Origin of the sequence: Pseudomonas sp. PH1b (genome assembly GCF_000633395.1) — a bacterium.
Lineage (GTDB): Bacteria > Pseudomonadota > Gammaproteobacteria > Pseudomonadales > Pseudomonadaceae > Aquipseudomonas.
This window is the reverse complement of the sequence record NZ_AYMU01000011.1, coordinates 288,068-340,476: the sequence shown is the minus strand read 5'-3', so window position 1 is coordinate 340,476 and position 52,409 is coordinate 288,068. Positions and strand designations below refer to the sequence as shown.

Genomic DNA, 52,409 nt, shown 5'->3' with positions numbered 1-52,409 from the left:
GCGCTGAGGGAGGCCTTGGCGCCCTCGCCCACTGCGATTACGATCTGCTTGTACGGCACTGTGGTGACATCGCCAGCGGCAAACACGCCAGGCAGCGAGGTCTCGCCACGGGCATCGACAATGATCTCGCCACGAGGCGAAAGCTCGATGGTGCCCTTGAGCCAGTCGGTGTTGGGCAGCAAGCCGATCTGCACGAAGATGCCTTCCAGCTCGACGGTGTGGAACTCGCCCGAATCGCGGTCCTTGTAGACCAGGCCAGTGACCTTCTGCCCATCACCCTTCACTTCACTGGTCAACGCACTGGTGATGACCTTGACGTTGGGCAGGCTGTGCAATTTGCGTTGCAGCACCGCATCGGCCCGCAGCTTGCCATCGAACTCCAGCAAGGTCACATGGCTGACGATACCTGCCAGGTCGATGGCCGCTTCAACGCCGGAGTTACCGCCGCCAATCACCGCAACGCGCTTGCCCTTGAACAGCGGACCATCGCAGTGCGGGCAGAAGCACACGCCCTTGGCCTTGTACTCCTGCTCGCCGGGCACACCCATTTCACGCCAGCGAGCACCGGTTGCCAGAATCACCGACTTGGCCTTGAGGCTGGCACCGCTGTCGAACTGGATCTCGTGCAGCCCGCCGACTTCCTTCGCCGGCACCAGCGCACTGGCACGCTGCAGGTTCATGATGTCGACGTCGTACTGCTTGACGTGCTCTTCCAGTGCCGCCGCCAGTTTCGGCCCTTCAGTGGCCTGCACCGAGATAAAGTTCTCGATGGCCATGGTGTCCAATACCTGGCCGCCAAAGCGCTCGGCAGCGACACCGGTACGGATGCCTTTACGGGCCGCGTAGATGGCCGCCGAAGCACCGGCTGGGCCTCCACCCACCACCAGGACGTCAAACGCCTCTTTGGCATTGAGCTTCTGCGCCTGCTTCTCCACCGCACCGGTATCGAGCTTGGCCAGGATTTCTTCCAGGCCCATGCGCCCCTGACCGAAGTTCACCCCGTTGAGGTAGACGCTGGGCACGGCCATGACCTTGCGCTCATCGACCTCGGCCTGGAACAGCGCGCCGTCGATGGCCACATGACGGATGTTCGGATTGAGCACCGCCATCAGGTTCAGCGCCTGGACCACGTCCGGGCAGTTCTGGCAGGACAGCGAGAAGTAGGTTTCAAAATTGAACTCGCCCTTGAGCGAGCGAATCTGCTCGATCACTTCGGCACTGGCTTTGGAGGGGTGACCACCCACTTGCAGCAGGGCCAGCACCAGGGAAGTGAACTCGTGCCCCATGGGGATACCAGCGAAACGCAGGCTGATATCGCTTCCCGGGCGGTTCAACGAGAACGAAGGCTTGCGCGCATCGGTGCCGTTGTCGAGCAAAGTAATCTGATTGGAAAGACTGACAATGTCTTTGAGTAACGCGAGCATTTCCTGGGATTTCGCGCCGTCGTCGAGGGAAGCGACGATCTCGATCGGCTGGGTGACCCGTTCCAGGTATGACTTCAACTGAGCTTTAAGATTGGCATCCAACATACGGGCGATCTCCTGTTTTGATTCGGTAGAAAAAACAACGCCCGAGCGAATCTCGCCCGGGCGTTGTTTGAGGGCGGTGCAGCTGACTTAAGTGCGGATTACCGCCCTTGGGTATTGCATGGACTTAGATCTTGCCGACCAGGTCCAGGGACGGAGCCAGGGTGGCCTCGCCTTCTTTCCACTTGGCTGGGCAGACTTCGCCTGGGTGGGCAGCAACGTATTGAGCGGCCTTGATCTTGCGCAGCAGCTCGGAAGCGTCACGGCCTACGCCGCCATCGTTGATTTCAACGATCTTGATCTGGCCTTCCGGGTTGATCACGAAGGTGCCGCGGTCAGCCAGACCGGCTTCTTCGATCAGCACGTCGAAGTTGCGGGAGATAGCCAGGGTCGGGTCGCCGATCATGGTGTACTGGATCTTGCCAATGGCTGGCGAAGTGTTGTGCCAGGCAGCGTGGGCGAAGTGGGTGTCGGTGGAAACGCTGTAGATCTCAACGCCCAGCTTCTGGAACTCGGCGTAGTTGTCGGCCAGGTCTTCCAGTTCGGTTGGGCAAACGAAGGTGAAGTCAGCCGGGTAGAAGAACACGACAGACCATTTGCCTTTCAAGTCAGCGTCCGACACTTCGACGAATGCGCCGTTTTTGAATGCGGTAGCTTTGAACGGTTTAACTTGGCTGTTGATGATAGGCATCGTTGACTCTCCATCAGTGGTTGAAAACGTTGGGTGAAAACTTGATGGGGAGAATCCTAGCCAATCAATCGCCGTTTGGCTCATTGGCAAACCTGATGCTGCCGATTAGTTTTGGCTATCAACCAACAGTATTAATAGAAGAAATTCTATTCACTGCGGGATCGGCTTCTCGTCGATACGCGCCATGCCCATGAACGGACTAGCCTCGACGTAGCGCATGGCCGACTTCAGATCCTTCCAGCCGACATAGCTCATCAACGACTTCAAGTCCCAGCCACTGCGGTGGGCCCAGGTAGCAAAACCACGGCGCAGGGAATGGCTGGTGTAGTGTTCGGCAGTGATGCCCGCGCGCTCCAGGGCCTGGCGCAACAGCGGGATGACACTGTTGGCGTGCATCCCCTGCTCGCTCAGGTTCCCCCAGCGATCGATCTTGCGAAACACCGGCCCCCGCACCAGGGCCGCGCCGTTGATCCATTCGATATAGGCCTGTACCGGGCACAACCGCTGCAAGGCCGGGGTACGGAAGGTCCGGCCAAGGTTGTTGCGATCTGCCTTGCTGCGCGGCAGATAGAGGCTGATGCCGGACCCTGCGACCGCCTGCACATGCTCGATCTGCAGCCGGCACAACTCGTCACTGCGAAAGCCTCGCCAGAACCCCAGCAAGATCAGCGCCCGATCACGCCTAGCGCGTAACAGGTCAGCCGGACGCGCCTCGGCCGCCGCCGCGAGAGCTTCGTTGTCGAGCCAGCTCGCCACCTGCTCCAGGTGCTGTAGCTGCAAGGGCTCGGCCTGCTTCTCCTGGGTCGGATGCACGGCACGAATGCCCTTGAAGACCTGGCGCACCACCGGAGCCTTGGTCGGATCGGCAAAACCCTGGCTGGCGTGCCACTGCGCCAGGGCCGACAGGCGCAACCTCAAGGTGTTGATCGACAGTTGCCCGGCATACGCCGCGAGATAGCGGGCGATGCTGTCCGCCGTCGCCGGCAGGAATCCGCCCCACTGCACCTCGAAGTGCTCGATGGCCGCCCGATAACTGCGGCGGGTGTTGTCGCGGGTGGCGGCTTGCAGGTAACGATCCAGCTCACTCATGGCGGCTCAGCTCAGGCAGATGTACGGCGATAGCAGGCAAAAGGTCGCTAACGGGCCCATAACAAGGGGTAATACCATAATATCCCATGTCAGATAATAGCTACCGAAACCGCTTTCACATCTGTACAATAATCGCTAATTACATACCACGTAACACAGTATTAAATCGTTGGAGGATGCATGGCTCGTGGAGGCATAAACAAGGCGGTAGTGAAAAAGGCGCGCCAGGCGATTCTCGCCCGTGGCGAACACCCCAGCATCGATGCAGTACGCATAGAAATGGGCAATACCGGCTCGAAAACCACCATCCATCGCTACCTGAAGGAACTGGACGATGGCACCAGCCGCCGTGACGCAGGCCCAGTGCCGCTGAATGAAGAACTGGCTGAACTGGTGGGACGCCTGGCACAACGTCTTCAGGAGCAGGCCCAGGAACCCCTTGATGAAGCCCTCGCCCGCTTCGAGGAACAGCAGCAGGCACTGCAACAGCAGTTGGACGCAGCCCGAGGCAATCAGGAGCAGTTGCAACAGCAGTTGCAGATCCAGGCCAGCGCCCTGGCCAGTGAAACCACCGCCCTGCTGGAAACCCGCTCCATGCTGCAGAGCGAACAGACCCGCAACGCCGAGCTCAACCAGGCATTGAAGGATTGCGACTTGCGCCTGGAGGACAAGGAGCAGCAGATCCGCTCCCTGGAAGACAAGCACCTGCATGCACGGGACGCCCTGGAACACTACCGCGCCGCCAGCAAGGAGCAGCGTGAGCAGGAATTGCGTCGTCACGAAGGGCAGATGCAGCAGGTGCAGATGGAGTTGCGCCAGGCCCAGCAGAGCGCCCTGGTGCGCCAGGATGAAATCACCCAGCTGCACCGCGACAACGAACGCTTGCTCGCCGAACAGCGGGCCCTGCACAAGGAGCTGAAGCAAACCCAGGACGCCGCCGCCAAGAGCACGACACGGCAGGCACAGCTCAGCGAACAGCTGGCACGCCAGGAAAGCGCCAGCACCCTGCTCCAGGAACGCTTGCGCGTGGCAACAGAAGAGATTCAGACACTCAAGCAAGACGCCGACAAGGGCGCCCAGTCGAGCAAGGACCTGGAGCTGCGTGCCACCAAGGCCGAGGCCGGCCTTGAGGCACTGCGCCTGGCCACCGCCACCCAGGCGCAACCAGGCACAGCTGCGGACTGATCAGTCCGCGACGGGAGTACGCATGGTGACAAACTCTTCGGCGGCCGTCGGATGCACACCGATGGTTTCGTCGAAGTCACGCTTGGTCGCTCCAGCCTTCAAGGCGATCGCCAGGCCCTGAACGATTTCGCCGGCATCAGGGCCGACCATGTGGCAACCCAGCACCTTGTCACTGTCGGCATCCACCACCAGCTTCATCAGCGTGCGCTCCTGGCAGTCGGTCAGGGTCAGCTTCATCGGCCGGAAACGACTTTCGAATACCTGCACCTGGTGCCCGGCCTCCCGCGCCTGCTCCTCGGTGAGGCCGACGGTGCCAATGTTGGGCAAGCTGAACACGGCGGTGGGGATCATCTGGTAATCCACCGGGCGATACTGCTCGGGCCTGAACAGGCGCCGGGCGACCGCCATGCCTTCGGCCAGGGCCACAGGCGTCAATTGCACACGGCCGATCACATCACCAATGGCCAGGATCGACGGCTCGCTACTCTGGTATTGGTCATCGACCTCGATGAAACCACGCTTGTCGAGCTTGACCCCGGTGTTCTCCAGCCCCAGGTTATCCAGCATCGGCCGGCGCCCGGTGGCGTAGAACACGCAATCGGCCTGTAACTTGCGACCGTCCTTGAGGGTGACCTCAAGGCTGCCATCGGCCTGTTTGTCGATGCGCTCGATGTCGGCGTTGAATTGCAGCCCCAGACCACGCTTGGTCAACTCTTCCTGCAAGTGCTTGCGCACCGCGCCATCGAAGCCACGCAGGAACAGCTCACCGCGGTACAGCAACTGGGTGTCGGCGCCCAGGCCGTGGAAGATCCCGGCAAACTCCACCGCGATGTAACCGCCGCCCACCACCAGGACCCGCTTGGGCAGTTCCTTGAGGAAAAAGGCTTCGTTGGAACTGATGGCGTGTTCGCGCCCCGGAATGTCCGGGATCTGCGGCCAGCCACCCGTGGCAATCAGGATGTGCTTGGCACTGTAACGCTGGCCATTGACCTCAACCTGGTGAGGGTCGACCACCTTGGCATGCCCCTCATGCAGGGTGACGCCGCTGTTGACCAGCAGGTTGCGGTAGATGCCATTGAGGCGATTGATTTCACGGTCCTTGTTGGCGATCAGGGTCGCCCAGTCAAAGTTCGCCTCGCCCAGGGACCAGCCAAAACCCGAGGCTTGCTCGAAGTCCTCGGCGAAGTGGGCGCCATACACCAGCAGTTTTTTCGGCACACAGCCGACGTTGACGCAGGTACCGCCCAGATAACGACTCTCGGCAACCGCGACTTTCGCCCCGAAACCTGCGGCGAATCGCGCGCAACGCACACCGCCGGAACCGGCACCAATTACATAAAGATCAAAATCGTAGGCCATTTCACTCTCCCAGGCAGGCTGACAAGCATAACCGCTGATGGCGATCGGGTCAGCGCAGAGGTTTGACATAAGGGCGCCAAATGAAAAAGCCACCCGAAGGTGGCTTTTCCCGACAAACCCGTACAGCGACTATCAGTAAGCCTTGCCGGTCTTGTAGAAGTGTTCGAAGCAGAAGTTGGTTGCCTCGATGTAGCCTTCGGCGCCACCGCAGTCAAAACGCTTGCCCTTGAACTTGTAGGCAATCACGCAACCGTCCTGCGCCTGCTTCATCAGGGCGTCGGTGATCTGGATTTCACCGCCCTTGCCTGGCTCGGTCTGCTCGATCAGCCCGAAGATGTCCGGCGTCAGGATGTAGCGACCGATGATCGCCAGGTTCGACGGGGCATCTTCCGGCTTTGGCTTCTCGACCATGTTGCGCACACGGTAGAGGTCGTCGCCAATCAGATCGCCAGCGATCACGCCGTACTTGTTGGTTTCCTGTGGATCGACTTCCTGGATCGCGACGATGGTGCAGCGGTACTGCTTGTACAGCTTGACCATCTGGGTCAGGACGCCGTCGCCTTCCAGGTTCACGCACAGGTCGTCCGCCAGGACCACGGCGAAGGGTTCATCACCGATCAGCGGGCGGCCGGTCAGAATCGCGTGGCCCAGGCCTTTCATCTCGGTTTGGCGAGTGTAAGAGAAGGAACACTCGTCCAGCAGCTTGCGGATACCAACCAGGTATTTTTCCTTGTCGGTGCCCTTGATCTGGTTTTCCAGCTCGTAACTGATGTCGAAGTGGTCTTCGAGGGCGCGCTTGCCGCGACCGGTCACGATGGAGATTTCATTCAATCCGGCATCCAGCGCTTCTTCAACGCCGTACTGGATCAGTGGCTTGTTCACCACCGGCAGCATTTCTTTGGGCATGGCTTTAGTCGCTGGCAGGAAGCGAGTACCGTAACCGGCTGCGGGGAACAAGCATTTCTTGATCATGTGAGTCCTTAAAAAGGCTGTGCGTACGAGTTTCGGCGCAGTCTAATCAGGCGGCGTGCACCTTACAATGCCCCGCGCTGGCTAACCGCTGCCATCATAGAGAAATAAAGCGCCAGATAGTTCCGCAGCATCCTCCAGATCGCTTGCGGCGTAAACCTCGATGACCGTGCACCTCTTGCAAACCGGCGCCTGCGCGCATCTCCCGGCCTTTCTCCTGCCTCCCCTGCCAAGGCGCTTGAACCCGCAGAACAGAGCGCACACTCGCGCACCATGATGGCACCGCCGAGGCAGCCTGGAACGCCTTGCCAGAGTCGCCGCCCAGAGCGACTACGGCACTTTCCCGCGACGACCGCGGACTAAAGGGTTGTCCTGTACCGAAATGGCCATTAGCTATAGCATCGCCACTGTGGCGCATGGCTCCCAACGCCCCCTCTTAAAGATGACGACCTCCCCCATGAACAGACTTCTCTTCATCACTGCAGTACTGGCCCTGAGCGGATGCGCCTCGGTGTCCGATACCTACCTCACCGATGGCGAACAGGGCCTGAGCATCGACTGCTCCGGAGAGGCCAGTTCCTGGGCCAGTTGCTATGAGAAAGCCGAGGCATCGTGCGCCGGTACGGGCTACCGGATCGTCAGTAGCGAAGGCACGCCCGCCCCCAAGGAAAGCGACAAGACCCTGGGAGTCGATGTCGGCAACTATAAAAGCCGCAGCGTGGTGGTGGTCTGCAAGTAACGGGCGCAGCAGCCCTGCTACATATGAATCTCGGCGAACTTGATGCCCAGGTTGCGGATGGTCTCGATCAGGTCATCGAGGCGGGAGAAGGATTCCACCTCGTCGCTTTCGTCCACCAGAAAGTAGCTGCGCCCGGCACTCTTCTTGAAAAACACGATCCACTCCCCGGAATTGGCCGGGTTCTGAATCACATGGGTGGCAGAGATCAAGCCCTCTGCATGCTTTTCCCTGACGTGTTCCCGCTTCATGCTTTCTCCCGAAAAAACGATGCCGCCAAAGCGTGAGCCCGGGCGGCATCAGTGACAATGGGCGACAGTTTATCGGATGCCCTGGCCTATCAGCACGCCTTCGACGGTCTGGCCGTACAAATTCACCCCATCATTGGCGTGAAACTTGACCCGGGTCTTCTCGATCGAGCCGTCCACCAGGCGTGGATCCTGAGGCCGCTCATGGCTGTTGAGGAACGCCGCCACGTCCCAGGCCTGCTGATCGCTCAGACTGCCGCCCTTGCCCAGAGGCATGTTGTGCTTGATGAAGGAGGCAGCGGTATTGATCCGGTGCATCCCTGCTCCCCAGTTGTAGGAGTCCTTGCCCCACAACGGTGGCATCACGTAATCGTCGCCGACTTTCTGCCCCTGGCCTTGCGGACCATGACAGACCGCACACTGCGCCTGATACACCGCAGCGCCCTGCTTCAGGTCGTAGCCCTTGGCCGGCTGGGCGACGTCGGGATAACCGCGCCCAGGCAACTCGACCCCCAGCGGCGCCTTGCTCGCCAGCCAGTAGGCATACACCGACAGCGCAGTGATCTCGGGACTGTCGGCGGCCGGCGGCTTGCCTCCGTTCATGCTGAACTGGAAGCAGCCCTGCAAGCGCTCGGCAAAGGTGTTCACCTTGTCGTTCTTCTTGCGATAGGCCGGGTACATGGGGTACGCACCCCAAAGCGGCGCGGAGTTGGCCAGGCGTCCCTGATCAAGGTGGCAGTTGCTGCAACTGAGGCCGTTGCCCACGTACTTCGGCGCCAGGCGCTTGGTGTCGACAAACAGCGCATAGCCCTCACGCACCAGTTTGCCGTAGGCATTGTCCGGCAGCTCACTCTCGGCCGGCGGCTTGAAGTACTCGGCATGGGCTGCAGCGCTCGGTGCCGGTATCTGCGACTGGTCTTCCATGGCAATCGTGGCCGCCTGCACCTGCCCCGCGAGCAAGGCCATCAACGATCCTGCAATCAATGGTTTCATGGCCGCTTCTCCTGCTGGTTCAAGGTCGCGAAGTAATCCGCCACTGCCGCGACCTCTTCGTTGCTCAAGGATTTGGCGACATGCCCCATCAGGTCATTGGGGTCATTGTGGCGAGTGCCTTCACGCCAGGCGTTCAACTGCGCCACCAGGTAACTCGCGGGCTGCCCGGCCAGGGGTGGGAAGGCGTCGCCGACACCGACGCCGCCAGGGCCGTGGCAACTCACGCACTCGGGAATCTGGCGCTCCCAGGCCCCGCGCAACGCCAGGCGCTCACCGACACCGGTTGCGGCCTGGCTCCGACTGACAGCCGGGGTCTTGGGCCCCGGCATGGCAGCCAGGGTGCTGGTCACTGCAGTGATTTCATCTTCGCTCAAGGCCTTGGCCAGCGGTTGCATGACCGGGCTGGTGCGAGCACCGCTGCGAAAGTCATGCAGTTGCTTGCTCAGATAAGCCGCCGGCAACCCGGCAAGGCGCGGAAAGCCGGCAGGGGCCAGGCCCATTCCATCTGCACCATGACACGCCAGGCAAGCGGTCGCTCCCGGCTGCGCGCCGCCCTGGGTGAAGACTTTTTGCCCATCCACGGCGTGGGCAGTTTGCACAAGCAGCAGCATCAGGCCACTCAATAGCATTCGATCCAGTGGGATCATATGGACTCCATTATTTTAGTTATATGCTTAGACTCAACCGGCATAAGCACACAAATAGTAGGTCAATTGATCCGCAGCGACAATACGAAACGGGCGGTTTTATCCTGGATTGGCGGGGGCACGGGCCCGGCTTTTCAGCCAGGAACGCTCAACAGAGGGAGGTGCGGCTCGCTATGAAACTGCTCGCCCGCACGGGCGTTATTGAATAACCACTGGCGCCACCTTGCAGGACCCGGTCGCTGCCTGGGGCGGCAGCGCGGTGCGCGGTGGCAGGCGAAAATCGACGCCATCGCTGCCGCAACGGAGCAAGGACAGCGCTTGAGCCATCAGCCGGAGATGCAGCTCTCACCGGCTTTGCGCACATCCTGTGGGCGCAGAGGGTTGTTGGACATCTGCTCATGCAGCTTGATGCTGCTGCCACCAGATCGAGTATCGATGTAGAACACTGCAGCCGGCGCCGGCGACAGGCTCTGGGGCACGATCACCCGGTAGCCATCCTTATGGGGCTCGACTTGCAGCGCGCCTCGGCTATCGGAGAGCTTATCGGTCAGGCACTTGGCGTATTCCTGAGGTTTCTTTCCCGAAATGACGTTCAAAGTCGGCGGCGTCTGGTTAATGTCCGAGACGGTCGCACAACCGCTGATGACCAAAGCCAGAACCCACACCCAACGCATCATATGAAACCTCCAGTAAAATCCCTCCGACAGCAAGAACGCTGTTTTTCTCCAGAGGCCCGGCTTTTATCGCCGATAAAAATCCAAATAACTGTTTTAAATTGTCAAAGCCCGACACCGGGGCCGAATAATAACCCTTGGGGCCTGATAAACTGCGCCATCGCCCACGCAAACGTTTTGCTTTTGTAGCTATAGCCCTTCTGGAGACCCCCATGAAATTCATTCACCAGCGCGAGCACCTGAACGAAGACGATATCGTCGTCATCGAATGCTCCCAGGTCTGCAACATTCGCCTGATGAGCGACGCCAACTTCCGCAGCTTCAAGAACGGTGGCCGCCACACCTACCACGGTGGGGCTTTCGACAAGTTTCCAGCCAAGATCACCGCGCCGAGCACCGGCTTCTGGAACATCACCATCGACACCGTCAACCGCCGCCCCATCAGTGTGACCCGCAAGCCGAACCTGACGCACTCGATCCGCATCATCCGACGCTCCAGTTCGAAACTGCGCTAAGCCCCCGCCTCCCGCGACCACAGGTATTCCCGTGCCCCAGACCACCAAGTACGTCATCAAATACAAACTCAACGGCGAGCGGCGCTTCGAGTTCGCCCAGTTGGAAACCGGCACCCAGGAAGAAGCCCGGGCCGCCCTGGCAGCTCTGCATGGCCAATCCGACGCCGTGATCAGCGACATCAGCGTCAGCAAGGCCCTGTAGATCGTCCCGATTCAAGCGCAAGCAGCGGAGTGTAGACGTCGCTCCAGGCAGCCAGACTGGCCGGAACCACCTTCTGTCCAGGACACCCGCGCCATGTTCGTTCCCCCGCTGCAAGACCGCCTGCAACAACTGGATTGGGCCTGCATCGAGCAGGCCCTCGATCAGGACGGCTGGGCCCGCCTCGAAGGCCTGCTGAGCCACGAAGAATGCCGCGCCCTGAGCCGTCTGTACCAGCAGCCCGAACTGTTCCGCTCAAAAGTGCACATGGCTCGCCATGGCTTCGGCCTCGGTGAGTATCAGTACTTTGGCTACCCGCTGCCGGACCCGGTGGCGCAATTGCGCAGCGACTTCTACCCCCACCTGGTCGGCCAGGCCAATCGCTGGAACCAGACGATGAACATCGACATTCGCTACCCGGCGACCCACTCGGCGTTCATTCAGCGTTGCCACGCTGCCGGACAACAACGTCCCACGCCGCTGTTGCTGCAATACGGTCCCGGCGATTACAACTGCCTGCATCAGGACCTGTACGGCGAGCACGTATTCCCCTTGCAAGTGGCCTTCCTCCTGTCGCAACCGGAGAGCGACTTCACCGGCGGCGAACTGGTGCTCACCGAACAGCGCCCGCGCCTGCAGTCACGACCACAGGTCATTGGTCTGAAGCAGGGTGATGGGCTGATTTTCGCCGTGCATCATCGGCCGATAAAAGGCGCACGCGGGCACTATCGGGTGACCCTGCGCCACGGGGTCAGCCGCGTGCACAGCGGTCGACGCCACACCCTTGGAGTGATCTTTCACGATGCCTTGTAACCATGAAGGCCCCGCAACCAGCCCCGGGCTGTTCGATGAGCAAGACCTGCAGCAGCCGACGCGCACCGATGTGCTGGGGCCTCAGTCACGGGTTCTGCGCGGCTTTGCCCTGCCCTGGATCGAACGCCTGCTGCCCCAGCTTGACGCGGTACTGGCCACGGCGCCCTTTCGCCACATGGTGACCCCGGGAGGTTTCAGCATGTCCGTCGGCCTGAGCAGTTGCGGGCAGTTGGGCTGGACCACCGACCGCAGCGGTTATCGCTACAGCCGGATCGACCCACAAAGCCGGCAACCCTGGCCCGCCATGCCTGCCGAGTTCGCACAATTGGCCGAGGCCGCCGCGAATGCCGCGGGCTTCGCCCCATTTGCACCCGACTCCTGCCTGATCAACTGTTACCGGCCCGGGGCGAAGATGTCCCTGCACCAGGACAAGAATGAACGGGACTACAGCGCTCCCATCGTTTCCGTGTCCCTGGGCCTGCCGGCAATCTTTCTCTTCGGCGGCCAGCAACGCGGCGACCCCAGCCAAAGGATTCCCCTGCTGCATGGTGATGTGGTGGTCTGGGGTGGCGTCGACCGCCTGCGCTATCACGGGGTACAGCCTCTCAAGGACGGCATCCACCCCCTGCTCGGCCAGCAGCGGATCAACCTGACCTTTCGCCAGGCCGGCTGATGTCGGGAATTCAACCGCAAGCAGCGGGATGCCGAGCTGGTCAAGCCTGGTTAATCTGGCCACCATTCCTTGCCGAGTACCGACCATGAATGCTTCGTCGCGCAAACATCAGATCGAACAGGACCCTCGCTGGCAGGCCGTGCTCAAGCGCGATGCCAGCGCCGACAGCCAGTTTGTCTACGCCGTGCGCACTACCGGCGTGTATTGCCGCCCCAGCAGCCTGTCACGCCTGCCCAAGGCGGAAAATGTCGAGTTCTTCGACAGCGCCGCGCAGGCCGAGGCCGCGGGTTATCGGCCGAGCAAGCGCCAGGCCAGCGACCAGACCCAGGTGGCTGCTCAGCATGCCGCGCTGGTGGCGACTGCCTGCCGACAGATCGAGAAGGCCGAGTCCGCGCCAAGCCTGACCCAACTGGCGCAACACGCAGGCATGAGCAGCTATCACTTCCATCGGGTATTCAAGGCCGCCACCGGCCTGACGCCACGGGGCTACGCCAACGCGCAGCGCTCGCGCAAGGTCCGCTCGCACCTGGAGCGCGGCCAGTCGGTGACCGAGGCCCTGTACGACGCCGGCTTCAATTCCAACAGCCGCTTCTACGAGGCCGCGGACCAATTGCTGGGCATGAAGCCCAGTGCCTACCGCGCTGGCGGTCCAGAGACCGACATCCGCTTCGCTGTCGGCCAGTGCTCCCTGGGCGCAATCCTGGTGGCACAGAGCAATCGGGGGGTTTGCGCCATTCTGCTGGGGGACGATGCCAACCAGTTGGTTGAACAACTGCAGGACAAATTCCCTCGCGCCAACCTGCTCGGTGCCGACCGCGACTTCGAGCGCCTGATCGCCCAGGTGGTGGGGTTTATCGAAGCCCCGGCGATCGGCCTCGACCTGCCCCTGGACCTGCGCGGCACAGCGTTCCAGGAACGGGTGTGGCAGGCCCTGCGAAGCATCCCGGCCGGCAGCACCGCCAGCTATGCCGAGATCGCCCAGCGCATTGGTGCGCCCAAGGCCATGCGCGCGGTGGCCCAGGCGTGCGCGGCCAACAGCCTGGCGGTGGCGATTCCTTGCCACCGGGTGGTGCGCAGCGACGGCAACCTCTCGGGCTACCGCTGGGGCGTGGAGCGCAAGCGTCAGTTGCTGGAGCGAGAAAGCTCGTCCGACGCCTGAATACCGATGTAGATCGCTACCGAGTCGGCGCTGGTGTAGACCTCGAAATCCGTCGCGAAGGCGCGGCGGACCTGGGGGTTGTCCTGGAAGTAGGCCCAGATCAGGCCCCAGGTCTGGATCACGCAATCGGGCATGGCCCCCTTGGCGCTGAACATCAGGTACTCACCGCCCAGGATGTCCACGCTCGGGTAGTCGGCGCAGGGGCCGCTCAAGGCCACTCCGGCAGTCACGTCAAAGTGCCCCGAGGCATCGGACTCGTAGTTGGAATAGACCCCATAGACGAAAGAGTCCGGCTCCCTGGGGGCAACCTTGTCGAACAGGTCCTCGACATAGAAACGCTGCCACAGGGGCCCGATCCTGGCGCTGTCCGCCTGCTGCTCCTCGACGTTACGGGTACGCACTTGCAGACCCGCGACGCTGAAAGGCAGCACCTCGCGCAGTTTTACATCCATGGTCAGCCATCCTTCCCAAGCGGTGAGTGAAAATATCCGCCGCAGTCTAGCGCCGGATGGCCCCCACCAACAGCCGTCAAACATGCTCTTGCCCAGGCAGCAAATGTGCGGGTTTGAGCCTGCGCCTGAAAAGTCAGCTGGCATTGCCCGGCCTTCTCCTGATAAAACCTTGCGCCTGCATCGTCTAATACTGCCGACGGAGGACCCTTTCACATGAGCCATTGGACTGACAGCCGTCTCCTTACTCTGCTGGGCATTGAACTGCCGATCATCCAGGCACCAATGGCCGGCGCCACCGGCTCCGCCATGGTGATCGGCGCCTCGCGGGCTGGCGCCCTCGGTTCATTGCCCTGCGCCATGCTCGGCACCGAGCAGATTCGCCAGGAAGTGCAGGTCATTCGCTCAGCCACCCGGCATCCCCTGAACCTGAACTTCTTCTGCCATCAGGTACAGCCCGTCGACAGCGAACAGGAAACCCGCTGGAAAAACGCCCTCGAACCCTACTACCGAGAACTGGGGGCCGACTTCGACGCCCCGACTCCGGTCAGCAACCGAGCGCCCTTCGACGAAACCAGCTGCCAGCTGGTGGAAGAACTGCGCCCCGAAGTGGTGAGCTTTCACTTCGGCCTGCCGGAGCCAGCGCTGCTGGCACGGGTCAAGGCCACCGGGGCAAAGATCCTCTCCTCGGCCAGCACCGTCGATGAAGCCCTGTGGCTGGAAGCCCGGGGTTGCGATGCGATCATCGCCATGGGCTACGAAGCCGGCGGGCATCGGGCGATGTTCCTCAGCGACGACCTCAACAGCCAGGTCGGCACCCTGGCACTGGTGCCGCAAGTGGTCGACGCCGTGAAGCTGCCGGTGATCGCCGCCGGTGGCATCGGCGACGCCCGGGGCATTGTCGCGGCACTGGCCCTCGGCGCATCGGCAGCCATGCTGGGCACCGCCTACCTGTTCACCCCGGAAGCCAAGGTCAGCGCTGCCCACCACAAGGCCCTGCGCAGCGCCAAGGAAAGCCAGACCGCGGTGACCAACCTGTTCACCGGGCGCCCTGCCCGCGGCATCATCAACCGGGTCATGCGCGAAATGGGGCCCATGAGCCCCCTGGCTCCCGCCTTTCCCCGGGCCGGCGGCGCACTGATGCCATTGCGGGCCAAGGACGAAGCGGACTTCGCCAATCTCTGGTCCGGGCAAGCCCTGCGCCTGGGGGTGGAACTGTCCAGCTATGAGCTGACCCTGCGCCTGGCCGAACAGACCCTGGCGCGGCTCCAGCGGCGCTGAGCAGCCCGGCTGCGACTTCATTCGCGGCCGGCTTCAGGGGAAGCGCCGGCAGAGTTCCGCCCGTCGACAATTCGCTATATATTCTGCTATATAGCGATTCCCCTCGCCTTGGTGCAGACCCTTCCAATAACTCGCTGCCCAATGCTTCTTCCCCCCAATGGAGCTGCTTCATGAACCTTCGCGCCACAGGTTTTGCACCGACGTGTCTCGCCACCCTGCTTGCCGTATTCGCCTTCGGATCGGCCCAGGCCGATGAAGTCCAGGTGGCGGTGGCCGCCAACTTCACCGCGCCGATCCAGGCCATCGCCGCCGACTTCGAAAAGGACACCGGACACAAGCTGGTGGCGGCCTATGGTGCCACCGGGCAGTTCTACGCGCAGATCAAGAATGGCGCGCCCTTCGAGGTGTTCCTCTCCGCGGACGACAGCACGCCGCAAAAACTCGAAAGCGAAGGCGACATCGTCAAGGGCTCGCGCTTCACCTACGCCATCGGCACCCTGGCCCTGTGGTCGGCCAAGGACGGCTACGTCGACAGCAAGGGCCAGGTGCTCAAGGACAACCAGTACCAGCACCTGTCCATCGCCAACCCGAAAGCCGCACCCTATGGGCTGGCTGCAACCCAGGTGCTGGCCAAGCTCGGCCTGATCGACAAGGTCAAGGACAAGATCGTCGAAGGCCAGAACATCACCCAGGCCTATCAGTTCGTCTCCACCGGCAATGCCGAACTGGGCTTCGTTGCCCTGTCGCAGATCTACAAGGACGGCAAGGTCACCAGCGGCTCGGCCTGGATCGTTCCCGGCGAGATGCATGAGCCGATCAAGCAGGACGCCGTGATCCTCAACAAGGGCAAGGACAACCCGGCCGCCAAGGCGCTGGTTGACTACCTCAAGGGGCCGAAAGCCGGCGCGATCATCAAGTCCTACGGCTACCAACTGTAAATGAACCTGTCGAGTGCCGACTTTTCCGCCATCTGGCTGACCCTGAAGCTGGCGTCCCTGACGACGCTGATCCTGCTGGTCGTCGGTACTCCGATTGCGTTGTGGCTGTCGCGTACCCGCTCCTGGCTGCGCGGCCCGATCGGCGCCGTGGTGGCGCTGCCCCTGGTACTGCCGCCCACGGTGATCGGTTTCTACCTGCTGCTGGCCCTCGGGCCCAACGGTTTCTTCGGGCAACTCACCCAGTCCCTGGGCCTGGGCACCCTGACCTTCAGTTTCAGCGGTCTGGTGCTGGGCTCGGTGATCTATTCCATGCCCTTTGTCGTGCAACCCCTGCAGAACGCCTTTTCCGCCATTGGCAGCCGCCCCCTGGAAGTGGCCGCCACCCTGCGCGCCAACCCCTGGGACACCTTTTTCACGGTGATCCTGCCCCTGGCCCGACCGGGGTTCATCACCGCCTCGATCCTGGGTTTCGCCCACACCGTCGGCGAATTCGGCGTGGTGCTGATGATCGGCGGCAATATTCCCAACAAGACCCGGGTGGTCTCGGTGCAGATCTACGATCATGTCGAGGCCATGGAGTACGCCCAGGCCCACTGGCTGGCCGGGGCCATGCTGGTGTTCTCGTTCCTGGTGCTGCTGGCGCTGTATTCCAGCCGCAAGACCAAAGCCGCCTGGAGCTGACCGATGGGCATTCATCTCAAGCTGCAACTGGGTTATCAGGACTTCGGCCTGGACCTCGACCTGCAACTGCCGGGACGCGGCGTGACCGCGCTCTATGGCCACTCGGGATCGGGCAAGACCACTTGCCTGCGCTGCATTGCCGGCCTGGAAAAAAACGGCCGCGGGCGCATCCAGATCAATGACGAAGTCTGGCAGGACAGCCAGCGCAAACTGTTCGTTGCCCCCCACAAGCGCTCCCTGGGCTATGTGTTCCAGGAAGCCAGCCTGTTCCCGCACCTGTCGGTGCAGGCCAATCTGGAGTTCGGCCTGCGGCGCATTGCCAAGGCGCAACGTCGGGTGGACATGGCCCAGGCCACCGAGCTGCTGGGTATCGGCCACCTGCTCGAGCGCCATCCGCAGCACCTTTCCGGGGGCGAGCGCCAGCGTGTCGGCATCGCCCGGGCCCTGCTCACCAGCCCCCGGCTGCTGCTGATGGATGAGCCCCTGGCGGCCCTGGACTCGAAACGCAAAGGTGAAATCCTGCCCTACCTGGAACGCCTGCACGACGAGCTGGATATCCCGGTGCTGTACGTCAGTCACTCCCAGGACGAAGTGGCGCGCCTGGCCGACCACATCGTGCTGCTCAGTGAAGGCAAGGCCCTGGCCAGCGGTCCGATCGGCGAGACCCTGGCACGCCTGGACCTGCCCCTGGCCCTGGGCGATGACGCCGGGGTCGTGGTGGACGGTCGGGTCAGCCACTACGACGCGGCCTATCAACTGCTGACCCTGCAATTGCCCGCCAGCCACCTGAGTATTCGCGTGGCCCACGCGCCCCTGGCACACGGCAAGGCCCTGCGCTTCAAGGTCCAGGCCCGCGACGTCAGCCTGAGCCTTCTGGACAGCGAGCACAGCAGTATCCTCAACCGCTTGCCCGTCACCGTCAGTCACGAGATTCCGGCGGACAATGCCGCTCACGTCCTGGTACGCCTGGATGCAGCAGGCACGCCGTTGCTGGCGCGCATTACCCGCTACTCGCGGGATCAGTTGAACCTGCACCCCGGCCAGCAGCTCTGGGCCCAGATCAAGGCCGTGGCGGTCCTGGCATAAAGCGCACAAAACCTCGGCACCCTCAGCGCGGCCTGCGGTCCATCGTCTACAGGCCCGCTCTTTGCCAAGGTTCCGCTGCCATGCCCGACACCCCGGACACCCCTGATCTGCCCTCCGACCTACACTACACCGACGACCAGCAACCGGGGCTGCGGCGCCGCAAGCTGCGGGGCCGCTTCGTGTATTTCGACACCCAGGGCCAGCGCATCACCCGCCCTACGGAGATTCAGCGAATCAATGCCCTGGCGATTCCACCGGCCTATGAAGACGTGTGGATCTGCAGTGATCCCAAAGGCCACCTACAAGCCACCGGGCGTGATGCCCGGGGGCGCAAGCAATACCGCTACCATCCTCGTTGGCGCGAAGTGCGCGACGGCGACAAATACGCTCGGCTGCTGGCCTTCGGCAGCGCATTGCCCAAGCTGCGCCAGCACCTGCAGGCACAACTCGCCACCCCCGGCTTCAGCCGTGAGAAAGTCCTCGCCACAGTGATCAGCCTGCTGGACCAAACCCTGATCCGCGTGGGCAACAGCCAGTACGCCAGGGACAACCGCTCCTATGGACTGACCACCCTGCGCAATCGCCATGTACAGGTCAGCGGCAGCGCCATTCACTTCCAGTTTCGCGGCAAGAGCGGCGTCGAGCACCAGATCACCCTGAAAGACCCACGCCTGGCCAGGGTGGTCAAGCGCTGCCTGGAATTGCCGGGCCAGCACCTGTTCCAGTACCTGGATGAGGAAGGCCAGCGGCACCCGATCAGTTCGTCCGATATCAATACCTGCCTGCAACAACTGACCGGTGCCGAATTCACCGCCAAGGATTATCGCACCTGGGCCGGCAGCGCCCTGACCCTGGCACGGTTGCGCGAACAGCCCTGGCAACCCGAAGACGAAGCCAAGAAACACATTGTGACGACGATCAAGGAAGTGGCCAGCGAGCTGGGTAATACGCCGGCGGTCTGCCGCAAGTGTTACATCCATCCCGCTTTGCTGACAGGTTTTACCCTCGGTGATCTGGCTGGCTTGCCCAGGACCCGAGGGCGCAAGTGGCTGAAGGCCGAAGAAGTGGCCCTGACCCGTTTTCTCCAAGGCCTGGAGAAAGCCGGCAGAACCACCTGAGTGCAATCAGCGGCACGACACCCTTGTCAGCGGTGATCTCACAACGCTAGGCTATGCACCTCTTTTACGTCCCAGGACGATTGCCGACGTGAACAACTAAGCCTTCCAGAATGTATCCGCAACGAGCGCCGCCAGTGCTCGTTGGCCTGTTCCCACATTTCCCGGAGGTGCTGATGACTCACGTCACACGGCTGCCCGCGCTGGTCTCCCTGAACCAGCTGACCTACCAGTTCGCCAATGGCGACACCCTGCTCAATGCCCTGAACCTGAGCTTCGATGCCGTGCCCACCGCGATAGTCGGGCGCAACGGCACGGGCAAATCCCTGCTGCTGCGGCTGATCGCCGGGGAACTGTCGCCCTCCTCCGGCAGCATCAACCGCAACGTCAGCCTGGCGTATGTCCCTCAGGATCCGCAGCTGGCCCCAGGCCAGACGGTGGCCGAGGTGGCGGGTCTGGCCAAACCCCTGCGCGCCCTGGATCGATTGGCCGCCGGCACCGCCAGCCTGGAAGATCTGCAACAGGTGGATGAGCGCTGGGACCTGGCCCAACGCCTGCGCCAGGCACTGGACACTGCCGACCTGCAGCACCTGGGGCCGGAGGATCTGGCCGGCACCCTGAGCGGCGGCCAGTTGGCTCGCGTGGCGCTGATCGGCGCCTTGCTCAGCGGCGCCGAACTGTTGCTGCTCGATGAACCCAGCAATCACCTGGACCGCGCCGGACGGCGCTGGCTGACGACACAGCTGCAACACTGGCGCGGCGGCCTGATCCTGGTCAGCCATGATCGGCAATTGTTGATGCAGGTGCAGCGGATCGTTGAACTCAGCCCCCAGGGGATCCAGGTCTATGGCGGCGACTACGCACTGTTCCAGGCTCAGCGCCAGGCCCACAACGACGCCGCCCAGGCCACCCTGGAACACGCGCGTACCCAGCGCAGCCGTGAACAGCAGCGCCTGCAACGGGAGCACGACACCATCCAGCGCCACGCCGCCACGTCACGCAGATACGCCAAGAGCGCCAATGTCTCGGGCTTTGAACGGGCCAAGCTGCTCGGCGCCGCCAGGGACATCATGGGCCAGGTGCGCCACAGCCATCAGGGGCACAAGGACAGCCTCGACGAGCAGGTACGCGATGTCTACGCCCGGGTCGTCCCGGAGCAACCGACCCTGCTCACCCTGCCCGCCACCACCCTGCAGGCAGGCCAACCGGTGTTCAACCTGCTGCAGGCGCAATTACCCTGGCTGGATGCCCGGTCACCGGCGTCCCGCCTGACCTGCAACGTCATGGGCCCGGTGCGCATCGCACTGATCGGCCCCAACGGCTGCGGCAAGTCCACGCTGCTGAAGATGCTCGCCGGTCAGCTACGACCACTGAGCGGTGAATGCCGGGTGGCAGTGAGCAGCGCCTACCTCGACCAGCACCTGGCGCAGCTCGACCCGGAACGCTCACTGCTGGAACACCTGGGCACGGCCGATACACCGCTGCAGGAAGGCCCCTTGCGTACCCGCCTGGCGCGCCTGCAACTGGATGCGCAACGCGTGCAACAGCCCTGTGCGCAATTGAGTGGCGGAGAACGCCTGAAAGCCGCCTTGGCCATAGCCCTGTGGAGCGGCAGCCCGGCCAGGCTGTTGCTGCTCGACGAACCCACCAATCACCTGGACCTGGAGTCGGTGCAGGCTTTCGAACGAGCACTGCGGGACTTCCCCGGGGCCCTGGTGGTTGCCTCCCACGATCAGGATTTTCTTCAGGCACTGGCGCCCACCCATGAGCTGCAATGGTCGGCAGACGGCTGGGACCTCAGGACGCTGGGAGGATGAAACAACGCCTTACAGCAGAATCCGCTGCGAGAGACCACTTCATGCTGGCGCTAGGGCTGGTGATCGAGGACGTTCAGGGCGCCCATGCCCGGGCACTGGAACACGGCGTTCGGGCCCTGGGGCAAACCCTGCCTTGTGTACGCTGCCCGGACGGCCCCCTGGTGGAGCGGTGCACTCCGATGGGAAGCTGAGATTGCCCCTGGGGCCGGAGGATTAGCGGAGCTTAACCGCCGTCCCGGTGGCGAATACCACCACCATGCCGCCGCGCCCCGAGGGCATGCTGATCTCGAAGTCGACGCCGACCACCGCATCGGCGTTGCATTGACGAGCCCGTTCCTTGATTTCAGTCGTGGCCTGGATCCTGGCCTCTTTCAAGGCGCGTTCCAGGGTCTGGGAGCGACCACCGAAAAAGTCGCGCATACCGGCGAAGATATCGCGAACCACATTGATCCCCTGCACGGATTCGGCACTGACGATATCCAGGTAGCTGGCAATTTCCCGACCTTCGATATGCGCGGTGGTGGTGACAATCATGTGTTTCTCCCTTGAGCGAACAACCCGCCCCGACCGGTCGGGGCAGCAAAGGGAGCGATGGTATCAGAGCCGCGGCATGGCTCGGGACATGTCGCCTGAGGGTTGCCGCAAACGAAAGCCCCGCTCAAGGGCGGGGCTTTGGGTCAAGGTTTCAACGGACGCTCTTCGTCCAGTTCCGACAGGCTCTTGCCATCGTCCGGGTGCTTCCAGGTCTGCGGTGGCGGCTCCTGGTGTTCGACCTCGGGCTGCGTCGCCTCATCGCTCCACTCATGCTCACAAGGGCGTTGCTGTTGTATTGCCATGCCCACCTCTCTTCCTGAAGGGATTTTTTCGCTCACCCTTGCAGGTTAGAACAGATCCAGCGGCGCCTTGGCTTTACCGACAAAACAGCCGACGGACCAGATGAATTTTGTTTCATCCAGACCAGGATCGAGGCTGTGTATAGTCGCCTTGCTCATTCAAGCAACTACGTTGTTGGCCCGCTCTCTCCCGCGGGCTTTTTTTTGCCTGAAGGAAACCGGACGGAGCGGCTATTGCGGATCGATCTCCTTGCAGTCGCTGAGCAGTTGCTGCTCCTTGGCGGTGTGGTCGGCCTCCATGAACGACAGCATCGCGGTCTTGCCCTTGGTGTGCCAGCGGAAGCTGTTCTGCTCGTCATCCGCCACATACAGCGCACCAGACGCCGACCGGGCGATGTGCATGGGAATCAGTTGATCCTTGTAGTAAAGCGTGGCGAAGGAAGTGCCGTTGTCGATGTTCAGGTACGCCGCATCGATGCGCACACGACCCTCGCACTGATAGCGCGCCACCTGGCTTTGGTAGGCCGGCTCTTCAGCGGTCGGTTGCGACTCGGCAGCCTGCGCCAGGATCGGCAAGGTGCACGCCAAGACAGCGGTGCAGAGCGTAGCGAGATGAGTGTTCACGGTGAATTCCCCAGACGTTCAATGATGCCCATTGGGACTTGCAAGGCTGGCTTTAGTTCATGCCCAGCCCCCTGCTCCCGAGACGCATGCATGGCCCAAGGGGGTCAGCACTGGCCGAAACTGCGCGTCCAACGATTCAAAGAAGATCCGCAGCCGGCTTCGCTGCGGCTGGAAGGCGGCGCGCCCGGCAATTGCCTCTCGCCAATCAACTGCGCAACAGACTCCAGGAAGGGTAGCGACCTGGGGCAATCCAGCCTTCTCAGGCAGGTTTCGACAAGACGGGCAGCGAACCCTCGGCCCGGTCACGGGGCATCAACTCCAGGTAGTCCGCCAACGTCCCCTGGAACAGCGGTTTGACCATGATATGGACTCGATGGCGCAATTGGCCCAGCTCGATGCCCTCACGGGTACGCGCTTCGATATAACCACAGGCCTGCCAGAAACGCTGCGCCCGGACATTACCGGCCACCACGCTCAGGCGCAGCCAGCGCGCCCCATGACCGGCCGCCCAGTTTTCAAGTTCAAGGTGGAGCTGATGAGCGAGCCCGGTGCCCGTGAGCGGTGCGGCGAGCATGAACAGGCCAATGTGCCAGACCGTCAGCGCCAGAAGATCAGTGACGACACTGGCCACGGCCAGCAACCTGCCGCTGGCATCGAAGTAACCGATCTTCCACTTGCGAGTGAAGGTCCAGCCCTCGGGCAATGCATCCTCGAGTTCATTTCGGGCCTGGTCCGGCTGCGGTGAACAGCCATGGACGATGTGAAAGTACGCTGGATTGTCGACAAAGAAATCCTGCAGCAATCGCTCGTCATCCAGGGTGAGCTCCCTGGCCACGAGCCCGCTGGATGACTGGGGTAACGATCCTTGTTGCATGCCGTGCTCCGTAAAGTCAATGGGCTTCTGCTCGAAAGGCGCATCCTAGCGCTCGTCCCGCCCCTGAAAACAGCTTTTGATTGTTGAAAAAATGTAGGGCATTGGCCGGTCGCCCTGGCTCGGGAAAACCCGATGCGTGGTCATGTTCGGCCCACCTGCGTTCAACCGGCCGCCATGATCTATTGCTGGGAGCTGCCGGCCTGGAACAGCTTGGTGTAGGCAAAATAGCCACCGGCAATTTCAGCGACTGCCAGCACGCCGTATAGCGCACCAAACATGAATGAAGAGGCTATGAAACCTATGGCGACGACGCCGACAAACCACTGGACAATCTGCTGGGTCTTTTCGTCCAGGGAGAGTTTTCCGCTAAGGATCAAACCCGCAGCGAGACCAATCAACACACCTACAATAATCCGCGCAAACATCACTCCTCCTTTCCGGCTCCATGCCGGGCATCAAGCAATAGACCACAAACCTGTCATGCATCACCCCACGATCCAGAGCTGAACCTGATCGTTGCATGCAGCTCGAGCACAATACCCCATGGCAGAGCAACAGGGCCTTGTAGTCCGACCTGACCCTACAGGTTTTACCGCCCTCCAGCACTCTCTGCTGATTCCTCTGGGACCAGCCAATGATCATGAGCATGGTTGCCGGGATTCAGAACCTCGCATTACCGCTAGCGACGCCGCTGACAACAATGGGCAGCCCCACAACGAACCTCGGTTTTTTAATGACCTTTGCCATAATCCCTACCCCACTCAAGAGAACTGCGTGCCTGCAACACGCGGTGAAGCGGGACCAGATACGCCTTGAGACGCCCCCTTGGTGCCCTGATGATCCCCCAGGATCTGCGGGACATTCAGCGTGGATGGGATAGGCGGAAAATATCGCATCAGCGCTGTTTTGAATCCGCGGTTAGATCCTTGAGCACCGCATCGAAGGCATGGGTCCAAGGCGCGCTAAAATTCTGCTTTTCAAGCATTTCCAGGCCTTTCGCGGTGAATGTCCCTGGGGTGGCGATGGCACTTCCCATGCTCGCAAGAGGCGTTTTCAGGTCGTGCTTCGCGCTGGATAGGCAGTCCTCCAGGTTACTGAGTAGCAGCTTTCTGGCTTGACCTTCCGGCAACCCTTGGTCGACAAACCATTGCTGGAGCTCATGCAGCCAGAAATAGAACCAACCGTTCATGCACGCAGCGACTGTGGCCGTTTCGAAGGCACTCTCATCCGCCAAGACAATCACGGTGCCGAGCGCCGAAAGACACTGTTGAACCGCAGCATTTGCGGGGTATATCACCACAGTGGTGCGGTTGATTTCAGCAGCGCAGGAGAGCATCACCCTGACCACGCTCGCGCCGTGGAAACACCTGGACAGTTCAGCGATCTGCATTCCCGCCACCAATGAGATCAGCGTCTTGCCAGGTCCCATCGCGACCTCTTCCGACAATCGCTCCACGGCATCTGGACGAACGCCCAGCATGAGAACTTCAGAGCGATCAACCACCGCTTGATTGCTAACCATCACCTCGCAGCCATATTGACTGCCCAGTGCCAAAGCACGCTGCTGATTGCGCGGCGAGAGGTTTATCTGCCCGGCGTAGCCGCTATTTCGCAGACCTTTGACGACCTTCTCGGTGAGTTCTCCAACTCCCAGAACACCTAGGCTTTGCATAGTTTTCCCATCGTCATGGCAGGTTTGAAACAGTTTCACATAGCTGCCGATTGATTTGAGGGTCATGCCAAATGTTTACGTCACCTCAATCGAGCAACCTGCGCCTGGCCGGTCAATCTTTTACTGAGCATCAACCTAGATCGAGCGCCTTTCTACCCAACGCCGATACTGACGGGTACGACAGGCGGCTTCGAGTTGCTGCAGAATCAGTGCGCGTAACGGTGACACATGCGGATCCGGCGTTTTATCGCGACTGAGCTTGCGCAGTTGAAACTTCACCACCGCCATGTTGGCCAAGGCGGCGATGGCCTTGTTTTTCCAGGTGATCGGTGGCAGTTGCGGAGCGCTGTCCTTGCCCTGCAACCAGTCACGAGGCAGGTAGGGATCGATAGCCAGCGCCGTTCCGATACCGACCATGTCCACACCACTGCGCACCACATCTTCAGCGACCGGAAAGCGACGTATGCCGCCGGTGACCATTATCGGCATTTGGGCGACCGTGCGGATATCTCGGGCAAATTCGACGAAATAGGCCTCGCGAGCCAGGGTGCGACCATCGCGCGCCTCGCCCTGCATGGCGGGTACTTCGTAACTGCCGCCGGACAACTCCACAAGGTCCACACCCAGGCCACCAAGCCGCTCAACCACTTTCCGAGCGTCATCGGCGGTGAATCCCCCTCGTTGAAAATCAGCGGAGTTCAGTTTGACCGCCAGCGCAAACCCGGGAGAAACCGCAGCCCTTACTGCCTTGACGACTTCCAGCAACAACCGCGCACGGTTTTCCAGGGAACCGCCCCATTCGTCGGTTCTTTGATTGGTGAGTGGCGAGAGAAACTGGCTCAGTAAATAGCCATGGGCAGCGTGAATTTCCACACCGGTGAATCCGGCTTGTTCGCCAAGGCGTGCGGAGCGCGCAAAACGCTGGATAACCTCTTCAATGACATCAGGCGTCATCGCGTGAGGCGTGGCAAAACGCTTGGACATCTTGCCCAAGTCCAGCGGTATGGCTGATGGAGCCCAGGTCTGTTGCCCAAGGTTGGCCTGCATCTGACGGCCCGGGTGGTTGATCTGCAGCCAGAACTGCGCGCCAGCGGAGCGGCCGATCTGCGCCCAGCGCTTGAACTTGTCCAACTGCCGCTCATCCTCCAGCACCACCCCGCCCGGCCCGGTCATGGCACGGCCGTCGACCATCACGTTGCCGGTGATGATCAAGCCCGCGCCACCGTCGGCCCAGGCTTGATACAGGCGCATCAGCTCTTCGGACGGTGCCTGGTCGGCATCAGCCATGTTCTCTTCCATGGCGGCCTTGGCGATGCGGTTCTTGATCGTCGAACCGTTGGGGAGCAGCAGAGCATCGAACACATTCATGGGGTAGCCCTCGATTGAGATGGGCTCACCTTAAGATTTAAGTGAACTTTAAGGTCAAGCGTCTTTTTCTACCCGGCCTCAAGAATGCTCATTCGATATTCAAGGCCCCGGATCCGGGCAACTGCATCAGCAGATCCGCTCCCAGCAGCCGCGCAGGCGTGTAGGTACCGCCAGCAGACGGGGCCTGTAACAAGTAGCCGACCACGGCCAATGCAGCATCGACCGTCAAGCTGTAGACATTCGCGGTCTGCACCCGTGCAACCTTGCAGTCGCCCTGCGCGTTGCGTACCTCCCCCCACACATAAGTGCCTTGGTCTGCACGCGTGGCGTCGTCCGGACCGATCACAGCCTTGCCGATGCAGGCCTTGAGCAGCCTCTGCACGAACGACATACCCAATAGCGGACGCATCAGATTGGCGAACCTGGCGCCGCGAATCATGCCGGTGGAGCCCGGCATGAACACCTCGATGTTGGGAATACCGGTGGTGTGATAGGCCGTCGAAACATCCCCCCAAGGGATGGTCATGGCCAGCTTTTCTCCGGCACCAAAGTCGATGCGACGTACCCGATAAGCCAGCGGAACCGACACGATTCTCCCGTCGCGACGCACCTTGCCGCCCTGCGCCATGCCTTCGATCGAGGTCTTGGCTGTACCGGGTGAAAAGCTCGAGCGCGAATCGAATCCCAAGGCGAGATGCGTTGCATCCGGCAGTGCGCTTTGCAGCGCAGCAGCGACACAATCGGTTGGCACGACATCGAAGCCGACGCCGGGACAAATGACCACGTTGGCTGCGCGCGCCCGCTCATTCAGGGACTGGGCGTGTTCGAATACGGCGATTTCACCCGTGATGTCCAGATAGTGCGCATTGACACCCAAACAGGCTTCCATCATCGGAGCCGCGGTTGCCGAGAACGGCCCTGCGCAATGCAGAACCAGGCCATAACCCTTGATCTGGGCAAGCAATCGCGCTTCTTCATCTAATCCGAACACCCGGGCTTCAAGACCCAGCTCCCGGGCCAGAGCCTCGACTCTGTCGCGGTTGCGTCCCGCCAGCACAGGCTTGAGGCCACGCTGTGCAGCAGCGCGAGCGATCAACTCGCCCGTGTAGCCATTGGCGCCATAGATCATCCATTTCATCTGCGTCTCCAGATTGTCTTGCTGGCTCATGCACTGCTCCTGACTGGATTGATGACCTGCGTTACTGCCCAGCCCAATCAGCGTCAGACCCTAGCGTTGCAGCCAGGTTGAAGGTCAAGCACCAGTATGCAGCTAGCGGCGGATATTGTTCAGCGGCGGGAATTGATCTTGAAACGAGGTTGCAAGTGAGCTTGCGCGCAGCGACGTCGCAGGTGGAGCCCGATACGGCCGAAGGCCTCAGTTTCTGATGCACTGGAATTGATAGCGGGGGCTTTCTGATTATCGCAGCCACCTTGGCCAATCACGCCAACTGCTGCCCACGCACCGATACCAGGAACCTGTGACTCAGCAAGTACTCGCCGGCTCGGGCCACACCGCGCCTCTGGATGAGCCTGTGCTCGGTTGGCTGCACATGCACAACGCGGCCTCTGAACATCTGCAATGCCCGTCCTTTTTATCTGAAGGCGCCCCAAGGCCTGTCGATCATCACGGGTAGAGCCATCGCTGGGTTTTCCTGCCGAGAAGAGCCGTTCCCGGCCATGAAGAGTCAGGGGCCTTAACGTTCTTACGCCTGTCGGTCGCCGGGAAGCCTGACGGGTTTATGAGCTCTGGAGGACGCTGTGGCAGGGCGGCTTGTCGTTGTCGCCCGGCCTTCATCACGCAGGCGATTGATCAGCAACTGCGCATTGTCCGCACACGCCATGCCCTCGGGCTTGGCCTCGACACCCTTGATGACCAGCAGCAGTTGGGCTTTGTTCTCGGCCAGCCGTTGCTGAAGGACTTCGATTTCCTCGACCTTTTGCTTGAGGCCACTGAGCAACTGTTCGTGCTGCCAGCCACCTGCATTCATCGGCATCAGTTGCCGGATTTCTTCCAACGAAAAACCCGCAGCCTGCGCATCGACGATGATCTTCAGAACCCACTCGGTGTCAGCCGCATAATTCCGATAGCCATTGGCTTTGCGCTCGACGGTTTTTATCAGGCCACTCGCTTCGTAAAAGCGAATGCGTGAAGGCGCCAAGCCGCTGATCTTCGCCAGTTCGCCTATTTTCATATCCCACCTCAAAAATCCGATCGACCCTGAGGCCGACTTTAAATCTAAAACCATCAGGCGACCAAGTGCCCCATGGGGCGAAGGAAAACCAGGCGGCGAAGTTGCTAGAGCTGGCGGGGAATCGGAGGCAGATCATCACAATGAGAACCCGAGCCAAAGACAGGACGGGCATCACGCTGGCTAACACCCTCATCAGAGATTTTTAACCGTTAACACAGTCTCAAACACTTCAAGTGCGCCTGGGGTTTCGAGTGAATCACCAACAACTGTGAAACCTGCGCTCCTGTGTGCCTTGATAGCTTCAAGACTCGATTCATCAGGATCAATAGATACGTCAACAAAGGGTGCCACTGACCTGGCCGGACTTGAACAATATGAAACTTTTGTACCCGCAGTCGCACTGGAGCGCTATGACGCTACGAAGTGGCGCCTATAAGGAAAAGTACCGAAGCCAATAAGCCTCTCGACATTCATTGGTAAAGCTGATGTGGGTCGGGTTTACCGTTGCATGACGTGGCTGACGAAGCACTTCATAACTGATCCAACATTCAGCGCAGAGCGCATCGCTGGGGAAACTGTCCTGTTCCGCCAGCCGTTTAATGAGTGCGCCGTCATCGAAGGCGTAGATCTTCTCCTCCGCAGTGACGATAAAACCCTGATCAGACCAGGATTCCTGATTCGCACTCTGAAGATGCGCGGAGTGAAGCGATGACAAGCCCAATATAGCGCTGACGTAGTTGGCGAGGTGATCCGGTTGAGCCATGGGCGGTGCTCACATACTGTCTATAGCGGTTAGCGAACGTAGTGCAACTTTACTGACAAGGCTGCGCGCCCAACAACTCTACCAATCGCTAAGAAACTTGATTCTGCGCCCTGGCGACAGCCTTCATTCAGCAAAAAATCCTGTACGTTCAGCCTAGGCACATGGGGCTCCCAGCAACCTCTTGCGCGTCGCGCGCGCCATAGAGAGAAGTGGTCTTGTAGAGGATTGATCGAATTAAGGCCCAGAAGCCCGAACACAAAGCCCCCCTCGACACGGCTGGCCTTTGCAGAAGGTGGCACAGCGACGGCAAAGGTGATGTTGCGCAGAAGGTTTGATATGACCAGAAAGGGAATTTGAAAAGTCCGGCTTCCAGATGCATGACTTACGCGCCAAGGCAGCTGCAGACAAAGCGAAATCGAGCGGCGAGATCATGCAGACCAAAGATCAACTTGGGCATACCACCGTAGTAATGACAGAGCAGTACATCCGTAACAGCAAAGATAAGAAGGTCTCACCCGTAAAGCAAATTGCGGACCGGAAACGTTCAGGCATTGTTGCGCGCAGGGTTAGCGGCGCGGATCTCTTTCGGTAGGTTGTCGTAGGCGTAATTGACCGCCTCCCGAAACAGGCGCTTAGCATCATTCAGGGCAGCATCCATCTGGACGATGCAGGCCAACGTGGTGAAGCCCAGTTGTCGGGCTTTGAGGATGATGTTGCGACTAGCCGCTCAGCGCGATAGTCGCGTAGATCAACTACCCCAGCACCCCGTCGCGGACCTTCCCGCTCAAGCAGCACCAAGTCGCCCATAGCGCGATCAGGCCAGCCGACCAGGTTGCAACGTGCTCCAGGATCATGTGCCACCTCCCCCGAACTTCGAACGAATGAACACCCAAAGATCAGCAGCTTTGATTACCCGGGTGATGGCCGCGATCAATGATCCGCCGAAGGTACCGAGCAGAAAACCGATACCAGCAACTCTGCGGGGCTCGACCACTCCCAGGTAAGCGCTTACCAATCCGGTCAGGTGATGGACGCAAACCGCACCCGAGATAATAAAAACGGCCCAGGGCTTTCGGTCCACCAGGTCGTCACGGCGCCACCAGCTCGCGGCGAACGCGCCAACCAATCCCGGGGTAACCCAGGTATCAAGCCTGTCGAGCAGGCGGTACAGAAACTCCATGCGCTCGACTCCATGGGCATAAACAAAGAAAAAACTATTGCTGATCTGGGCGAAGCCCAAAGATAAAAAATCACTAGATAGAAGGCCCGGCACATGGCTGGGCCAGTAACTAGTTGTGGCCTTTACGCAACCAAGTCCCAGGTAATTGCAATCGATCCAGTAGCAGCAGCGCCTGCAATCCTAGAGCCAGCAGTAACCCAAAGCCCCATACCGGCAGGCACGAACAGAGGTTCTGGAAGCGTGATTAAGGAGTGGCTGGTCGCGACAGCTGGGCCGTTACCGCAGAAAATAATGCGTGTGTTGGCGTCGCCAGCGCTGACAGGAGCAGCCTCCGAGGCATAAAGGTTGACGTACCCATCAGCGGGGTCGATGTAGGCTGTCTGAATGGTCAGACCGTTCACGTTCTGGTTTGGGGGGACGATCTGTACAACATCCTTCGGGAACAAATTGCCGAAGTGTTTACCAATTTTTGCTGCGCTCATTTTTAACACCTGTAGAGTCGAATGATTTTTTGCGGAGAATTCCGCGTTCATGTCGCTCAAGGGCGATGAGTTGAAGCTCATGGCTTTATTGATAGGCTGCAAAAGCCCAGTAGCATCACGGGGGCCGCTCTTAATCGAGCAAATCCCAGGTCAGAGCAACGGCCGCGGCTGGGACGTTCGCAGCGACCCACAGGCCTTGTCCCGCAGAGACAAACAGCGGATTAGGCATCAACAACTCAGAGCCGGAACCAGCGGCTGTATTGCCGTTCCCCGCAAAGATGATGGGCTTGGATTCATCGCCGATACCGCTCGGTGCAGAGGTCCCCGAGTAGAGCCCCAGCGCGCCGTTTGATGGACTGATCAGACCGGTCTGAATAATCAATCCATGAGTGTTTTCTGCGGGGTCTACAATTTTCACAACACGTGCCGGGTTCATGGTGACATTGCGAAAATACTTGCCTACTTTTACTACTGACATAGCTTCACCTATTGAGTCGAATGATTTGTCGCGGAGGATTCCGCTTTCATGTCGCTCAAAGGCGATGGCTGGAGGCTCAAGGCCTTCACTTGGACACGTGCAGATCAGAACCTATATCAAGCTGATATCTACATCCTGTGCGCCCGAGGAGTAGAATGACTATCTCAATAAAATACTGTACATGCAACCAGCATTTCACGAAAAACACTCCATCCTTACAAATCTCATTCATTCGATAAAGTCCCCAGCGTCGACAACTCAGCGCATCGATCTCGCCACTCCAGTCTCGCACCACTCCACAAGCATGTGAGGTCAGAGTGCACGAACTGACGGTGTTGACTCCGTACGTCGCACTATCCGGCTTTTGCTGACGGATGTAACCTTCATCCGCGCTCCTTACCGGCATAACCATCGGTGGGTGTGCAGCGTAGAGTAACCATCGCTGCAGTTGCCATAACCATTCTATCTGCCGGCACCGGGCACTGACCCGACGCCGGCGCCACTCCCCTACTCCTCCACCCCGACACTTTTGTACTCCGCGCCTTAGGGCATCCAGCGGAGCGCATGACTGTGTCTATCTCATCGTCATCTCCGCCCTGGAGGCAATCATGTCAGCACTACGCAAGGCACAGCTCGAATACGACAACCGCATGCCGCCACCGGTAAGCGAGGACGACCTGGCCGAATCGGAATGGCTTGAGGCAAACGCAGAGCGCCTGCTGATGGGCTACCGGATCTCCTGGGGCTACCAACCTTCAGAACGAGGCGAGGTCACCCAGGCCGACTTTGCAAGGGCGGTGCAGGACCACCTGAACCAGCGTCAGATCGATGGTGAGGACCAGCAAGACGCTTTCGGCCAACTGGTGATCGGCGCCATGGGCTTTCGCAGCTCGGGACTCCTGATGGATCTGGCGATGTACCTGCTGGGCAAGAAGTCAGCGTTGAAGGATATCGCGCTCGAGCTTTTGAAGCCTCACGTAGAGGCCGCCGTGGCCTTTGAACAGGAGCAGGCGCGCTTAGAGCAGGAGTGCGGGTTTTGAGCCCTCACATCCTCATCGACCAAGCCCTCGAAGGCGTTGCCGATCCCAATAGCCAGTCCGACATCGATGTCCTGGTGCGAGGCCTGATCACCCGCCTCTTCACTGACGGAGCGATCTCCACCGACGAATTCACCCACTACTGCAAGCGCCTGATGGACGCCTGTCACCGGCGCAAGGAGGCAGAATGACCACTTCCCCAGTCAAGTCGCTCATTGATGAGCAGTTGGAAGACATCACCGCTCATAGCCTGCGTGATGCGTACAGCCTGGCCGAGCGCCGGGGCTTCTTCGGGCCGCCAGTTGAGCAGTACGCGGAGCCCGGTTACCGCGGCCGGGTGCTGCAGGTTCTGCGCTATCGCGTAGCCCAATTGGAGCAGCGGCAATGAGCGGCGCCGGCGCACACAAGCGCGGCCAGCAACTGGCAATCCGCTGCGCAAAACTCCGTCGCGAAGGTCTGTCTCTTTCCGAGGTGGCCCAGGCAACCGGCATCAAGAAGGAGCAGGCCAACGCCAAGATCATCCTGGGCGAAAGGCTGCTGTCGCTGGTCGAGTCGTGATCGCACTTCTCTACTGGCGTAGCTCCTTCCCTGCCCTCGTCCTCTGCACCGCCGCAATGCTGATCAGCACCCTCGCCGATCACCTCACCCAATAATCCTCAGCCCTTCAAAAGAGATAGTGAATCACTCTAAATCATCTGCGAGTTTCAAAAACTCACTTGCAAGATCTCTTAGAAAGTCCGGATCGAGCGGAAGCTGAATTCGATTTTTGGCTACGTTAGCAGCGTCCCCGCCATACATTACGCTTACTGACTCATTGTCGGACATGACAGAAATTCGATCGACCTGGATCTGTTTGGGACTTCCTTTGTCTCGAACGGCCCAGAACATTTCTGGCTCCGGAAACTCGATCCGGAAACCGGGTGGCCGTGATTTGTATCCCATGATCGTTCCCTCGATTTATAGAAAGCCAAAGCTTACCAGCGAACTTTGTAAGTCACCTCAATCTCATTGAAAACCGATTGCGCCCAGTTCACAGCAAGGCGCGGGAGATAGTCATGCCTGTACCTAACCTCGCCCTGTGGGAAGAGGTCGAAAAGACCGATCCCAAGTTCACCAAGGAGTACACCGGCCCTGGTGGTTTCACGGGTACCGCGGTGAATGCCCAGTACCTGGCCAAGCGCGCCACAGAGCAGTTCGGCCCCTGCGGCACCGGCTGGGGTTATGAAGTGATCGAGGAGCGCTTCGACATCGGTGGCCCACTGCTGAACAAGGAAGGAGCAGTGCTGGCACACGCCCAGGTGCATACCCTGAAGGTCGCCCTGTGGTACCTGGGTGGCGACGGTGAACGCAAGACGATCACGCACTACGGGCACACGCCCTTCATCACTCAAAACAAATTCGGCAGCATCAGCACCGACTTTGACGCGCCGAAAAAGTCCCTCACCGACGCGATCGGCAAATGCCTAAGCCAGCTTGGCTTCTCCGCCGACGTCCGCCTGGGCCTGTACGACGACATTCACTACGTCAACGAGCGCCTGGGTGAAGCCGAGATTGAGCGAGCCGAGGACAAGATCGAAGCGAAGGAGCGCCTCGCCGCTGAGTACCGCGAATGGCTAGCCAAAACCCTCCACCTGATCGGTACCGCGCAGTCGCTCAACGAGCTGCAGCAGCTCTACAAGTCGGCCATGCGAAAGCTGGAGCTGCGCAAGGAAAGCCCAGAGCGCGAAGCCCAAAAACTCAAATTCACCCGCGCCAAGGAGGCCCGCAAAGCGGACCTTGAAGACTCTATGGAAGGTGCAGCATGACCGAACTCTACGCACTGACTGGCCAAATGGCCGAACTCGCTGCCCTGGCAGATACCGACGACGAAGGGCTGCGCCAGGCCATCCAAGACACCATGGACGGCATCAAGGGCGAGTTCGAAGTGAAGGCCGACAGCATCGTCATGCTGCGCCGGAACATCGAGGGCGACATCGACGCTATCGACAAAGAAGTCGACCGCCTCAACGAGCTCAAGCGCATCAAGAAGAACACCGTGGGCCAGATCAGCGACTACCTGCGCCGGAACATGGAGGCGGCAGATATCAAGTCGATCAAGCGCCCGCTGTTCACCATCACCCTCGCCCTTTCGCCAGAGAAGGTGATCGTCGATGACGAGAAGGCCGTGCCTGATGAGTTCGTGTCGCTGAAGAGCGTGATCACCCCGGACAAGAAAACCATCGCCGTCCGGCTCAAGGAAATCCGCGATCACAACGAGGCTGTGCACAAGCGAATAGCCGCTGGCGAGGACGCAGAAGCCGAACTTCTGGAAGAACCAAGCTGGGCCCACCTGGAGCGCGGCGAAAGCTCGATTCGCATCAAGTGAGGTAACCATGAGCAACAACTTCATCCTGGTCTGCTCCGAGCGCCAGGCAGAACTGGAAGCAGCTAAGGCTGCCTTCTTCATGGCAGGCAACAAGGTCCAGGTGCTGGAGTCTTTCAGGTTCCAGTCTCGCCGGCCACGCAAGGACCTGGGTGGCCAGCATGGCAAACGCGCCACCCGCCCGCAGCCCAAGCGAACCTACGAAGACCAGTTCGCCCAACGCAAGGCCTACGTCGACACGATCCGAGAGCTCGCCAAGACCATGACCATCGACCAGGCCATCGCCGTCACAGGGAAGTCGGAATCTGCCATGCGTAGGGCCTCCCACGAAGGCGGTTTCACCTTCAAGAGCAAGGTCGTTGATAGGGAGCGGGATTTAAAGCTCATCGAGCGCCTGGCTGCCCTGCGGGACGCTGGAGTGTCACGCATCGCTGCATGCAGGAAGGTCGGGATCTCTGACACCCTGCTGAACCGCCTGGTACTCGACTACAACTTCAACTTCCCGAAGCGCTGGGAGAAGCGAGCTTGAGGCGCTTCAGCAACCGCCCGCAACAGCGCAAACGTCAAACCTGGTCGACGATACCGGCCAGCGGCATCGAAGAGGTAGGCCATGGCTGCGACTCAGGAAGAACGAACAGCCAAACTTGCCGAGAGGCGGCAAGAGCTGGGCGAGCAGGAACTGCGACACACGGCTCCATATGGCACTCGGGCGATGCTCGATGAGCTGATGCGCTGGCATGAGATCGAGGAAGTCGGCGAGGCGGTGCAACTGCTGGTCCTGAATTGCCGGGCCGAAGATCTGCCGCCTGCGCCGCAGAAGATCAAAGGACCGTCCGATATCATCCGCCACTACTTCCGCCAGGGGGTGCGCGACAGGTTGTCGGCCATCACCGCCGCCCTCGGCGAATCAAAGGGCCGAGACGCCATCTGGCGACTGATCGCATATGCCCACTCGCTTGGCCCCGACGGCTCCGCGTCGCTCTTCGAAATTCCGCGCCACAAAATTGAAGTACCGCAAAACGTGGCGCGCAAATTACGGCAGGCAGGTTTTGCCGAATCGCTGCAGATGAACGCCGACGACGGCGACGAATAACCCTCCCTCCTAGCGGCATCCTGATGGCGACCTTTCCCTGAAAATGACCATTGCAGAGAGGGGAAAGGTAATGCGCAAACCGAAATCTGAACCCTCTATTGAACTGTAGAGTTGCTGTCCGGGTAAACTGCATCGCCGACGCTGCTGGTTATGAATCAGAAAGGCACGGACGCGTATTTCCTTTTTCTGGATTTAAGCACCAGAACATCAATATCGAAGGATAGGGATATGAATCACATCTACAAAACGTTTCTACTACCTATGGGTATCGGTATTGCGGTGTTGTGCTCGATGAATGTCGAAGCGATAACGCGGGAAGAGATGCTCAAGCTCAATGCCGCGTACCCGCCCGGTAGCGTTGTTAGCTGTGAGACGCAGCTTGAAGGAAACGGCAAAAATATATTGCCAACGCTCCTAAAAACTCGCGCGCACATCAAAGAGAGAACGGGAAATTTGACGCGTACTGATGTCAGCGTAACGTTTATCCCTAAGGGATTATCAACCAACACAATGACCGTGAATTACCAGTCGCGGGCAACCATGGAAGATGACGGTGAGTTAATTGATATTGACCCTGCTAGCCTAACTGTCTCATTCAGCGCCGCGAATCCAGCGGGTGAGGAAATTGTGGCGAAGAAAATGCGCAGCACTCTCCCTCCTACTGGAAGCGATCTCAGGCTATACAAGACGGTAAAAATCACCGATTTTCCATCGTTCATAATCACTCCCCAAGATCAGCCTCCCACCTACTGCTTTAAGGAAGAATAAGCAGTGATACCTTGCTGAGCTGAGCTGATCCAGGTCAGGAATACCCAGCCCTGGCTGACCTGATGGCCTGGGCCGGCATCGAGGAACAGGGCGAGGCAATGCCCCTGAAGATTCACCACCTGCATGGCCTGGGCCCAGTAGGATCGGCGCAGTTCCTAGCGCCGCCACGACACGAATACGCGATACTCGAAAACGTGTCGCAGAAATTGCAACTTGCCTACAACCGCAAAGCTTTGCGGCTCGGAAGCGATGAGACCGGTTAGGCTGGAAGCGCCTCTATCTTACTTCTCGCATCTTCCCATACGGCAGCAACTGCGGCGCCTTTATCAGGCCAAGACTGGTCTGCACATTTGATTTGTGGAAAGCCGTCGACTACAAGTCGCGCCGTTACATGTCCGACATGGAAATTGATGTAGATAGTGAAAACTTTTCCTTTGTGGATGTCGCGAAACGAGTACTGCTCCAATTTGACTCTCCATATAAATCGGCCCCAAGCCGGTCACCCGTAATACCCCATATCAACGCCTACTGCCAGTGGAGAGATTAGGCGCACCGGCGGATCATTTCCTCGATCCACCTTCGAAGTTGCCAGGCAAAAATGGCCAGCCGCCCTTTCGCTTTTTGCCCGACTTCTCCAGGGACTCGGCGATTCTCTCGCGCTCAAGCTTATCGTAGAGCTTGGCTCGATACTCGACAGGGGTTGCCTCAAGTAACTCTGCAAGCTCTTTGAATGGCTGTTTTCGTCGATGTCGCTCTGCACGGGTCGGCCTATCCTTTTTCGACATCCTGCATCTCCTTTTCGCCGTATAAGCAGTTCAAACCTATCTCACTTAAACGAATCACGCCAGCCAGGCCATGGCCATCGGCTGCCCGGAGGAACCTATGCAAGCAGTCATCTACGCGGGCCTGCGTATCGGCGCCCGCGACCAGCTGATCCACGACGCCCTGATCTACAAGCGTGTGATCGAGGTAGCCCGGGAGTTCCAGCTTTCCCCGGGCACTATCCGAGCTGCAGGGAAACGCATCTCCAACACATCTGTTTTCGAGCTGAGCCTACTGGGGGGGGGCAACCCGATGCCGATCGGCAAGGTCGTGGCCGATTCCTTCCGCAAGGCCGCGCTTGGCGCGTACCGGAACTACCACGGCACCTTTCGAAACCTTGAGCTGCCCTGCTGGGTAATCACCGACGGCACCGAGAAGATCGAAGTGCTCGAACTGCGCAGGATCGATACCGGCGAAGAGTCGCTGTGATGCTTTTTCCATCTTCAATCCAATGGACTATCCATTGCCTCGGTCGTACCAGTTGTTAGCTAGATCAACAGGAATTCGAACAATCTTTGAAGGCTCTAGCTTATTGCAGGCTTCCGGGTATTGCTCGATCTCGATACCGAAATAGGCTAACCAATCGCCATTTGCTTGTTGCTTCAGTTCTGCCAAGTGCATACCAACTTGCACTTCAGTCAAACCAGAAACTTCAGCGATCAGTTTGTTGGTGGGTTTCTTACTCATCTTGCCCTCCTTGAACCGGATTCCTTCCGGCTCTCATAGAAATAGATCAATCCGACCTATTACGCCAGCCAGCGAGGATTCCGCATGTCCGCAAAACAGAAGAAACACCCCTTCGATTTCAAAACTCAATACGGACTCGGCTTCAGCACTCAGGACGATGAGATCGTTGTCGACTTTTTTTGCGGGGGCGGCGGTGCCGGCACCGGGCTGGAAATGGGCCTGGGTCGCGCGGTAAACGTCGCGAAGAACCACAGCCCTGCAGCAATCAGCATGCACACCGTGAACCACCCGGGTGCTGTGCACTACACCACAGACGTGTTCGACGGCGATCCTGACACCGAATGCGGCGGCAAGGCCGTTGGCTGGTTCCACATGTCACCGGACTGCACACACCACAGCCAGGCCGCCGGCGGCCAGCCACGCAAGCGCGAGATCCGCAACCTTTCGTGGATCGGCCTCAAGTGGGCCGGCAAGAAGAAGCCACGGGTGATCAGCCTGGAAAACGTGAAGCAGATCCTGCAGTGGGGCCCCCTCGTTGCAAAGCGCGACAAGGCTACAGGCCGGGTAGTGAAACTCGGTGGCAGTGTGGCCGCGCCGGACGAGGTTGTGCCGGTCCACCAGCAGTTCCTGGTGCCAGATCCAGCCAGACGCGGGCGGACCTGGGCCGTATTCGTCGCCGAGCTGCAACGCCTTGGCTATGCCGTCGAGTGGCGCGTGATCAAGGCGTGCGACTTCGGCGCGCCGACCAGCCGGGAACGCCTGTTCATGATCGCCCGCTGCGACGGTCAGCCCATCGTGTGGCCCGAGCCAACCCATGCAAAGAACCCGGCCAAGGGCCAGAAGAAGTGGCGCACCGCCGCCGAGTGCATCGACTGGACCATCCCGAGCAAGAGCATCTTCGACCGGCCCAAGCCGCTGGCACCTGCAACCCAGCGGCGAATAGCCAAGGGCATGAAGAAGTATCTCATCGATGCCGCTGACCCGTTCATCGTGCCTATTGCGAACTGGTCCGGCGACAGCGTGCAGTCAGCCCATGAGCCGCTGCGGACCGTGACGTCCTGGCCCCGCGGCGGATCGTTCGCCATGGCCAGCCCGATCATCGCGCCAGCAACACACCAGGGCAGCGACCGGATCAACGACCCGTCCGCCCCGCTACCGACTGTGACCTGCGCAAATCGCGGCGAGCTGACGTTGATCAGTCCGGTGATGGTCACTGCTGCGCATGGCGAAGGGAAGCCTGGCGGTGTTCAACGCTGGGGCAACGGCAGCAAATTTGCCGGTGCCCCGCTGGGGACGGTGACAGTCAGCGGCGGGCATTCAGTTGCAGCCGCTCACCTGGTGAAGTTCCGGTTCTCGGACGACGGCAAAGCGCTGAATGAACCGCTGCCGACCATCACCAGCGGCGGCAACTACCAGCGCCCGGCCGGTGCCGCACACGCCATGGGTATCTCAACGGTGTTCATGGCCCAGATGAATGGCGGCTTCAACACCACGGCCGCCAAGAGCATCGAGGACCCGATGACCACGGTGACAAACACCGGCAGCCAGCAACAGCTGGTAACGGCAAACCTGCTGCACCTGCGCGGCAACTGTGACGCGAAGGATTGCGCCGAACCGCTGCACACTGTCAGCGCAGCCGGCACCCATCACGGCCTGGTCGAGTACACCCTATCGCCTGAGCACGAAGAGGGCGCCCTGCGGGTCGCCGCATTCCTGATCAGCTACTACGGCGCCGAGAACGTGAGCGCTGCAAACGAGCCGGCCCCAACAATTACCACCAGGGACCGCCTGGGCCTGGTCACCGTCACGATCAAGGGCACCCCGTATGTGATCGTCGATATCTGCCTGCGGATGCTGCAACCCTCCGAGCTGTACAAGGCTCAGGGCTTCCCCGACGACTACATCATCAGCCACGGCGCCGACGGCAAGCCATTCACCAAGACCCAACAGGTCCACATGTGCGGCAACAGCGTCAGCCCACCGCCAATGGCAGCGCTCGCCCGAGCAAACGACCCGTGGCGCGCCGCCGAACGACAAGCCGAAGCCGCATAACCCAACATCTGCCGCCCGGGCCTGCCCCGGATAGGACTCCCCATGCCCACAGAAACCCAACTTGAACAGCGAGTAGCTGCCCTTCAGTCAGATCTGAACGAAAGAGATCAGCGCATAGATGAACTGGTCGCCCAGTTGGCCGGGCGGGATGCGCTACTACAGCAGGGCCTGGCAATGATCAATCGCGGCATCGTCAGCTTTGACGACCAGGTCGAGTACAGGCAGAAGCTCGCCGCCCTATCCGCCAGCGCAGATCTAGCAGCCCAGCCCGTGCCGACCGTTCCCGACGGCTATTGCATCATGCCGAAACGGCTCACCGCCGAGAACGGCGCCAAAGCCCTGCTGCTTGGAGAGTTCAAGCTGCAATCCTCGCACGAATGCCCGGAATGCCGAGAGCTTGAAGAGCCGTCTGAAGGCTGCGAAATCTGCGACGGTGAAGGGGAATATGGTCAGAACCACGTTCTCCCCTGGGACTTGATCAAGTTCATCTACAGCAAGGCGGTAAAGGGCCTGGCCGTGAAGGCTGAACCAGCCAAATTCTGACAGGAGTACATTTGCACTCCACCCGCGAAAACCTCACCCCTCCCCCACATTCAAGTCAGCCGCTATAGCGGCCAAGGACGAAGTCATGCCTGAAATAAAAGAACGGCCGATCCTGTTCTCGGCGCCGATGGTGCGCGCCATCCTGGAAGGCCAGAAGACTGTCACGCGGCGGCCCATGAAGGTCCAGCCAGTGCTGAAAGGTAAACTTTGGGAAGTCTATGGCGCGGGATGGGGCGACGGCATGACCAGCGTCCCAGCAATGCCTGGACATAGCCTTTCCTCAAACTGCCCCTATGGGCGGCGCGGCGACCGGCTGTGGGTACGCGAGAGCCTCGGCTATGACTGTGAATACGGTCACTACTTCGCCGCTGGCGGAAAGCATGGCGAAACGGTTTATCTGTGCTCGCTGTTCGATGATGAGGGCGCTCAGACAGGCCCAAGCTATGACGGCCTGCTGCCCGAGCGATCCGTGCCAAGCATCCACCTGCACCGGCATTACAGCCGCATTCTGCTGGAGATCACTGACGTCCGCGTCGAGCGGTTGCAGGAGATCACGCCAAGCCAGTGCATAGCCGAAGGGGCATGGAGAATAGAGGACAAGGCGCTCGGACGCGGCCATGAAGCTGTGGCCGCGTTCAAAGACCTCTGGCAATCCACTGGCGGCGACTGGGACGCCAACCCCTGGGTCTGGGCCGTCGAGTTTCGGAGGGTACAGCCATGATCCTCCCCCTCCTCTAAATTTTTCGGCAGATTTTTACTCCATACCAAGCTATTTTTGATTCAAGGCCATCTTAAAAAAACAAGAACTTTCCGGCTTTGACCGTGTGCAAGGCAGCACAGGTATCGTTATGGAGGAGGAAACATGCAGCGCCAGCTAGAGCATCCAAAAAAAATACTGATCAAGAAGAAAGATGCGCTCTTTGAGGTGCATTGGGACTACCAGAATGCGCCAAACACACTTGCTCTGCGCACTCAATGCGAGCGGCTGGACGGTTTTTTAGACGGCTTCATTGATGGGGCTTTGACCGCCTTAGAGATCCCCGCCAAGAACATTTACCGGATAGGCAGCTCAATCGGTACAGCTAAAAACCTTGAAGAACATGTAGCGATTAAACTGGCAACCATCCTGACTGATCTCTTTCGACCATTGCTGAAGGCAGAGCCGAAGAGTCTTTACACAAAAGCCAGTCTGCACCACCTTCGCGACCAGCCTGAGTACTGCAAAAGCGTTAGCTTCGCCCCAAGAGTAGGAACATAGCCTTACGACCAATCACGCGGCGAGGGTATCTGAAGATATATACGATACTCCGCCGTCACTCACCAAGCTCCGCGGCCGTAGGAATTGGGCACAAAGTTACCCTAGCGCTCGTAAGCAAGAAGAGATCATCGACCGCATTAACAGCGGCTACAAGAACTGAAGAGTCCGCCCGGCCCGGGTAGCAGTCACCATCATCCGTGATGGGCAAGACATAGACCGGACGAACGCAGAAACAGTGCCACGGCGCAACGCCGGCGGCGATCAGCACCATCCGAAACACCCCACTCAACAATCGGAAAGCCTGCCGGCGATGGCGGGCGAGGAGTTCCTATGCCCCAAGAAAAGAACGCATTCCGCGAGACCGCTATCGAATTGATCTCGGAGATGGCGCAGCACCTGCCGCTCGACTGCGAACTGCTCGTCGTGGCTTGCCGTCCTGGCAAGAAAGACTTTGACCTGGTGCTGCCATCGCCCGAGTCCAATTTGAACAACGCTCTGGACGCGCTGCGCCGTAACGGCCTGAGCATCGACGGCGACAACGCCTACAAGCGCGATCTGTGCGACTCAATCGTCGGGGCCTTGGCCTTCGGCGCACAGAATCGGAACCCGCCACCGACAGGTCACTGGGGTCAGCAATTCTGGGAGATCGCCCGTGAGGAACGCGCGCTCACTGAAGAGATGCTGGCCGCCCTCCAGGCCGCGCGCGATCTCTGGGGCGATTACCTCCCGCCCGGGAACAGCAACGCGATGAAAGCGATGAAGCTCGTCGACGCAGCGATCGCCAAAGCCAACCAATAACCACCTTCTGCCGCCAAGCGCGGCGTGGAGATCTGTATGAGTATTATCGAATTTTTGAGTCATGACGAAGTGTGTGAACTGACTGGCGCAAAAACAAAAGCCAATCAGATTGCCGTGCTTTGCAAAAACGGTATCAGGCACACCATCAAGCGTAACGGCTGGCCCTGCGTCACTACCGCAGCACTGATTGCGGGGAAAGTGGAACTACCGACAGGGCGTGCCAAGTGGCAACCGCGTAAGGCTGGATAATGGGCAGAAAACCGACACTTCCCGGGAGCGTCCCTCGCCTTAGGCTTCGCAAGCGCGGGAACAAGATCTACTACCTCTACGACACTGGAGGCAAGCCGCGAAAGGAGATTTCCCTGGGGACTGATTACGGTTTGGCCATCATGGAGTATGCCAAGCTCGAGCAAACAAGAACCGCATCAGCACTGGCACAATCAGTGATGACCTTTGCCTATGTGTCCGACCTCTACATGAGCGAGGTCGTCCCTACCAAGTCAGCAGCCACCCAGAAGGACAACAAGCGCGAGCTGAAAAACCTTCTTGATTTCTTCAATGACCCGCCGGCCCCGCTGGAGGATATTGAGCCGCAACATGTGCGGCAATACCTACGGGAACGAGGAAAGACCGCTCCGGTTCGGGCAAACAGGGAAAAGGCGCTGCTCAGCGCTATTTGGAACTTTGCACGCGAGTGCGGATATACCGCGCTGGCCAACCCCTGCGCCGGAGTAAAGGGGCATAAGGAGACCGGCCGTGACGTGTACGTCGAGGATGAAATGTTCGCAGCTGTCTATGCGAAGAGTGATCAGCCACTGAAAGACGCCCTGGATCTTTTCTATCTAACTGCACAGCGAATCGCCGATACGCTGAAAATGGACGAGAGGGACATCAAGGATGGAAAGCTTGCAGTTGCCCAAAGCAAGACCGGAGCCAGGCGCAGGATTGAGGTAATTGGGGAATTAAGAGTCGTGATTGACCGCATCGCGGCCAGGAAGGCGGGCTACAGGGTGAGATCTACTCGACTTGTAGTGATGGAGGATGGACAGCCTATGACAAAGAGCATGCTGCGCAAGCGGTTTGACGATGCTCGCGAAGCCGCCGGAATTTCTAAGTCAGAGTTCCAAATGCGAGACCTACGGGCCAAGGCGGCCACGGATAAAGAAGAATCTACAGGGAGCATACGCGAGACGCGCGACCAGCTTGGGCACACCACCGTAAGCATGACAGAGCAGTACATTCGCAGGCGTCGCGGAGCCAAGGTTACGCCGACGAAATAAGAGAATTGCGGAAAAGTTTTTTTGATTGCGGAAAAAAGAACTAAGGGCTTGCATGAGGTATGTCATGCAAGCCCTTGAAATAGATGGTGCCCGAAGCCGGAATCGAACCGGCACGCCCTTACGAGCGGGGGATTTTAAGTCCCATGCGTCTACCAGTTTCGCCATTCGGGCGGTAGCGCGATAACGCGACACTGGAACATCCAATTGGCAAAAGCCATCCAGCGCTTGAAACAGGGAGTGGAATATATACATCCAGTCCTTGTGAAGCAAGGTTGATCGGGGCAAAAAAGCCCTCTTCCCCGCTCACCGCTACAGCTGAAAAAACACGGTAAATCATGGATCTACAGCATCAGCTCGGCCAATAACAGCGAGCGTGTACAAGACTTCGCACGCCGTTATCCGCGGCGGCAAGCCTAACATGAAGGTTTTTTACAACCAACTGATTTATAAAGACTTATTGATTTCAGTTGGCCTCGGAAAAGACTGGCAAGGGCCAACACAATAAGCGTCCTACCCCATGGCAAGGCTCAAGCTTCGGCGGCAAACCCCAGGGAAAGCTTGAGGCCTTCCTCTTTGGGTGCGGCCTGCTCGGCCTGCAAATGGCTGGAGAAGTCCTGCTCTACCTGCACTTCACTGCCCTTGAGCTGGGCAATGCCGCGGTTGTGCTCCAATACCTTTGCAAGTTGGGCGTAGGTGTAGTTGGCAGGGGGGGTATTGCCGATGTACATGGAAGTCTTCCTTGAAATCGAAGCAGCCTGCTGTGCAGGCCAAGATGCGCTGATGCCCTCGATTGACACAGGGATCACTCAAAGGGCGCCAGGTCTGCAATATACAGCCTGCCTCGCTGGCAGGGCACATCGGCAGTCAATGGAGTTCGCCCAATACACATGACCTCGCCATCCATGAACCGGTAAAGAGTCATGGGTATCGGGCGAACGGTTCAACGCTATGCCCTCGCAATAACATGTTCAACTGTCAGCAATGACACAACGATGCCATTCAACCAGCGTAATGGGTAAATGCCCCGGCAAAGGCTCTGCGGCCGGCTCGAAGCTCGGTTCGCAATTCGCCAATCAGGTTGGAGATGTCCCGCACACTGGTGAGTTCGGCAGTTGAAACGCCCGTCAGCAACAAGTCCACTCGACCGGATTCGGCATCGTAGATCTTAATCGCCAATGAGCCGTCGGGATTTACACTGCAGGCGCAGGAAAGGGGGAGAAAGCCGGATTCCAATATGTGGCAAAGCTCGCTGGTGGAGAGCATGGCTTTCTCGTCTGTAGGAGATTCTGGGGATTTTTCCCATTAAGAATAGGCCAGCTCCCCGGCAGGCGTGTCAAAAAAAACACAGAGAACTGTTAACTGTCTCGCAGTTCTCGCCCAGGCTTGCAGCGACTGCCAGCGCTCCCGGCTCCAAGGCGTATCAGCGCGCTATACATGTTTCTGCCAACTGTGTAGGTTTCGATACATGAACCTTCAGCCCTGTTGCCCATCGATTATTACCGGCCTCGTCAGCAGGCTGGGCTAGCGGCTGTCCAAACCGCTTTCAACCCGCCTCGAAGGTGGGATTGGTGACCACTCTTCTGAGGCCATCCCCAGGAGACGCTGCATGAATCACTCATCCCCCGCTGTCTTGCACCTGCTGTGCGGCAGGATCGCCTCAGGCAAATCCACCCTGGCCCAGCAACTGGCACAGGTTCCCGGCAGTGTATTGATCTGCGAAGACCAATGGCTCGCTCAGCTGTACCCGGACCTCATTCATTCGGTCGCGGACTATCTGCTCCATGCCCAACGCCTGGGGAACACACTTGGCCCATTGGTGGTTGCCATGCTGCAGGCCGGAACCAGCGTGGTACTGGACTTCCCGGCCAATACCCTGGTCCAGCGGGCGGGGTTGCGAGCCTGGGCCGATCAGGCTGGCGTCGATCATCAATTGCATGTTTTGAATGCCGATGAAGACACTTGCCGCGCCAGGCTGCGCGAGCGCAACCAGCAGGGGCATCATCCCTTTGCCACCAGCGAGGAAGAGTTCGAACTGATCTGTCGCTATTTCGTGCCGGCGCAGGCAAGCGAAGGGCTTCACATCGTGAATCACTGACCCCATGGTCGGTAGCGATCGGGCCTTGCGAAGGCAGCGATCGCCGACCTTGGCCGAAAAGCGCTTTGAAAACAGCCAGGTAGGCAAATTTCAGGCAAAAAAAAGCCCAAGCAGCTGATGGACACTTGGGGCTAAAAATGCATAAACCGTGGTAGGTGAACGCAGGGCTATAGTAACGGAACGGTACATTCTGTAACAAGATATTTTGAGCAAAAAAACGTAAATAAAATCACCTAAGTCATTAAATATCCACACTTTTTTTGAGTCATTTGATTTTCGAGCCGTTCTTTTCAGCGATGGAAACCACACCTGGAACGCTGCCGACAGGGACCTGCTGGCAGCGTCACGATCAACCCTGCGGCTTTAAACGAAAATGCGCTGAAAATTCACATAATCGCAACAGACAAGCCATTATCGCCCCCTTAAATTGCCGGCACTTGCCTGAATGGAACGTGCTGGTATGAACGACTTTCTCGATGCCCTGCCCTTGTTGCTTTGCCTAACCACCTTCGCCTGGTGCTGCTGGGGTTAACCTTCACCACCGTTGCAGCCGGCCTGAAACCTTCCTCCCAGCCTGACTCTCCTCCCCCCCGCCACCGCAGTTCACACCCTCTCGGGGACATCGCTTTCACTGAACAGCCTCAAGCCGATAGTCCGCGCACGTTCCAGGTGGGGCTGCGGGTCCCCCGCTTCCGAATCGAACAGGAGTTGCGACGTCAGCACTCGGGCCCCGCAGTAGTCGAAGATCCCGTGATCGATCTGGGTTTTCATCGCATCAAGATAACCATGACGCGCATAGGTGCCAGCATCGGCCCCCGCAACCCCCACCAGATGCACCCGCAGGTGCCCGAGCTTTTTCACCAGTTTGGCCTCTGCCTGATAATCAAAGGCCCAGCCATTGGCAAACACCCGGTCAATCCAGCCTTTGAGCAATGCCGGCATGGTCCACCAATAAACCGGATAGACCAGCACCAGGGCGTCGGCACGATCAATGCGTGCCTGCTCGGCAACGACATCGGCCGCAGGTCCAGCCTGGGTACGATGCACGGCAATATCGGCAGCGCCGAACCGCGGTTCGAACCCTTCAGCCCAGAGATCGGCAATCTCCCAGGTAGATCCAGATGAAGCCTCCAGGCCCTTGGCAACCTGCAAGGCGAGTTGATGGGTAAGGGACTGCGGGTCGTGATGGGCAACAACAATAAGGGCATGCATGACAGTGCTCCTGCGAACGGATTGCGCTGAATGATCGAGATTAATATACTTTTAGTAAGTTAACGACGATAAGTTACTTTTGGTATATAAGCATGTCAAGCCATTCGAATTCCGCGACCTCGTCACGACGACGCCTGTCGCGGCAACAGCGGTTGCAACAACTGATGACCATTGCCTGGCAGATTGTTCGTGAGCTGGGTACAGAAGCCCTGACCCTGGGCTACCTGGCCGAGCAGGCCGGAGTCACCAAGCCTGTTGTCTATGACCATTTCGCCAGCCGGGCGGTGCTCCTGGCGGCGCTCTATCAGGATTTCGATCAACGCCAGACGGCCTTGCTCGATCAGGCGCTGCAGTCCGCAGTGCCTACCCTGGCCGCTCGTGCTGGTGTTATCGCCGAATCTTACGTCGATTGCGTACTGCTCCAGGGCCACGAGATACCGGGCGTCATCGCGGCACTGGCCAGCTCGCCTGAACTCGAAGCCATCAAACGCGACTACCAGGCAATTTTCCTGGAAAAATGTCGTGAAACTCTGCGGCCCTTCGCCACTGGCGGGATCATCACAGCCGCTGGGCTACGGGCCATGCTCGGCGCCGCAGAAGCCCTCTCCCATGCGGCGGCCCTTGGGGAAATCACTCGGGAGCAAGCCCGGGACGAGCTCTGCGCCACCATTGTGGCAATGGTCGAAAGAGCCCGCGCCACCGTTTCCGATACTGGCCAATAACCTGGGCCTCGACGGCCAGCCTCGAAGCCTCACGCCAGGGAAAGAGGCTGTGCCCTCCAGCTCATTGCCGAAACTGGCCGGACTGTCCTGCGCTCCAGCCCTCGCCGGCGGGATCGCGTAGACTGCACACACCACTGTTTTTACTGGTCGCCGGCCAAGCGCACCGCCTTCATGGAGAACACCCATGTCAACCCAGCCATCCATCGGTCCTCTAGCCGACTCGCCCTTGCCGCTCCAGGCTGACAAACCTGAAGCACTGCCACTCGCCCCGGACACCCTCGAGCTCGACCCTGAGGCCACCAAGGTGCTCTCGGTCTTTGACTTCGACGGCACCCTGACCCGTCATGACAGCTTCGTGCCCTTTCTGAAGTTCGCCTTTGGCCACCGACAGTTCAACCGGCGAATGCTCAGGCTGGCCCTGCCCAGCTTGAACTTCCTGGCTCGGCGGGTTGACCGCGATCAGCTCAAGGCGCAGTTGATCAGCACCTTCCTCACAGGCATCGAGGCGACCTGGCTCGAGCAACAGGCAGAAGCCTTCTGCGAGCAAGCCTGGTCTCGCCTGATGCGCCCGGCCGGCCTGCAAGCGGTGGCTGGCGAGCTTCGTTCAGGGGCGCTGGTCACCCTCTGCTCGGCGTCACCTGCCCTGGTTCTGCAACCGTTCGCCAGGCGCCTCGGGATCAAGCTGATCGGCACCGAACTGGAGGTGATCGACGGCATGCTGAGCGGGCGTATTGCCGGCCATAACTGCCGATGCGAGAACAAGGTGCTGCGCCTGGAACAGGTCTACGGTCCGTTGGGCCAGTATCGACTGCGGGCCTGGGGTGATACCCGCGGCGACCGAGAACTGCTGGCGGCGGCGCAGGACGCACACTGGCGACACTTCCACCCTGCCTGGCGTCGCGGGCAGCGCACGCGCTGACGCCTTGCGGCAAGGACCACAGAACAACCGACCAACGGCGCGGTACCAGGAAAAAGATTCGCTATACCCAACAGCAAGCGCCCCTGCGCTGATGCCCAGGGGCAGAAGCGGCGCAGGCAGATCATGGACATGCGCCGCCCACCAGGGAGAAGGCCTGCCACTATGAAATCTCATGGCTATGTGCTGCGTACCCTCGCCGTGTTGCTGGCGGCTGGGGCACCCGCCGTGATCTTGCTGGTCCACCCTGACCCTCCCTCAGCCGCGAACAAACTCGATTGGCCACGCCTCGCCGCCTGGGCCAGTTGCCTGCTGGGCATGTTCGCGCTGTTTGTCCTGGCCGGCCTGAAGATCCGTGGCCGGGTACTCGGGGTGCTGATCGACGAGCGCAATCGCTATTCGCTCTCGCGCCTGCAGATGACCCTGTGGACCCTGCTGGTACTGGCCACCCTGTACACGGTGTACATCGCCAACATTGTCCGCGGCGACGCCACCACCGCGTTGATAGTGGACCTCGACTACAACCTGATTGCCTTGATGGGCTTCAACCTGGCCAGTTTTGTCGGCGCCCCCATGGCACTGAGCCGTAAAGCCGAACAACCGGCCAGCGACAATGCCCTGGCGACCACCAGCCAGCAGTTGCTCGACACCCAGAAGCTCACCGCGCCGCCCTCGGCAAGAGGGCAAGTCCTGACCAAGAATGACCCGAAGGACGCACGCCTGGCCGATCTGATTCGCGGCGAGGATGTAACCAACGCAACCCTTGTCGACCTGCCCCGCCTGCAAATGCTGCTGATCACCATGGTCGTGGTATTCGTGTACGGCGCTGCGGTCGGTCATAGCCTGGGGTCGGGCGACTGGCTGCTGGAGACGTTGCCAAAGCTGCACAACACCCTGCTGTTGCTGGCCCTGATCAGCCACAGTGGCTATGTGGTCGGCAAGCTGATCCCGAGCAACCTGACCCCCAACCCAGCTCCGGTGCAACCCGGCCAGCCGGTCAACGCAGCTGCGCCCCAGGGACAAGCGCCGCAACCCGGTGTCAATTCGCTATAGCCCCCAATCGTTGACGCATGCTGGCGCTGGCGGCGGGGCCGGCCTGCACCGTGCAATCCGCCAACGGCACCCGATCACCGCTGGCGATCTCCACCATTACCGCCTGTACCGGCCGCCCGCTCTTGCGCTCGACAATCTGCACGCTTTCACCTTCTGGTGCGAAATGACGATTGCCCCAGGCCACGAACGCCATGAGCACTCCCCGAAAATCCTCACCCTTGGCCGTTGGCACATATTCGTAACGCAAAGGTCGCTGACTGTAGGCCTGGCGCTCCAGTAGCCCCGCCTCGACCAGAGAGTTCAGGCGACGGGTCAGCATGTTCGGGGCGATGTCCAGGCTGCGGGAAAACTCGTCGAAGCGTCTCAAGCCATGCAACGCATCGCGCATGATCAAGATACTCCACCACTCCCCCACCCGTTCCAGGCCACGGGCGATTGGACATTCAGCGTCCAACAGACTTTTTCGTTGCATGACCGACTCCTGCGATGCACCTCGAACATTTGTGGATTCGGATGTTACTTTCATGATGATAGTATCGTCCACGTTTCGTTAATCCCCACCCACGCAAACTGTAGGAGCAGGACCGGCATGAGCAAACGCATCGTAGTCACCGGCATGGGCGCAATCACTCCCCTGGGTTGTGGGGTCGAGCAGGTCTGGCAACGCCTGCTGGCGGGACAGTCCGGCATCCGCTCATTGCCAGAGGAACTGATCGGTGATCTGTCGACCACCATCGGTGGCCAGGTTCCAGACTCGCTTCAGGACCCGGAGGCCGGCTTCGATCCGGACCAACTGCTGGCCCCCAAGGAACAGCGCAAGATGGATAGGTTCATCCTCTTCGCCCTGGCAGCAGCAGAAGAGGCCCTGGGCCAGGCCCGCTGGAAACCCGATACCCCGGAAGCCCAGGAACGCACCGCCACCATCATCGCCTCGGGCGTGGGCGGCTTCCCGGCCATTGCCGAAGCCGTACGCACCACCGACAGCAAGGGGCCGCGGCGTTTATCGCCATTCACCATCCCGTCATTTCTGAGCAACATGGCTGCCGGCCATGTATCGATCCGCCATGCCCTCAAGGGGCCATTGGGAGCTCCTGTCACCGCTTGCGCTGCCGGGGTCCAGGCGATCGGCGATGCCGCGCGGATGATCCAGGCAGGAGAGATCGACATCGCCGTCTGTGGTGGAGCGGAAGCGGCCATCCATCGGGTCAGCCTCGGGGGCTTTGCCGCGGCCCGGGCCCTGTCCAGCGAATACAACGACACTCCGCCGCGCGCCTCGCGCCCCTTCGACCAGGCCCGGGATGGCTTCGTCATGGGCGAAGGCGCCGGCCTGCTGGTCATCGAGGAGTTGGAGCACGCCCTGGCGCGTGGCGCCCAGCCTATCGCCGAACTGGTGGGCTACGGCACCAGCGCCGATGCCTACCACATGACCGCCGGCCCGGAAGATGGCGACGGTGCTCGGCGCGCCATGCAGCAAGCCCTGCGCCAGGCGGGTATCGACGCCTCCCAGGTCCAGCACCTCAATGCTCACGCCACCAGCACCCCGGTCGGCGACAAAGGCGAATTGGCCGCCATCAAGCGCGTATTCGGCACCAACAGCGGCTTGGCGATCAGTGCCACCAAATCCGCCACCGGCCACCTGCTAGGAGCTGCCGGCGGGATCGAAGCAATCTTCACCATCCTCGCCCTGCGGGACCAGATCGCCCCCGCGACACTCAACCTGGAGAACCCCGACAGCGCCGCCGAAGGCCTCGACCTGGTTCGCGGCGAGGCGCGCAAGACCCCCATGGACTATGCCTTGTCCAATGGCTTCGGGTTTGGTGGAGTCAATGCCAGCGTGCTGTTCAAGCGCTGGAAATAGAACGCCTCTTTCAAGGCGAAGGCTCGGCGTTGAGGTTTCAGTCATCACCGACTGAAACCTCAACTGCCGTCAGAAATGAGCACAGCCTTGTGCCTTGGAACAAGGTGTTCACAGGCTCAATCAGTGCAAGACATCATTCAGCACTTCATAGATAAGCCCGCTGGTAATCGCTACCAGGACCAGGTCCGCGCCAGCTTGCCGCCACTCATACCCCTCATAGCGGGGCAACTGCCCTAGCAGCCGACTGTCCAGCTTCTTGGCGATTCCTGGTGGCAGGGGTTTTCCTCGCGCCAGGTTCTTCTGGATACCGGGAGGCAGCGCCGGCCCAGGACTCCAGTAATCACGGTGCCCACCGAGTATGCCGAGCACGTTGCCTCGATCGATGCGCGGGCCCTGATTCCAGTCATCAGCGTTTGATGGCTTGCCCTTACCCTGGCCTCGGTGATCGACGGCGTCGTGCTTGGAGTGGCCCTGCCCCTTGCCGTTTCCCGGATCGGCCAGGGCAATGGGTGAACCCACCGCCAGAAACAGACAAGCCAGCGCG

At 59.9% G+C, this 52,409-nt stretch carries 66 protein-coding genes, 1 tRNA gene and 1 pseudogene (2 of these 68 running past the window's edge); 35 read left to right on the top strand and 33 right to left on the bottom strand.

The window, feature by feature from the left end; all coding sequences use genetic code 11:
- The 3 genes from ahpF to U873_RS0120325 form a co-directional block, all read right to left on the bottom strand.
- On the bottom strand, positions 1-1,529 hold the 5' portion of the coding sequence (ahpF, locus tag U873_RS0120335) for an alkyl hydroperoxide reductase subunit F (protein WP_025129990.1). The gene continues 37 nt to the left of window position 1, outside the view; 1,529 of the gene's 1,566 nt are visible here — the first part of the coding sequence; it begins with the start codon at positions 1,527-1,529; its stop codon lies off the left edge, out of view.
- A gap of 124 nt (positions 1,530-1,653) precedes the next feature.
- Positions 1,654-2,217 (bottom strand): alkyl hydroperoxide reductase subunit C, encoded by a 564-nt coding sequence (gene ahpC / locus U873_RS0120330; protein ID WP_011061677.1) that lies wholly within the window; start codon positions 2,215-2,217, stop codon positions 1,654-1,656.
- A 150-nt stretch (positions 2,218-2,367) separates the two neighbouring features.
- Positions 2,368-3,306, bottom strand: a complete 939-nt coding sequence (locus tag U873_RS0120325) for a site-specific integrase (RefSeq protein ID WP_025129989.1) — start codon at positions 3,304-3,306, stop codon at positions 2,368-2,370.
- 180 nt (positions 3,307-3,486) lie between these two features.
- On the opposite strand from U873_RS0120325, the gene U873_RS0120320 reads away from it, so the two are divergent.
- Positions 3,487-4,491, top strand: coding sequence for a DNA-binding protein (locus tag U873_RS0120320; RefSeq protein ID WP_025129988.1), 1,005 nt, complete (start codon positions 3,487-3,489; stop codon positions 4,489-4,491).
- Here the strand turns inward: U873_RS0120320 and gorA are convergent, their stop codons facing one another.
- Positions 4,492-5,850 carry a glutathione-disulfide reductase gene (gene gorA, locus U873_RS0120315; protein WP_025129987.1) on the bottom strand — a complete coding sequence of 453 codons (1,359 nt, stop codon included), beginning with the start codon at positions 5,848-5,850 and terminating at the stop codon, positions 4,492-4,494.
- 132 nt (positions 5,851-5,982) lie between these two features.
- The gene (gene galU / locus U873_RS0120310; RefSeq protein WP_025129986.1) at positions 5,983-6,822 is read right to left on the bottom strand and encodes a UTP--glucose-1-phosphate uridylyltransferase GalU; all 840 of its coding nucleotides are present in this window, start codon (positions 6,820-6,822) and stop codon (positions 5,983-5,985) included.
- 454 nt (positions 6,823-7,276) lie between these two features.
- Between galU and U873_RS0120305 the strand changes: the two genes are divergently transcribed.
- Positions 7,277-7,558, top strand: a complete 282-nt coding sequence (locus U873_RS0120305) for a hypothetical protein (protein WP_025129985.1) — start codon at positions 7,277-7,279, stop codon at positions 7,556-7,558.
- 17 nt (positions 7,559-7,575) lie between these two features.
- Here U873_RS0120305 and U873_RS0120300 read toward each other — a convergent pair whose 3' ends face one another.
- The 4 genes from U873_RS0120300 to U873_RS0120285 form a co-directional block, all read right to left on the bottom strand.
- A complete protein-coding gene (locus U873_RS0120300) occupies positions 7,576-7,806 on the bottom strand; it encodes a hypothetical protein (RefSeq protein ID WP_025129984.1) in 231 nt (76 codons plus the stop codon).
- 69 nt (positions 7,807-7,875) lie between these two features.
- The gene (locus U873_RS0120295; protein WP_371261324.1) at positions 7,876-8,727 is read right to left on the bottom strand and encodes a c-type cytochrome; all 852 of its coding nucleotides are present in this window, start codon (positions 8,725-8,727) and stop codon (positions 7,876-7,878) included.
- Between the two features lie 65 nt (positions 8,728-8,792).
- Complete coding sequence (locus U873_RS0120290; RefSeq protein WP_025129982.1) at positions 8,793-9,443, bottom strand: cytochrome c; 651 nt, start codon at positions 9,441-9,443, stop codon at positions 8,793-8,795.
- A gap of 326 nt (positions 9,444-9,769) precedes the next feature.
- Entirely contained in the window at positions 9,770-10,120 is a 351-nt protein-coding gene (locus U873_RS0120285) for a hypothetical protein (protein ID WP_081818688.1), read from the bottom strand.
- 209 nt (positions 10,121-10,329) lie between these two features.
- Between U873_RS0120285 and U873_RS0120280 the strand changes: the two genes are divergently transcribed.
- From U873_RS0120280 to ada, 5 genes are all read left to right on the top strand, one after another.
- Positions 10,330-10,632: a DUF1883 domain-containing protein gene (locus U873_RS0120280; protein WP_011061687.1), complete on the top strand. Its 303-nt coding sequence runs from the start codon at positions 10,330-10,332 to the stop codon at positions 10,630-10,632.
- 31 nt (positions 10,633-10,663) lie between these two features.
- Positions 10,664-10,834, top strand: coding sequence for a hypothetical protein (locus U873_RS36980; protein ID WP_177330296.1), 171 nt, complete (start codon positions 10,664-10,666; stop codon positions 10,832-10,834).
- Positions 10,835-10,927: 93 nt separating this feature from the next.
- Positions 10,928-11,644, top strand: coding sequence for a 2OG-Fe(II) oxygenase (locus U873_RS0120270; RefSeq protein WP_025129980.1), 717 nt, complete (start codon positions 10,928-10,930; stop codon positions 11,642-11,644).
- The gene (gene alkB, locus U873_RS0120265; RefSeq protein ID WP_025129979.1) at positions 11,634-12,317 is read left to right on the top strand and encodes a DNA oxidative demethylase AlkB; all 684 of its coding nucleotides are present in this window, start codon (positions 11,634-11,636) and stop codon (positions 12,315-12,317) included. The genes U873_RS0120270 and alkB overlap by 11 nt, the downstream gene beginning before the upstream one ends.
- 85 nt (positions 12,318-12,402) lie before the next feature.
- Positions 12,403-13,476: a bifunctional DNA-binding transcriptional regulator/O6-methylguanine-DNA methyltransferase Ada gene (ada, locus tag U873_RS0120260; protein WP_025129978.1), complete on the top strand. Its 1,074-nt coding sequence runs from the start codon at positions 12,403-12,405 to the stop codon at positions 13,474-13,476.
- Here the strand turns inward: ada and U873_RS0120255 are convergent.
- Positions 13,440-13,928 carry a GyrI-like domain-containing protein gene (locus U873_RS0120255; protein ID WP_025129977.1) on the bottom strand — a complete coding sequence of 163 codons (489 nt, stop codon included), beginning with the start codon at positions 13,926-13,928 and terminating at the stop codon, positions 13,440-13,442. The genes ada and U873_RS0120255 overlap by 37 nt on opposite strands.
- Before the next feature lie 213 nt (positions 13,929-14,141).
- On the opposite strand from U873_RS0120255, the gene U873_RS0120250 reads away from it, so the two are divergent.
- From U873_RS0120250 to U873_RS0120225, 6 genes are all read left to right on the top strand, one after another.
- Positions 14,142-15,206, top strand: coding sequence for a nitronate monooxygenase family protein (locus tag U873_RS0120250; RefSeq protein ID WP_025129976.1), 1,065 nt, complete (start codon positions 14,142-14,144; stop codon positions 15,204-15,206).
- A gap of 170 nt (positions 15,207-15,376) precedes the next feature.
- Positions 15,377-16,144: a molybdate ABC transporter substrate-binding protein gene (gene modA / locus U873_RS0120245; protein ID WP_025129975.1), complete on the top strand. Its 768-nt coding sequence runs from the start codon at positions 15,377-15,379 to the stop codon at positions 16,142-16,144.
- A complete protein-coding gene (modB, locus tag U873_RS0120240) occupies positions 16,145-16,825 on the top strand; it encodes a molybdate ABC transporter permease subunit (protein WP_025129974.1) in 681 nt (226 codons plus the stop codon).
- Positions 16,826-16,828: 3 nt separating this feature from the next.
- Positions 16,829-17,911, top strand: a complete 1,083-nt coding sequence (gene modC / locus U873_RS0120235) for a molybdenum ABC transporter ATP-binding protein (RefSeq protein ID WP_025129973.1) — start codon at positions 16,829-16,831, stop codon at positions 17,909-17,911.
- Positions 17,912-17,991: 80 nt separating this feature from the next.
- The gene (locus U873_RS0120230) at positions 17,992-19,029 is read left to right on the top strand and encodes a DNA topoisomerase IB (RefSeq protein ID WP_025129972.1); all 1,038 of its coding nucleotides are present in this window, start codon (positions 17,992-17,994) and stop codon (positions 19,027-19,029) included.
- Between the two features lie 173 nt (positions 19,030-19,202).
- Positions 19,203-20,843 (top strand): ABC-F family ATP-binding cassette domain-containing protein, encoded by a 1,641-nt coding sequence (locus U873_RS0120225; RefSeq protein WP_025129971.1) that lies wholly within the window; start codon positions 19,203-19,205, stop codon positions 20,841-20,843.
- A gap of 213 nt (positions 20,844-21,056) precedes the next feature.
- On the opposite strand, the gene U873_RS0120215 is transcribed toward U873_RS0120225, so the two are convergent.
- From U873_RS0120215 to U873_RS34820, 14 genes and pseudogenes are all read right to left on the bottom strand, one after another.
- Positions 21,057-21,377: a YbjQ family protein gene (locus U873_RS0120215; RefSeq protein WP_025129969.1), complete on the bottom strand. Its 321-nt coding sequence runs from the start codon at positions 21,375-21,377 to the stop codon at positions 21,057-21,059.
- Between the two features lie 143 nt (positions 21,378-21,520).
- On the bottom strand, positions 21,521-21,679 hold the full coding sequence (locus U873_RS36975) for a hypothetical protein (RefSeq protein ID WP_177330295.1): 159 nt from the start codon (positions 21,677-21,679) through the stop codon (positions 21,521-21,523).
- 228 nt (positions 21,680-21,907) lie between these two features.
- A complete protein-coding gene (locus tag U873_RS0120205) occupies positions 21,908-22,300 on the bottom strand; it encodes an MliC family protein (protein WP_025129968.1) in 393 nt (130 codons plus the stop codon).
- 259 nt (positions 22,301-22,559) lie between these two features.
- Positions 22,560-23,174, bottom strand: a complete 615-nt coding sequence (locus U873_RS0120200; RefSeq protein WP_025129967.1) for a GNAT family N-acetyltransferase — start codon at positions 23,172-23,174, stop codon at positions 22,560-22,562.
- A gap of 179 nt (positions 23,175-23,353) precedes the next feature.
- A complete protein-coding gene (locus U873_RS0120195; protein WP_025129966.1) occupies positions 23,354-23,599 on the bottom strand; it encodes a hypothetical protein in 246 nt (81 codons plus the stop codon).
- A 470-nt stretch (positions 23,600-24,069) separates the two neighbouring features.
- Complete coding sequence (locus U873_RS0120190) at positions 24,070-24,912, bottom strand: NAD(P)-binding domain-containing protein (protein WP_256244623.1); 843 nt, start codon at positions 24,910-24,912, stop codon at positions 24,070-24,072.
- Between the two features lie 69 nt (positions 24,913-24,981).
- A complete protein-coding gene (locus U873_RS0120185; RefSeq protein ID WP_025129964.1) occupies positions 24,982-26,214 on the bottom strand; it encodes an NADH:flavin oxidoreductase/NADH oxidase family protein in 1,233 nt (410 codons plus the stop codon).
- An 88-nt stretch (positions 26,215-26,302) separates the two neighbouring features.
- Entirely contained in the window at positions 26,303-27,382 is a 1,080-nt protein-coding gene (locus U873_RS0120180) for a trans-acting enoyl reductase family protein (RefSeq protein ID WP_025129963.1), read from the bottom strand.
- Between the two features lie 535 nt (positions 27,383-27,917).
- Positions 27,918-28,406: a MerR family transcriptional regulator gene (locus U873_RS0120170; protein ID WP_025129962.1), complete on the bottom strand. Its 489-nt coding sequence runs from the start codon at positions 28,404-28,406 to the stop codon at positions 27,918-27,920.
- Between the two features lie 430 nt (positions 28,407-28,836).
- A complete protein-coding gene (locus tag U873_RS0120160; RefSeq protein ID WP_025129961.1) occupies positions 28,837-29,169 on the bottom strand; it encodes a hypothetical protein in 333 nt (110 codons plus the stop codon).
- A 547-nt stretch (positions 29,170-29,716) separates the two neighbouring features.
- Positions 29,717-29,890 (bottom strand): annotated as a pseudogene (locus U873_RS36200) (terminase); the annotation flags it as partial.
- A gap of 129 nt (positions 29,891-30,019) precedes the next feature.
- Entirely contained in the window at positions 30,020-30,349 is a 330-nt protein-coding gene (locus tag U873_RS0120150; RefSeq protein ID WP_025129960.1) for a hypothetical protein, read from the bottom strand.
- Between the two features lie 122 nt (positions 30,350-30,471).
- On the bottom strand, positions 30,472-30,882 hold the full coding sequence (locus U873_RS0120145) for a hypothetical protein (RefSeq protein WP_025129959.1): 411 nt from the start codon (positions 30,880-30,882) through the stop codon (positions 30,472-30,474).
- A 79-nt stretch (positions 30,883-30,961) separates the two neighbouring features.
- The gene (locus U873_RS34820; RefSeq protein WP_025129958.1) at positions 30,962-31,309 is read right to left on the bottom strand and encodes a hypothetical protein; all 348 of its coding nucleotides are present in this window, start codon (positions 31,307-31,309) and stop codon (positions 30,962-30,964) included.
- Between the two features lie 608 nt (positions 31,310-31,917).
- Here U873_RS34820 and U873_RS0120135 point away from each other — a divergent pair.
- The 4 genes from U873_RS0120135 to U873_RS36970 are packed head-to-tail and all read left to right on the top strand — an operon-like array spanning position 31,918 to position 32,904.
- A complete protein-coding gene (locus tag U873_RS0120135) occupies positions 31,918-32,349 on the top strand; it encodes a hypothetical protein (protein ID WP_025129957.1) in 432 nt (143 codons plus the stop codon).
- Positions 32,346-32,537 (top strand): hypothetical protein, encoded by a 192-nt coding sequence (locus tag U873_RS0120130; RefSeq protein ID WP_025129956.1) that lies wholly within the window; start codon positions 32,346-32,348, stop codon positions 32,535-32,537. The genes U873_RS0120135 and U873_RS0120130 overlap by 4 nt, the downstream gene beginning before the upstream one ends.
- Positions 32,534-32,734 carry a hypothetical protein gene (locus U873_RS0120125; protein ID WP_025129955.1) on the top strand — a complete coding sequence of 67 codons (201 nt, stop codon included), beginning with the start codon at positions 32,534-32,536 and terminating at the stop codon, positions 32,732-32,734. The genes U873_RS0120130 and U873_RS0120125 overlap by 4 nt, the downstream gene beginning before the upstream one ends.
- Entirely contained in the window at positions 32,731-32,904 is a 174-nt protein-coding gene (locus U873_RS36970) for a hypothetical protein (protein ID WP_177330294.1), read from the top strand. The genes U873_RS0120125 and U873_RS36970 overlap by 4 nt, the downstream gene beginning before the upstream one ends.
- Before the next feature lie 123 nt (positions 32,905-33,027).
- Here U873_RS36970 and U873_RS0120115 read toward each other — a convergent pair whose 3' ends face one another.
- Positions 33,028-33,288 carry a hypothetical protein gene (locus U873_RS0120115; RefSeq protein ID WP_157838109.1) on the bottom strand — a complete coding sequence of 87 codons (261 nt, stop codon included), beginning with the start codon at positions 33,286-33,288 and terminating at the stop codon, positions 33,028-33,030.
- A 113-nt stretch (positions 33,289-33,401) separates the two neighbouring features.
- Between U873_RS0120115 and U873_RS0120110 the strand changes: the two genes are divergently transcribed.
- The 5 genes from U873_RS0120110 (at position 33,402) to U873_RS0120090 (ending at position 36,569) form a co-directional block, all read left to right on the top strand.
- Entirely contained in the window at positions 33,402-34,151 is a 750-nt protein-coding gene (locus U873_RS0120110; protein WP_025129953.1) for a hypothetical protein, read from the top strand.
- Positions 34,148-34,711, top strand: a complete 564-nt coding sequence (locus tag U873_RS0120105; protein WP_025129952.1) for a siphovirus Gp157 family protein — start codon at positions 34,148-34,150, stop codon at positions 34,709-34,711. Before U873_RS0120110 ends, U873_RS0120105 begins: the two co-directional genes overlap by 4 nt.
- 7 nt (positions 34,712-34,718) lie before the next feature.
- Positions 34,719-35,237: a hypothetical protein gene (locus U873_RS0120100; protein ID WP_025129951.1), complete on the top strand. Its 519-nt coding sequence runs from the start codon at positions 34,719-34,721 to the stop codon at positions 35,235-35,237.
- 81 nt (positions 35,238-35,318) lie between these two features.
- Positions 35,319-35,801, top strand: a complete 483-nt coding sequence (locus U873_RS0120095) for a hypothetical protein (protein ID WP_025129950.1) — start codon at positions 35,319-35,321, stop codon at positions 35,799-35,801.
- Between the two features lie 228 nt (positions 35,802-36,029).
- On the top strand, positions 36,030-36,569 hold the full coding sequence (locus U873_RS0120090) for a hypothetical protein (RefSeq protein WP_025129949.1): 540 nt from the start codon (positions 36,030-36,032) through the stop codon (positions 36,567-36,569).
- A 560-nt stretch (positions 36,570-37,129) separates the two neighbouring features.
- Here the strand turns inward: U873_RS0120090 and U873_RS0120080 are convergent.
- Complete coding sequence (locus U873_RS0120080; RefSeq protein ID WP_025129947.1) at positions 37,130-37,354, bottom strand: hypothetical protein; 225 nt, start codon at positions 37,352-37,354, stop codon at positions 37,130-37,132.
- Positions 37,355-37,451: 97 nt separating this feature from the next.
- Here U873_RS0120080 and U873_RS0120075 point away from each other — a divergent pair, with 97 nt between their 5' ends.
- Positions 37,452-37,820, top strand: coding sequence for a hypothetical protein (locus tag U873_RS0120075; protein ID WP_025129946.1), 369 nt, complete (start codon positions 37,452-37,454; stop codon positions 37,818-37,820).
- 27 nt (positions 37,821-37,847) lie between these two features.
- On the opposite strand, the gene U873_RS0120070 is transcribed toward U873_RS0120075, so the two are convergent.
- Positions 37,848-38,078: a hypothetical protein gene (locus U873_RS0120070; RefSeq protein WP_025129945.1), complete on the bottom strand. Its 231-nt coding sequence runs from the start codon at positions 38,076-38,078 to the stop codon at positions 37,848-37,850.
- An 84-nt stretch (positions 38,079-38,162) separates the two neighbouring features.
- Between U873_RS0120070 and U873_RS0120065 the strand changes: the two genes are divergently transcribed.
- The 7 genes from U873_RS0120065 (at position 38,163) to xerC (ending at position 44,009) form a co-directional block, all read left to right on the top strand.
- Complete coding sequence (locus U873_RS0120065; protein ID WP_025129944.1) at positions 38,163-40,130, top strand: DNA cytosine methyltransferase; 1,968 nt, start codon at positions 38,163-38,165, stop codon at positions 40,128-40,130.
- A 42-nt stretch (positions 40,131-40,172) separates the two neighbouring features.
- Positions 40,173-40,673 (top strand): hypothetical protein, encoded by a 501-nt coding sequence (locus U873_RS34815; RefSeq protein WP_025129943.1) that lies wholly within the window; start codon positions 40,173-40,175, stop codon positions 40,671-40,673.
- Positions 40,674-40,758: 85 nt separating this feature from the next.
- On the top strand, positions 40,759-41,394 hold the full coding sequence (locus tag U873_RS0120055) for a hypothetical protein (RefSeq protein WP_025129942.1): 636 nt from the start codon (positions 40,759-40,761) through the stop codon (positions 41,392-41,394).
- A gap of 141 nt (positions 41,395-41,535) precedes the next feature.
- Complete coding sequence (locus tag U873_RS0120050) at positions 41,536-41,931, top strand: hypothetical protein (RefSeq protein ID WP_025129941.1); 396 nt, start codon at positions 41,536-41,538, stop codon at positions 41,929-41,931.
- Between the two features lie 330 nt (positions 41,932-42,261).
- Positions 42,262-42,729: a hypothetical protein gene (locus U873_RS0120045; RefSeq protein ID WP_025129940.1), complete on the top strand. Its 468-nt coding sequence runs from the start codon at positions 42,262-42,264 to the stop codon at positions 42,727-42,729.
- Between the two features lie 36 nt (positions 42,730-42,765).
- Entirely contained in the window at positions 42,766-42,978 is a 213-nt protein-coding gene (locus tag U873_RS35340; RefSeq protein WP_081818687.1) for a DUF4224 domain-containing protein, read from the top strand.
- A complete protein-coding gene (gene xerC, locus U873_RS0120040; protein ID WP_025129939.1) occupies positions 42,978-44,009 on the top strand; it encodes a tyrosine recombinase XerC in 1,032 nt (343 codons plus the stop codon). Before U873_RS35340 ends, xerC begins: the two co-directional genes overlap by 1 nt.
- Positions 44,010-44,093: 84 nt before the next feature.
- On the opposite strand, the gene U873_RS0120035 is transcribed toward xerC, so the two are convergent.
- The 3 genes from U873_RS0120035 to U873_RS0120025 all read right to left on the bottom strand — a co-directional run bounded on the left by U873_RS0120035 (position 44,094) and on the right by U873_RS0120025 (position 45,272).
- Positions 44,094-44,180 (bottom strand) — tRNA-Leu (locus tag U873_RS0120035).
- 356 nt (positions 44,181-44,536) lie between these two features.
- Complete coding sequence (locus U873_RS0120030; RefSeq protein ID WP_025129938.1) at positions 44,537-44,737, bottom strand: hypothetical protein; 201 nt, start codon at positions 44,735-44,737, stop codon at positions 44,537-44,539.
- 271 nt (positions 44,738-45,008) lie between these two features.
- On the bottom strand, positions 45,009-45,272 hold the full coding sequence (locus U873_RS0120025; protein ID WP_025129937.1) for a DUF1652 domain-containing protein: 264 nt from the start codon (positions 45,270-45,272) through the stop codon (positions 45,009-45,011).
- Between the two features lie 343 nt (positions 45,273-45,615).
- Here U873_RS0120025 and U873_RS0120020 point away from each other — a divergent pair, with 343 nt between their 5' ends.
- Entirely contained in the window at positions 45,616-46,104 is a 489-nt protein-coding gene (locus U873_RS0120020; protein ID WP_025129936.1) for an ATP-binding protein, read from the top strand.
- 603 nt (positions 46,105-46,707) lie between these two features.
- On the opposite strand, the gene U873_RS0120015 is transcribed toward U873_RS0120020, so the two are convergent.
- A complete protein-coding gene (locus tag U873_RS0120015) occupies positions 46,708-47,316 on the bottom strand; it encodes an NAD(P)H-dependent oxidoreductase (protein WP_025129935.1) in 609 nt (202 codons plus the stop codon).
- A 92-nt stretch (positions 47,317-47,408) separates the two neighbouring features.
- On the opposite strand from U873_RS0120015, the gene U873_RS0120010 reads away from it, so the two are divergent.
- The 3 genes from U873_RS0120010 (at position 47,409) to U873_RS0120000 (ending at position 50,007) form a co-directional block, all read left to right on the top strand.
- Positions 47,409-48,038: a TetR/AcrR family transcriptional regulator gene (locus U873_RS0120010; RefSeq protein WP_025129934.1), complete on the top strand. Its 630-nt coding sequence runs from the start codon at positions 47,409-47,411 to the stop codon at positions 48,036-48,038.
- A 184-nt stretch (positions 48,039-48,222) separates the two neighbouring features.
- Positions 48,223-48,957, top strand: coding sequence for an HAD family hydrolase (locus tag U873_RS0120005; protein WP_025129933.1), 735 nt, complete (start codon positions 48,223-48,225; stop codon positions 48,955-48,957).
- Between the two features lie 162 nt (positions 48,958-49,119).
- The gene (locus U873_RS0120000) at positions 49,120-50,007 is read left to right on the top strand and encodes a hypothetical protein (protein ID WP_025129932.1); all 888 of its coding nucleotides are present in this window, start codon (positions 49,120-49,122) and stop codon (positions 50,005-50,007) included.
- On the opposite strand, the gene U873_RS0119995 is transcribed toward U873_RS0120000, so the two are convergent.
- Positions 49,994-50,479 carry a helix-turn-helix domain-containing protein gene (locus U873_RS0119995; protein WP_025129931.1) on the bottom strand — a complete coding sequence of 162 codons (486 nt, stop codon included), beginning with the start codon at positions 50,477-50,479 and terminating at the stop codon, positions 49,994-49,996. The genes U873_RS0120000 and U873_RS0119995 overlap by 14 nt on opposite strands.
- Before the next feature lie 117 nt (positions 50,480-50,596).
- On the opposite strand from U873_RS0119995, the gene fabF reads away from it, so the two are divergent.
- The gene (fabF, locus tag U873_RS0119990) at positions 50,597-51,865 is read left to right on the top strand and encodes a beta-ketoacyl-ACP synthase II (protein WP_025129930.1); all 1,269 of its coding nucleotides are present in this window, start codon (positions 50,597-50,599) and stop codon (positions 51,863-51,865) included.
- A gap of 120 nt (positions 51,866-51,985) precedes the next feature.
- Here fabF and U873_RS0119985 read toward each other — a convergent pair whose 3' ends face one another.
- Positions 51,986-52,409 carry the 3' portion of an anti-virulence regulator CigR family protein gene (locus tag U873_RS0119985; protein ID WP_025129929.1) on the bottom strand. The gene runs 26 nt beyond the window's last position, so the window shows 424 of its 450 coding nt (coding positions 27-450); its start codon lies off the right edge, out of view; it ends in the stop codon at positions 51,986-51,988.

What these genes read in the sequence shown, in the direction of transcription:
- ahpC (WP_011061677.1), bottom strand. Translation starts at nt 2,217, where the DNA reads ATGCCTATCATCAACAGCCAAGTTAAACCGTTCAAAGCTACCGCATTC.
- U873_RS0120325 (WP_025129989.1), bottom strand. Translation starts at nt 3,306, where the DNA reads ATGAGTGAGCTGGATCGTTACCTGCAAGCCGCCACCCGCGACAACACC.
- U873_RS0120320 (WP_025129988.1), top strand. Translation starts at nt 3,487, where the DNA reads ATGGCTCGTGGAGGCATAAACAAGGCGGTAGTGAAAAAGGCGCGCCAG.
- gorA (WP_025129987.1), bottom strand. Translation starts at nt 5,850, where the DNA reads ATGGCCTACGATTTTGATCTTTATGTAATTGGTGCCGGTTCCGGCGGT.
- galU (WP_025129986.1), bottom strand. Translation starts at nt 6,822, where the DNA reads ATGATCAAGAAATGCTTGTTCCCCGCAGCCGGTTACGGTACTCGCTTC.
- U873_RS0120305 (WP_025129985.1), top strand. Translation starts at nt 7,277, where the DNA reads ATGAACAGACTTCTCTTCATCACTGCAGTACTGGCCCTGAGCGGATGC.
- U873_RS0120300 (WP_025129984.1), bottom strand. Translation starts at nt 7,806, where the DNA reads ATGAAGCGGGAACACGTCAGGGAAAAGCATGCAGAGGGCTTGATCTCT.
- U873_RS0120295 (WP_371261324.1), bottom strand. Translation starts at nt 8,727, where the DNA reads ATGGAAGACCAGTCGCAGATACCGGCACCGAGCGCTGCAGCCCATGCC.
- U873_RS0120290 (WP_025129982.1), bottom strand. Translation starts at nt 9,443, where the DNA reads ATGATCCCACTGGATCGAATGCTATTGAGTGGCCTGATGCTGCTGCTT.
- U873_RS0120285 (WP_081818688.1), bottom strand. Translation starts at nt 10,120, where the DNA reads ATGATGCGTTGGGTGTGGGTTCTGGCTTTGGTCATCAGCGGTTGTGCG.
- U873_RS0120280 (WP_011061687.1), top strand. Translation starts at nt 10,330, where the DNA reads ATGAAATTCATTCACCAGCGCGAGCACCTGAACGAAGACGATATCGTC.
- U873_RS0120270 (WP_025129980.1), top strand. Translation starts at nt 10,928, where the DNA reads ATGTTCGTTCCCCCGCTGCAAGACCGCCTGCAACAACTGGATTGGGCC.
- alkB (WP_025129979.1), top strand. Translation starts at nt 11,634, where the DNA reads ATGCCTTGTAACCATGAAGGCCCCGCAACCAGCCCCGGGCTGTTCGAT.
- ada (WP_025129978.1), top strand. Translation starts at nt 12,403, where the DNA reads ATGAATGCTTCGTCGCGCAAACATCAGATCGAACAGGACCCTCGCTGG.
- U873_RS0120255 (WP_025129977.1), bottom strand. Translation starts at nt 13,928, where the DNA reads ATGGATGTAAAACTGCGCGAGGTGCTGCCTTTCAGCGTCGCGGGTCTG.
- U873_RS0120250 (WP_025129976.1), top strand. Translation starts at nt 14,142, where the DNA reads ATGAGCCATTGGACTGACAGCCGTCTCCTTACTCTGCTGGGCATTGAA.
- modA (WP_025129975.1), top strand. Translation starts at nt 15,377, where the DNA reads ATGAACCTTCGCGCCACAGGTTTTGCACCGACGTGTCTCGCCACCCTG.
- modB (WP_025129974.1), top strand. Translation starts at nt 16,145, where the DNA reads ATGAACCTGTCGAGTGCCGACTTTTCCGCCATCTGGCTGACCCTGAAG.
- modC (WP_025129973.1), top strand. Translation starts at nt 16,829, where the DNA reads ATGGGCATTCATCTCAAGCTGCAACTGGGTTATCAGGACTTCGGCCTG.
- U873_RS0120230 (WP_025129972.1), top strand. Translation starts at nt 17,992, where the DNA reads ATGCCCGACACCCCGGACACCCCTGATCTGCCCTCCGACCTACACTAC.
- U873_RS0120225 (WP_025129971.1), top strand. Translation starts at nt 19,203, where the DNA reads ATGACTCACGTCACACGGCTGCCCGCGCTGGTCTCCCTGAACCAGCTG.
- U873_RS0120215 (WP_025129969.1), bottom strand. Translation starts at nt 21,377, where the DNA reads ATGATTGTCACCACCACCGCGCATATCGAAGGTCGGGAAATTGCCAGC.
- U873_RS36975 (WP_177330295.1), bottom strand. Translation starts at nt 21,679, where the DNA reads ATGGCAATACAACAGCAACGCCCTTGTGAGCATGAGTGGAGCGATGAG.
- U873_RS0120200 (WP_025129967.1), bottom strand. Translation starts at nt 23,174, where the DNA reads ATGCAACAAGGATCGTTACCCCAGTCATCCAGCGGGCTCGTGGCCAGG.
- U873_RS0120195 (WP_025129966.1), bottom strand. Translation starts at nt 23,599, where the DNA reads ATGTTTGCGCGGATTATTGTAGGTGTGTTGATTGGTCTCGCTGCGGGT.
- U873_RS0120190 (WP_256244623.1), bottom strand. Translation starts at nt 24,912, where the DNA reads ATGACCCTCAAATCAATCGGCAGCTATGTGAAACTGTTTCAAACCTGC.
- U873_RS0120185 (WP_025129964.1), bottom strand. Translation starts at nt 26,214, where the DNA reads ATGAATGTGTTCGATGCTCTGCTGCTCCCCAACGGTTCGACGATCAAG.
- U873_RS0120180 (WP_025129963.1), bottom strand. Translation starts at nt 27,382, where the DNA reads ATGAGCCAGCAAGACAATCTGGAGACGCAGATGAAATGGATGATCTAT.
- U873_RS0120170 (WP_025129962.1), bottom strand. Translation starts at nt 28,406, where the DNA reads ATGAAAATAGGCGAACTGGCGAAGATCAGCGGCTTGGCGCCTTCACGC.
- U873_RS0120160 (WP_025129961.1), bottom strand. Translation starts at nt 29,169, where the DNA reads ATGGCTCAACCGGATCACCTCGCCAACTACGTCAGCGCTATATTGGGC.
- U873_RS0120150 (WP_025129960.1), bottom strand. Translation starts at nt 30,349, where the DNA reads ATGGAGTTTCTGTACCGCCTGCTCGACAGGCTTGATACCTGGGTTACC.
- U873_RS0120145 (WP_025129959.1), bottom strand. Translation starts at nt 30,882, where the DNA reads ATGAACGCGGAATTCTCCGCAAAAAATCATTCGACTCTACAGGTGTTA.
- U873_RS34820 (WP_025129958.1), bottom strand. Translation starts at nt 31,309, where the DNA reads ATGTCAGTAGTAAAAGTAGGCAAGTATTTTCGCAATGTCACCATGAAC.
- U873_RS0120135 (WP_025129957.1), top strand. Translation starts at nt 31,918, where the DNA reads ATGTCAGCACTACGCAAGGCACAGCTCGAATACGACAACCGCATGCCG.
- U873_RS0120125 (WP_025129955.1), top strand. Translation starts at nt 32,534, where the DNA reads ATGACCACTTCCCCAGTCAAGTCGCTCATTGATGAGCAGTTGGAAGAC.
- U873_RS36970 (WP_177330294.1), top strand. Translation starts at nt 32,731, where the DNA reads ATGAGCGGCGCCGGCGCACACAAGCGCGGCCAGCAACTGGCAATCCGC.
- U873_RS0120115 (WP_157838109.1), bottom strand. Translation starts at nt 33,288, where the DNA reads ATGGGATACAAATCACGGCCACCCGGTTTCCGGATCGAGTTTCCGGAG.
- U873_RS0120110 (WP_025129953.1), top strand. Translation starts at nt 33,402, where the DNA reads ATGCCTGTACCTAACCTCGCCCTGTGGGAAGAGGTCGAAAAGACCGAT.
- U873_RS0120105 (WP_025129952.1), top strand. Translation starts at nt 34,148, where the DNA reads ATGACCGAACTCTACGCACTGACTGGCCAAATGGCCGAACTCGCTGCC.
- U873_RS0120100 (WP_025129951.1), top strand. Translation starts at nt 34,719, where the DNA reads ATGAGCAACAACTTCATCCTGGTCTGCTCCGAGCGCCAGGCAGAACTG.
- U873_RS0120095 (WP_025129950.1), top strand. Translation starts at nt 35,319, where the DNA reads ATGGCTGCGACTCAGGAAGAACGAACAGCCAAACTTGCCGAGAGGCGG.
- U873_RS0120090 (WP_025129949.1), top strand. Translation starts at nt 36,030, where the DNA reads ATGAATCACATCTACAAAACGTTTCTACTACCTATGGGTATCGGTATT.
- U873_RS0120080 (WP_025129947.1), bottom strand. Translation starts at nt 37,354, where the DNA reads ATGTCGAAAAAGGATAGGCCGACCCGTGCAGAGCGACATCGACGAAAA.
- U873_RS0120075 (WP_025129946.1), top strand. Translation starts at nt 37,452, where the DNA reads ATGCAAGCAGTCATCTACGCGGGCCTGCGTATCGGCGCCCGCGACCAG.
- U873_RS0120070 (WP_025129945.1), bottom strand. Translation starts at nt 38,078, where the DNA reads ATGAGTAAGAAACCCACCAACAAACTGATCGCTGAAGTTTCTGGTTTG.
- U873_RS0120065 (WP_025129944.1), top strand. Translation starts at nt 38,163, where the DNA reads ATGTCCGCAAAACAGAAGAAACACCCCTTCGATTTCAAAACTCAATAC.
- U873_RS34815 (WP_025129943.1), top strand. Translation starts at nt 40,173, where the DNA reads ATGCCCACAGAAACCCAACTTGAACAGCGAGTAGCTGCCCTTCAGTCA.
- U873_RS0120055 (WP_025129942.1), top strand. Translation starts at nt 40,759, where the DNA reads ATGCCTGAAATAAAAGAACGGCCGATCCTGTTCTCGGCGCCGATGGTG.
- U873_RS0120050 (WP_025129941.1), top strand. Translation starts at nt 41,536, where the DNA reads ATGCAGCGCCAGCTAGAGCATCCAAAAAAAATACTGATCAAGAAGAAA.
- U873_RS0120045 (WP_025129940.1), top strand. Translation starts at nt 42,262, where the DNA reads ATGCCCCAAGAAAAGAACGCATTCCGCGAGACCGCTATCGAATTGATC.
- U873_RS35340 (WP_081818687.1), top strand. Translation starts at nt 42,766, where the DNA reads ATGAGTATTATCGAATTTTTGAGTCATGACGAAGTGTGTGAACTGACT.
- xerC (WP_025129939.1), top strand. Translation starts at nt 42,978, where the DNA reads ATGGGCAGAAAACCGACACTTCCCGGGAGCGTCCCTCGCCTTAGGCTT.
- U873_RS0120030 (WP_025129938.1), bottom strand. Translation starts at nt 44,737, where the DNA reads ATGTACATCGGCAATACCCCCCCTGCCAACTACACCTACGCCCAACTT.
- U873_RS0120025 (WP_025129937.1), bottom strand. Translation starts at nt 45,272, where the DNA reads ATGCTCTCCACCAGCGAGCTTTGCCACATATTGGAATCCGGCTTTCTC.
- U873_RS0120020 (WP_025129936.1), top strand. Translation starts at nt 45,616, where the DNA reads ATGAATCACTCATCCCCCGCTGTCTTGCACCTGCTGTGCGGCAGGATC.
- U873_RS0120015 (WP_025129935.1), bottom strand. Translation starts at nt 47,316, where the DNA reads ATGCATGCCCTTATTGTTGTTGCCCATCACGACCCGCAGTCCCTTACC.
- U873_RS0120010 (WP_025129934.1), top strand. Translation starts at nt 47,409, where the DNA reads ATGTCAAGCCATTCGAATTCCGCGACCTCGTCACGACGACGCCTGTCG.
- U873_RS0120005 (WP_025129933.1), top strand. Translation starts at nt 48,223, where the DNA reads ATGTCAACCCAGCCATCCATCGGTCCTCTAGCCGACTCGCCCTTGCCG.
- U873_RS0120000 (WP_025129932.1), top strand. Translation starts at nt 49,120, where the DNA reads ATGAAATCTCATGGCTATGTGCTGCGTACCCTCGCCGTGTTGCTGGCG.
- U873_RS0119995 (WP_025129931.1), bottom strand. Translation starts at nt 50,479, where the DNA reads ATGCAACGAAAAAGTCTGTTGGACGCTGAATGTCCAATCGCCCGTGGC.
- fabF (WP_025129930.1), top strand. Translation starts at nt 50,597, where the DNA reads ATGAGCAAACGCATCGTAGTCACCGGCATGGGCGCAATCACTCCCCTG.